Below are 52,433 nucleotides of genomic sequence, written 5' to 3'. Positions count from 1 at the left end.
CGACAACTGACCAGGACGCCGGCGGCCGTCGGGGCGACACGCCCCGACGGCCGCCTCGGCTTGCCTGCCGTCTGTCCCTGGAAGGGGTCGCACGAACTGCGGTTCCGGGAGACCCGTGACAATCTCAGCCGCGGCCGGTCAGGGGGGTCACCGATCGGTCCGTGCCGTCGTAGCTGCGGGCGGCGGCGAAGTCGCCCGTCGGGCGCTGCCCACCGGCGACGGCACGAGCCAACCGCAGGTCCGCGTTGCGGAACCGCAGGGCCAGGCTCAGGTGCGGCACCCACGCGTCGGGCGCGTGCCACGGGCGGTGTCCTTCGGCCTCGGCGAGAACGTCCCAGACGGCGGCGTGCAGCGCGGTCAGCGACTCGGTGGGTCGGACGAGCCAGACCAGTGGGGCGCTGCCGTCGAGGACGACGACCCGGTCGAGCGTCACCGGCACCGGCAGCGCGGCGTCGAACAGCTCGGCCAGGCGGTGCTCGACCCCCGGCGGGAACTCGTCGACGGCGGCGAGGGTGAGGTGCGGCCGGTTGGTCGGGTGGATGTTGCGGGCCAGGCTGGGCAACCCGGCGGCGGCCAGCCGACCCCAGACCGCCCGGACCGCGACCTCCAGGCCGGGCGAGCAGACCAGTTCCACGGTACGCACGCGCCCACGCTAGCCGGCGGCCCTCCTGCTCGGCGGACGTCACCGAAGTCAGAGCCAGCCGTTGTCCCGTGCGGTGCGCACCGCCTCGGCCCGGTCGGCGGCGCCGAGCTTCTGCACGGCGGCGGAGAGGTGGTTGCGCACGGTTCCGGTGGACAGGTGTACCCGACGGGCGATCACCGCGACCGGGGCACCCACCTCCACCAGCCGCAGCGTCTCCAGTTCCCGAGGGGTCAGCGGGCACGGGGGCAGGGTCAACGCGTCGGCGGCCAGCGACGGGTCGACGTAGCGCCCTCCGGCGTGCACCCGCCGGATCACGTCGGCGAGCGCCCCACCCGGCGAGCCCTTGGGCAGGAACCCTCGGGCGCCGGCGGTCAGCGCCTGGCGCAGGTGTCCGGGGCGACCGTGGCCGGTCAGCACGACCACAGCGCAGTCGGGTCGGACCCGGGTCAGCTCGGCGGCTACCGCGATGCCGTCCAGGCCGGGCATCTCCAGGTCCACCACTGCCACGTCCGGACGGTGCGCCAGCGCCGCGGTGACGGCCGTCTTCCCGTCGGCGGCGTGTGCCACCACCTCGATGTCCGGTTCCAGGGCGAGCAGCGCGGCGACGGCTACCCGGATCAGGTCCTCGTCGTCGGCGAGCAGGACGCGGATCACGACGGCGCCGGCACTATCGCTTCGAGGGTGAAGATCGCGTCCTCCCGGCGTACCCGCAACTCGCCCCCGGCAGCGGCGAGCCGGTCGGCCAGCCCGCGCAGGCCGTGACTGTGCGCGTCCGGGCCACTGTCGTCGGCGCCGTCGTTGGCCACCGTCATCCTGGCCACGTCATCCTCCCGATCGATGCGGATCCGGCACCAGTCGGCCCGGCTGTGCCGCAGCACGTTGGTGCTCGCCTCGCGCAGCACCGCCGCCAGCTCGATGGCGGCCGGCTGCGGCAGGTCCGCCGGCAGTGGCAGAACCGTGCACCGCACCCCGCAGGAGCGCAGCACCCCCACCACCGCCGTGAGCTGTTCGTCGAGGTCGACGGCCCGGTAGCCGTGCACGGTCTCCCGTACCTCGCTCAGCGCGGAGGCGGCCAACCGTTGCACCTCGGCGGCTTCCCGTCCGGCCCGTTCCGGGTCGACCGGGGCGAGCCGGGCGGCGAGTTCGGCCTTCAACGCGATCACCGTGAGGGTGTGCCCCAGGACGTCGTGCACGTCGCGGGCGAAGCGCAGCCGCTCCTCGGCGGCGGCCAGCCGGGCCTGGGCGGCCTGACCCTGACGGGCCTCCACGAGCAGGTCCCAGAACCAGACCTGGAACCCGTTGACGGCGGCCACTGCCGCGCCGATCCCACCGGTCACGGCGAGGTGGCGCGGAACGGAACCGCCGGTCCACCAGGCGACCGCGACCGCCACCGCCAGGACGCCGACAGCGACCGCCAGCGCGGCCCGCCAGCGCACCAGAAGCGGCGTCATGCCGATCAGCGCCGCACCGAGCCAGGCCCAGGTCGGCCACCTGCCGGCCGCGACCGGACCCACCAGCGGAACTGTCAGCACCGCCACCCCGACCAGGCTCAGCTCCGCCCGACGCCGCCAGCGCGGGTCGAGCCACGGCGTCACGGCCGCGTACAGCACGACGGTCTGGGCGATCACGAAGGCGAGGATGCCGAGCGCGCCGAGTGTCACCCGGCCCGGTTCGGGCTCGCGGGTCAGGCCGACCGCCGGTAGTAGAACGCTCGCCCAGACGCCGGTGGCCAGCGACACCAGCGTCGCCCGCCGGGCGCGGCGCAACCGGCGGTCCGCCCGGGGAGTCACCGCGTCGCTCGCCACGCACCGATCCTAGGACCGCCCGGCGCGGGGTCCACCCGTGCGAACTGTCACGGTCGGGCCGTGCGGTCCGCACGGTTTTCCCGTGACGAACGGGTCTGCCGGCCACACCGGGGGCACCGGCAGGGTCGAGGCATGGAAAACACCCGGATGTACGCGGACAGCCTCACCGCCGTACCGTCGCCCCCGCCAGTGCCCACCGACGAGCCGGCCCCCTCGGCCCCGACACCGACCAGCGCGGCACCGACCGCCGCGGCGCCGGCCAGCAGCAGGCGGCGGCTGCTGTGGCATCTGGGCGAGATGGCCCTGGCGATGGTCGCCGGGATGCTGCTGCTCGGGCCGTTGTGGGACCTGACGGGCAGCGCTCTGGGCGTCGGCGACGCGCTGGCCCGGCCGGAGGTCGCCGCACTGGTGATGGCCACGAACATGACCGTCGGGATGACGGTGGGGATGCGCTACCGGGCGCACCGCTGGCACGCGGTCGGCGAGATGGCCGCAGCGATGTACGTTCCGTTCCTGCTGTTGATCGTGCCGTTTCGGGCCGGGCTGATCGACGCCGACGCGCTGCTGCTCGGCGGTCACCTGCTGATGATCCCCGCGATGGTCCTGGTGGCTCTCCGGCACCGACACGAGGCGCCGGCGCCGGTACGCCGACACCGGGTCGTGGCGGCGCTCGCCCACCGCTGGCCGGCCGGGTTGGCGCTGCTGCTGACCGTGGACATGTGGGTCGACCCGAGCGTGCTCAGCCCGTGGACGATGCTGGTGCTGCCCGGCGGCTACCTGCTGATCGGCGTGGCCCGCCGCACGCTGGGCGGGCGGGGCGTGCTCGCCACCCAACTCGCCGGTCTGGCCGGCTGGGCCGCCCTGACGCTGGTCGCGGTGAAGGCCGGCGGGCGGACCGCCGACTGGCTGGTGGCGCTCGGGTGGTTGGCGCACGCCGGCTGGGACGTGGTGCACCACCGCAACCGTCGGGTGGTGCCGCGCGGCTACGCCGAGTTCTGCGTGGTGCTCGACGTGGCCCTCGCCGCGGTGATGGTGCTGGCCATCCTGACCACCGACGCCTGATCGAGGCCGCCGTCGGGGTCGCGGAACAGCCGCAGCACGGGCTCGGGGACAGCTCTTGTGGCGGTCGGCGCAGCGGCTCGGACGGCGTAATGAAAGGCTTGGCACATGAGTTCCGCACCTGCACAGCACGACGCACCGATTGACGCACCGATTGACGCCACCCCCGACGGCACCGACGAGGTGAGCGCCTTCACCGAGCTCGGGCTCCGCGCCGAGCTGCTGGGCGCGCTCGCCGCCCTCGGGTACGAGGAGCCGACCCCCATCCAGCGGGAGGCTATCCCACCGCTGCTGGAGGGTCGGGACCTGCTGGGTCAGGCGGCCACCGGCACCGGCAAGACGGCTGCGTTCGCGCTGCCGCTGCTGAACCTCATGGCGGCGCACCGCCAGGGCGGCGACCCGGTGGCGCTGGTGCTGGTGCCGACCCGGGAGCTGGCGGTGCAGGTCTCCGAGGCGTTCCACCGCTACGGCAAGGACCTGGGCGCGCGGGTGCTGCCGATCTACGGTGGGCAGCCGATCGGGCGGCAGCTGCGGGCGCTGGACAGCGGTGTCGACGTGGTGGTGGCCACCCCCGGGCGGGCCCTCGACCACATCGCCCGGGGCACCCTGCGCCTGGGCGGCCTCGCCACGGTGGTGCTCGACGAGGCCGACGAGATGCTCGACATGGGCTTCGCCGAGGACATCGAGGCGATCCTGGAGCACGCTCCGAGGCAGCGTCAGACGGTGCTCTTCTCGGCCACCATGCCCTCGCGCATCGACGGGATGGCCCGCCAGCACCTGCGCGAACCGGTCCGGATCGAGATCGGCCGGGAGCAGCAGGTCGCGGGTGAGGCGCCCCGGGTGCGGCAGAGCGCGTACATCGTGACCCGGGCGCACAAGCCGGCCGCGTTGGGTCGTGTGCTGGACGTGGAGTCCCCGACCGCGGCGATCGTGTTCTGCCGCAGCCGGGAAGAGGTCGACCGACTGACCGAGACGATGAACGGTCGCGGCTACCGCTCCGAGGCGTTGCACGGTGGCATGAGCCAGGAGCAGCGCGACCGGGTCATGGGCCGGCTGCGGGCCGGCACCGCCGACCTGCTGGTGGCGACCGACGTCGCGGCCCGTGGGCTGGACGTCGAGCAGCTCACCCACGTGGTCAACTACGACGTGCCGTCCGCCCCCGAGTCGTACGTGCACCGGATCGGCCGGGTGGGTCGGGCTGGCCGCGAGGGCGTGGCGATCACCCTCGCCGAGCCGCGTGAGCACCGGATGCTCAAGACCATCGAGCGGGTGACCGGCCAGCGGATCACCATCGACAAGATTCCCACCGTGGCCGACATGCGGACCCGGCGGCTGGAGCTGACCCAGGCGGCCCTGCGGGAGAGCCTGCTGGAGGACGATCTCGACCCGTTCCGGGTGATCGTGGAGACGCTGACCGACGAGTTCGACCTGATGGAGGTCGCCCTCGCCGCGGTGAAGCTGGCCCACGAGGTGACGTCGCCGGGCTCCGACGACGAGGAGGAGATCCCGCAGGTTCCGGTCCGTGGGCCGCGCGAGGGCCGACCGGAGGCCGGCGGCCGGGGCAGCGACCGGCGGGGCGGGGGCCGGCCGCGCTCCGGCGGTGGCAACACCGTCCAGGTCTTCGTCGGCCTGGGTCGACGCGCCGGGGTGCGCCCGCAGGATCTGGTCGGCGCGATCACCGGGGAGACCGGGATCCGTGGTCGGGACATCGGTTCGATCGAGATCGCCGACCGGTTCTCACTGGTGGAGGTGCCGCAGGGGGTGGCCGACGAGGTCATCTCCGGGTTGCGCTCCAGCACGATCAAGGGCCGCAAGGCCACTGTGCGCCGCGACCGCGGCGGCGACGAGCGCTGAACACGCCGTCGGCGACCGCCGGAGTACGACGGTCGCCGACGACATGGCCCGGCGAGGCGGCGGGAGAAGCGTGAACCCTCGCCGCCCGCCGGTGTCAGCCGATGTTCGCGTTGAGCACGTTGTTGGCCCCGGCCAGCGACGCGCCACCGGAGCGGTGGTCGTACGCCCGCATCACGTTGTTGCTGACGATCCAGTTGTTGCTGGTGCCGACCGTCATGATCGGTCGGTCCTGGCGGCGGGGCGTCGCGTCGTCGTAGAACTGGTTGCCGATCACCTGGCACATGTCGGCGTCACGGCCGAGGATCCCGTTCGCGCCGTTGTCGTGGATGTCGAGCCCCATGATCCGGGTACGTCCGGATGAGGAGACCTCGATGCCGTTGGTGGCGTTGCGCCACAGCCGGCCGCCGATGAACTGGGTCCCCCAGACCTGCCGCAGGTCGGCGCCACTTCCGGTGCCACTCGTGCCGTTCGACTCCAGGTAGACGTTCTGGAAGATGTTCCGATGGGCGGGTTCCCGCAGTTCCACGCCGTTGCCCCGGCAACCCCAGACATGCAGGTTGTCGAAGAAGCAGGCGCTGTCGAGCAGCCGTATCCCGGTCTGGCACTCACCGACCCAGACGTTGAGGAACTCGTTGTCGTACGCGACCTTGTTCACCAGGATGCCGACGCCGAGGCAGTCCTCGATGTTGATATCAGTGATCTTGTTGGCGTGGGCGCTGTTCTCTGCGTCAGTGCCGAGGAACTCGATGGCGTGGCTGCCCGAGTTGCCGAAGTGCAGGTGGTGGAAGGTCGACCGGGGGCCACGGACGGTCAACAGCACGTTGGAGGTCCGCATGCCGTAGAAGTGCACGTTGGAGATCTGGTTGTACTTACCGCTCGAGACCAGACGACCGGTGTAGCCCGGGGCCGGCTGGATGATCGCCGCGCCGATGTTCTCGCCGGTCCAGGTCACACTCGTCGGGAAGCGGATCTCCGATCCGAGACCGAGTGCGCCAACCGGTTGGAAGATCTCCCCGCCACCGGCCGGCAGCAGGTTCAGCGCGGTGGTGACCTTGTCCGACTCGTCACTGCCGTCGAGCCGGCAGCCGATCCGGGGGTCCCGGAGGCTGAGCGGGGCCTCCCGCACTGTCGTGACGGGCGGCGATCCCGCCTGTTCGGCTCCGGCGAGGGTGGCCACCGTCGTCGCCACCGCGGCGCCCGCCCCGCCGGCGAAGAGCACCCGCCGTCCCAACCGTCGGCCCGGTGGATCTGACCGTTGTGGCGCTGCCGGCGGTACCGCACCAGGTGCGCTCACGATCGGTTCCATACCTCTCCCCCGTTGAGTGCCACCTCGGCCGGCGGGCAGACTCTACTGTGCATTGTCGCGTGCTGGCCGACCCGGATCAGAGGGCGTACGGGCCGAAACGACCCCAGGCCACCACTGCGGCGAGGACGAGCAGCACAGCGCAGGTGACCGCGCCCTGGATCTCGGTGCGGCGTCCCTCCTGGGTGGTCTGCTGCTGACGGGCGCGCAGGTGCACCAGGAGGCCGCCGATCATGACGATGACCAGCCCGACGGCGGCGAGCGGGGTGAGCACCGTGGCGATGCCGGTGGCAGCGGGCAGCACGAGCCCGGCGGCCGCCAGCAACTCGACAGCGCCGAGCGCCTTGACCTGTGACGGCGGCACCGGGTCCACCCACCGCATCACGTCGCGCAACTTCTCCTTGGGCTGGCTCAGCTTGGCCAGTCCGACGCCGGCGAAGACGGCGGCGAGCAGGATCTGAATGATCCAGAGCACCACGTTCACGGGGTTCCTCCAGGGGGCCGCCTGGCGGCGGAGAGGTGGTTGACGGTGCAGACGAGACAGTAGACCTTCCCCCGCGTACCGAAAGGGCCCCCGCCGTCGGAAGACGGCGGGGGCCCGGATGGTCGGAGCGTCAGACCGCGAAGAGCGCCGGACCGTCAAGCGTCTTCACGTCGGCCGGGCGCAGCGCCAGGGCGAGCACGTCGGCCACGTCGGCCAGGGTGTGCACTGTCAGCGCTTCGCGCACCTCGGTCGGCAGGTCGTCCAGGTCGGGCTCGTTGCGCGCCGGGATGATCACCTCGGTGAGGCCGGCCCGGTGCGCGGCGAGCAGCTTCTGCTTCACCCCGCCGATCGGCAGCACCCGACCGGAGAGTGTCACCTCACCGGTCATCCCGAACTCGGGGCGGACCGGGCGACCGGTGACCAGCGACGCCAGGGCCGTGACCATGGTGATGCCGGCGCTCGGACCGTCCTTGGGCACCGCGCCCGCCGGGAAGTGGACGTGGATCCGGCGTCCCGCGAGAGCGTTCGGGTCGATGCCGAACCGCCGCCCGTTGGAGCGCAGGTAGGAGAGCGCGATCTGCGCCGACTCCTTCATCACGTCACCGAGCTGGCCGGTCAGGGTCAGCCCCGGCTCACCCTCCATGCTGGTCGCCTCGATGAAGAGCACGTCCCCACCGGCGCCGGTGACGGCCAGTCCGGTGGCCACGCCGGGCACCGCGGTGCGCTCGGCCGATTCCGGTGTGAACTTCGGCCTACCCAGGTAACCGGTGAGGTTGTCGGTGCCCACGCGGGCCGGCGTCGGGTCCGTCGCCAGCGTCACCGCCACCTTGCGCAGGATCTTGGCCAGGGCCCGCTCAAGCTGCCGGACGCCGGCCTCCCGGGTGTACTCCCCCGCGATCAACGCGAGAGCCTCGTCGGCGACGCTGACCTCGTCGACTGTCAGCCCGGCCCGCTCCCGCTGCCGGGGCAGCAGGTGGTCGCGGGCGATGGCGACCTTCTCGTCCTCGGTGTACCCGTCCAGGGTGACCAGCTCCATCCGGTCCAGCAGGGGGCCGGGGATGGACTCCACCACGTTGGCGGTGGCCAGGAAGAGCACGTCGGACAGGTCGAGGTCGACCTCCAGGTAGTGATCCCGGAAGGTGTGGTTCTGCGCCGGGTCGAGCACCTCCAGCAGGGCGGCGGCCGGGTCACCGGCGTAGCCGGCGGCCAGCTTGTCCACCTCGTCGAGAAGCACTACCGGGTTCATCGAACCGGCCTCGCGCAGCGCGCGGACGATCCGACCGGGCAGCGCCCCCACGTAGGTGCGCCGGTGCCCGCGGATCTCCGCCTCGTCGCGGACACCGCCGAGCGAGACCCGGACGAAGTTGCGCCCGAGCGCCCGCGCCACGGACTCGCCGAGGCTGGTCTTACCCACCCCGGGAGGACCGGCGAGGGCGAGCACCGCACCGGAGCCGCGACCGCCGACCACACCGAGGTTGCGCTCGGCACGCCGGTTACGCACCGCCAGGTATTCCAGGATGCGGTCCTTCACGTCGGACAGGCCGGCGTGGTCGGCGTCGAGCACCGCCCGGGCCGCGGCCAGGTCGGTGTTGTCCTCGGTACGCGTGCCCCACGGCATCTCGAGCACGGTGTCCAGCCAGGTACGGATCCAGCCCGCCTCCGGGGAGGCGTCGCTGGCCCGCTCCAGCTTGCCGACCTCGCGCATGGCCGCCTCGCGTACCTTCTCCGGCAGCTCGGCGGACTCGACGCGGGACCGGTAGTCGGCGGAGCCGTCCGGCTCGTCCTCGCCCAGCTCCTTGCGGATCGCGGCGAGCTGCTGGCGCAGCAGGAACTCGCGCTGGGACTTCTCCAGCCCTTCGCGGACGTCACTGTTGATCTGCTCGGTGACCTCCTGCTCGGCCAGGTAGTCCTTCACCCAGCCGACAAGCAGCTCCAGCCGGGCGGTGACGTCCGGCGCGGCGAGCAGCTCGGTCTTCTGCTCCAGCGTCAGCCAGGGCGCGTAACCGGCCGAGTCGGCCAGCTCGGAGAGGTCGGTCATCCGCTCCACCGCGTCGATGACCTGCCAGGCGCCCCGCTGCTGGAGCACGGAGGTCACCAGGGCGCGGTACTCGCGGGCGAGTTCCCGGGCCCGACCGGCGTGGGCGGGTTCGTCGAGTTCAGTCGCCTCGACCCAGAGGGCAGCGCCGGGGCCGGGCACGCCGGAGCCGATCCGGGCCCGGGACAGGCCACGGATCACGGCGGCGGGCTCACCCTCGGGCAGCCTGCCGACCTTCTCGATGGTGGCGACCACGCCCACCGGGCCGTACTCGCCGTCGATGCGCGGCACGGCCAGCAGCTTGCGGTCGCCGGTCGCGCGCGCCGCGTCGATCGCGGCCTGGGTGGTGGGGTCGAGGGTCACCGGGATGACCATGCCGGGCAGCAGTACGGCGTCGGCCAGGGGAAGTACCGGAAGAGTTGCCATCGAACACCTCGCGTTGAGTTGAGCGTGTCTCACTCAAGTAACAAAGCGTTCCCCTTGTTCCGGCCTGTGACCCAGACCACTCCTGTGCCCGGTCCGTCGGGTCGCCCGGGACCGGCGGACGACCCGACGAGGCACATCAGGTGAGCTTGCTCTTCACCGTGTTCACCACCGAGCCGGCCACCCCCGGGTTGGTGCCGTAGAGGCGGGGGTCACCCGGCGGCAGCACCGGTTCCGGCGCATTCGCCCGCGGGTTGTCGTCGTACCGGAACTCGCCCTTGCCGTCCGGCGACGGCCCGGACGCCCAGCGCCCCTGGGCGGCGTCGGTGCCCGAGGAGAAACCCAGGTAGGTGTAGCCGTACTCCTCAGTGAACTCGCCCGAGTCCGGGAAGGCCTCCGGCACCGGCATCTCCTCCAGCCCGTCCTCCTTGAGCTGCTCGATCGCCGCCAGCCACATGTTCTGGTGCATCGTGTCGCGGGCCAACAGGAAGCGCAGCATCTGCTTGACGCCCGGGTCGTCGGTCATGTGGAACAACCGGGCGACCTGGAGCCGACCCTGCGCCTCGGCGGTGACGTTGAGCTGGAAATCGGCCAACAGATTGCCGCTGGCGGTGATGAACGCGCCGTTCCAGGGCACCCCGTTGGAGTCGGCGGGCAGGGCCCCACCACCGCCGTGGATGAAGTGCGCCGGGTTCTCACCGGCGTAGGTCGCGGCACCTCCGGGGTCCTCCGCGATCCCCTCGGTCAGCGACAGCGGCGCGTTATCCAACAGCCGGGTGATCATCGTGACGATCATCTCGACGTGGCCCATCTCCTCCGTGCCGACGTCGAGCAGCAGGTCCTTGTACTTGCCGGGCAGCCGGCAGTTCCAACCCTGGAAGAGATACTGGTTGGCGACCGTCATCTCGCCCCACTTGCCGCCCAGCACCTCCTGCAACCGGCGGGCGAACGCCGCGTCCGGGCCGTCCGGCTTGGCTTCGAACTGCAGATCCTTGACGTGGCTGAACATCCAACCTCCTCGGTACCGACAACAGGTAGCGAGGCCGTTCCCGCCTCGCTGACCCGAGCGGGCCAACCCGTGTCCCGCCCGGGTCAGCGCACCGGGCGTCCCATCGGCAGCAGCACCTCCAGCGCCACTCCACGCGGCCGCAGCCGGTGCGCCCGCAACGCTCCCCCGTCCGTCGCGACGAGCTGCCGCGCGATCCACAGGCCCAGACCGGACATCCCGACGGCGGGCGCCGGACGTCGCAGCGCGACCAGCAACGCGTCGTCGACCCGACCCTCGTCGGTGACCAGGATGCTCAGGCTGGGGCCGCGCACTGTGGCGTAGAGCCCGACCTGCCCGTCCGGCGGCCCGTGCCGCAACGCGTTCTGCACCAGGTTGACCAGCACCTGTCGGGTACGTCCGGCCGCCACCGGGCAGGAGGCCGCCCGCCGGGTGGCTCGCGCCCGCCGACGGCCCACCGGCACCAGCGCGGCGGCCTCCCGCAGGATGCCCGACAGCGCGACGGCCGGCTCCGGCTGCGCGGTCGGCGTCAGCACTGCGGTGCCGGCGGTCGCGTCGCGCAGCAGGCTCTGCAGGTGGGCGGCCTGGTCGCGGGCCAGCTCACTGAGCGCCCGCCGGTCGTCCCCGGTCAGCTCGCGACGGTCGTCGGCCAGCGCGCGGGTCAGCGACGTCAGGGTGCTGATCGGCGTACGAAACTCGTGGCACAACACCCGCAGCAGCAACTCCGAATCGGCCGCCGTCGGCCGTCGCTCGCCGGGTGTCGGCTCAATGGGGCGCAACCCTCGCAGCAGGTCCCGCAAACCGTGCCGTACGCGCATGCACCCGACTCCTCTCGTTCGGTGCGAACCCGCATGATCGGTACCCGCTGGGGAACGGCGCAGACATGCCGGGAGCCTCCACCTTGCGACTCGTCGTCGTGGACGATCACCCCCTTTTCGTCCGCGGCCTGGAGTTGCTGCTCCCGATCACCACAAACGGCCGCGCCGAGGTGGTCGCCTCGACCGGCGACGCCGCCGCGGCAGCGGCCCTGGTCAGCAACTACTGCCCCGACCTGGCCCTGGTCGACCTGCACATGCCGCCGCCCGGCGGTATCCGGGCGGTGGCCGCGATCCGGCGGACCACCCCACGGGTACGGGTGGTCGCGATGTCCGGCTCCACCGACCCCGGGCCGGCGGTGGAGGCGCTGCGGGCCGGCGCCGAGGGTTTCCTGCCCAAGACCAGCGAAGCGGAGGAACTACTGCCCCCACTGCTGGCGATCCTCGACGGCTGGGCGGTGCTGCCGGCCGAACTGCTGCGCGCCATGCTGCGGCCCACGCGCCCCGCGCCCGTCGACCTCGACAGCGAGGAACGGAGGCTGCTGCGGGCGATCGCCGCCGGCCGCAGCACCGTCGACATCGCCGAAGAACTGCACGTCTCCGAACGGACGGTGAAACGGATGACCGCCACGTTGCTACGCAAGTTGCGGGTCTCGAACCGGGCCGAGGCGGCTGCCGTCGCCGGCCACAGCGGCATCCTCGGGGAATGAAGCTCCGGCACCGAACCGATTCACGGTTTTGCTCGGTAACGGAATCGCGACGCGCCGAATGAATGGAAGGCATATTGTTGCGGATTACCGGGGTGGTAGGTCAGACTTTGGACACATCCCGCCGCACACAGGGAGTAATCGGCAATGGCGAGAAAAGTAATCACGGTTCTGACCGACGACCTCGACGGTGGGAAGGCCGACCGGACGGTCGAGTTCAGCCTCGACGGCGTGGCCTACACGATCGATGTCTCCGACGAGAATGCCGGCGTCCTGCGCAAGGCGCTCGATCCGTACATCAATGCGGGTCGGCGGATCGGGCGCGGCCCGGTGGAGAGCGCCCGTTCCGTCCGACGGCCGGGACGACCCACCGGTGCGGGAATGGATCGGGAGCAGAACCGGGCCATCCGGGAATGGGCCGTCAAGAACGGCTACAAGATTTCCGAGCGCGGCCGCATCCCGGTTGAGGTCGTCGAGGCGTACAAGAGCCGCTGACGCGACTCGACGGGGCCCCGCCGGAAACGGCGGGGCCCCGTCGTTTTGTCAGGGCTCCCGAAGCGATGCGGCGGCCGGCCACCCCGGGCTGTCGCCCCGGGTGGCCGGCCGCCGTTGGTACGTCAGGTCAGTTGACGTCGATGCGCACCGAGTCGAAGGCGGGGGTCTGGTTGGCCCGCTCCATCATCGGCAGGCGGTGCGAGCCGTCACCGGCCCAGACCGAGCACTGGGCGGTGCCGGACTCCGGCAGGCCCGGAATCTGGATCGTCACCTCGTCGGGCTGGGCGCCGCCGCGGCCGTCCTCCGTCGCGACGAAGAACGCGGGCACCTCCTGCGGCTCCGGCGGAGCGGTCAGGCTGTCCAGCATCCGGCAGGCGGTGTGGAAGTGACCGCGGACCAGGCCCTGGTCGTTGAGGAGCGAGCTCTCCACGTAGTAGCCACCCTGACCGGCGGCCAGGAAGCGGTCCCGGACCAGGTTGCGGGTGCTGACCCGCAGGGTGAAGGGCTGGTTCTGCCCGACCTGCTCGGGGAACTGGGTGATCAGCAGCGACGGGTTGTTGGCCGCCGCGCCGACCTCACCGAACTCGGTGCTCACGCAACGGTTGCCGTTCTGGAAACCGTCGTGCGGCTGGAGCCGGCTCTCCTCGCAGTCGTTGGCGAGCACGCCGAGCCCGGCGCCGGGCGCGGTGCCGCCACCGTTGTTGCCGCCACCGTTGTTGCCGCCACCGTTGTTACCACCGCCGTTGTTGCCGCCACCGTTGTTGCCGCCACCGGGGGTGGTGGTCGGCGTGCTGCCGCCGCCGTTGTTGCCGCCCGTGCCGCCGGTGGGCTGCACCTGGCACTCGGCGAGCTGCGCGAGGCCCTGCGGCCGGGGTCCGACCCGGTCGATGGCGGTCGTGATCCGGTCCAGCACGGCGCGGCGCTTGCCGGCCAACGGCTGGAGGATCGCGCTGCGGATGAACGCCTCACCCTTGTTGCCCTCGGCGGCGAGCCGGCGGTCCGCCTCGGCGATCTGGGTCTGCAACTGGGCGAGGTTGCGGTCCACCTCGGCGCGCGCCCGGTTCGGCACCTGCGGCAGCTTGGCCGCCACGTCCGGACAGGCGATCGCCGTGCCGGTGCCCACCGTGCCGTCCTTGCCGTCCTCGCACTCGGGGACCGACTGCTGTCCGTCACCCCAGTGATTACGCACCCACCGACCGTTCTGCCAGGTCCGGCTGGTCGAGCCACCGGTCGGCGCGGTCGCGCCGGGGCTCGGCTCCACGCACTGCCCGGAAGCCGGACGTGGCTTATTTGTCCGCCGGTCCTGGGCCGACGAAATCTGAGTCACGGCGACAACTCCGCCGAAGACCGCGAGCGTGCCGACAACTGCCAGCAGACGCTTGCTCCGCGCGTTGCCGGAAGGCCGGCGCGCCCGAGTGGACCTGCGCATCGAATTGCTCTCCTTCTCGATCCGGTAGTGGATTTCTGCCCTCGGCGGACCGACGGATGTGAGGTGGCACGCCGCGGTGGCGACCCACCGTGACCTACCCGGTAATGCGTCGATGGCCGACGATGCCCTTTCCGCACCGTCTCCCGCGCCCGGTGGACGCGGATGGGGAGATCCTGTTCATTCGCGCAGGAGTACGGGGCTGCGGCCGGGAAGGTTCAACAGACGCACAGGAAATTGCCGCGACCCGACACGGAGCCGGTGCGGAGCAGGGAGCAGCAGGTGAGACGGGCGCTGGTCAGTCGGCGCAGAGGTGGTCGAAGGCGAACCCGCCGACCAGTTCGTGGCGGCGCTGGCTCAACGCGGCGATCTGCGCGGTCCACTCGGCACGCGACAGCAGGTCGACGCCGACGTTCTCCCGCAGTCGTTCCCCCACGGCGACGGCGGCGAGATCCTCGGCCAGCCGGGCCGCGTCGATGCCGCAGGAGAAACGGTGTTCGGTCACCGAGACCTGCTCGATGAGGCACGCGTCGGGGCGTACCTGCACCCAACTCCACCCCTGTGCCGGCCCGTCCACCCAGCGCACGTGCAGTCCCCGCACGATCGGGTCGGCCACCTGCCCGGTCACGTACGCCTCGACCGCCGCCGCGCGGGTCAGCGCGCCGAGGTCGTTGACCGGGCCGGTACGCCCGTCCGGCAGCCGGCCCAGGATGTCCCGGAAGCCCACCGGCTGCGGTTCGGTCCCGGCGTCGGTGGCCCCGCCCGCGGCGTAGGCGCGCGCGTCGATCACGTACTCGACAAGGCGCCGGCCATGCTCGGCGGCGCTCAACGTGGGCGACCCGATCCGCAGAACCGGTAGGCCGACGGCCGCGCTCACGGCGTCCGTGAGTCGCTGCACGCGCTGCTCCGCCGAGCCGGGAGGCGGCACCGGGCCGATCTGCACGGCGACGACCGGACGGCCGGTGTCGGCGGTGTAGACAACAAAATCGAAGCTGGCGCGGCTCGCCGAGGTCCACTGGCTGCCGGTCACGCCGGATGGGCGGCCCTGGACCAGATCAGTGAGCCGGCGCGCCGCCAGGACCCTATGACCAGCGCGGCTGAGCAGCGCGTCGAGCCCCGCCTCGGCGGGCATCGCCCGCAGCCCACCGCGGTCGTCGCTCCCGATGCTCGTCATCTGCCTGATCCATCCGCCGGTCGGTCGAGCCGGGCCGAGTCTAGGTGGTCGATCATGGGCCACCGAGTTCTGATGTGACGGGGATCACAGTAGCGCCGACGTTCCAGGGCTGGCCCCCGGGTGTATCCAGCCACCGCCGGTACCGGACCGGCCCGGAGGTGACCATGTCGCGACAGCAGTTCGGCTTCCTCGCCGGGTTCCTCGCCGTGGCGGTCTGGGCGCTCGCCGGCGTCGGCGTGGCCGCCCTCGCCGTGCTCGCCGGCCTGCTCGGCTGGCTGGTCGTCCGGGTGCTCGACGGCGACCTCGCGGTGACCGGTCTCGGCGACCGCCGCGCCGACGCTCGGCGGCGCCGATGACCACCCGCCCGTCCGCGGGGACGAACCCCCGCACCGGGCTGGCCCCCGCGACGACCGGTCCGGAGCGCCGCCCGGCTGACACCGCGGAGGTCGCGCGGATCGCGGTGCAGGCGGCCAGCCTCGTGCCGGGCGTGTCCGTTGTCCGCCCGGCGGCGGTCCGCCTGGATGACCGGTCCGTCGGACTCGACCTGCACCTGATCACCTGGTACGGGCACAGCGTGCCGACGATCGCCGAGGCCGTCCGGGCGGTGGTCACCGACCGGGTGGCCGCCCAGACCGGCCTCAGCGTGGCGGTGGTGACAGTCACAGTGGACGACCTGCTCGTCCCCGGCGTCGACTCCTCCGGTGTCGGCACCGCCAGACCGGAGGACGGCTGAGATGCGCACCGTCAACCGGGTCGCCTCGTTGCTGCTGGCCACCGCTCTGCTCCTCGGTGGCGCGGCGGCGGCCGTCCAGGCGTTGCTGCTCACAGTGCGCCGACCGACACCGCTCGACACGAGCGGCTGGCTTGACGCGCTGAGCGACACCCGGTGGCGCGACCCCACCGTCCGGGCGGTGGCCGCCGGGGCTCTCCTCCTGGGCCTGGCCATTCTCGTAGCCCAGCTGCGCCGCTGGACGCCGGTCCGCCTGCGTGCCGACGAGCGCGACGGCTGGTACCTGCACCGGCGCTGTGTGGAACGGCGGCTCGCTGACGCCGCCAGCGCGGTGCCGGGCGTCCGCCGCGCCCGGGTCCGTGTCCGACGGCGGGGCGGCCAGTGGCGCCCCCGGGTCCGCGCGTCTGGCGACCCGGCGGCCCGAGCGGAGATCGAGTTCGCGGTGCACCAGGAGTTGCGCCACCTCACCGCACCCCGCCCCGCCCGGATCGACGTCCGGCTGCTGCCTCGGCGACGGCCGGCGTGACCAACGCCGGGCACCGACTGCTGTGGACGATCATCGCGCTGCTGCTTGTCGCGGGCGGCGCGGCGGCGCTGACGGCCAGCCTCGGCACGTTGCCCGGTGCTGACCCGGCGGCGGTGCTGCTCAGCGCCGAACTGGTCGACGAGTGGCGAACGGCCGCGCCGTGGAGCACCCTGGCCGCGGCCGTCGCCGGGGCGCTGTTCGCGCTGGCCGGGCAACGCCTGCTGGCCCGCGAACTGCGGGGCCCGGACGGCACGCTGCGCGGCACCCTCAGCCACCCCGGCCGCCGGCCGGGCCGGACCCGGCTGGCCACCGACGTTCTCGCCGACGCACTGGAACGCGACCTGACCGGCAACCCCGGGGTACGCCGGGCCCGGGTGGTGCTCACCGGCGCGCCACCGCACCCCGACGTGTGGATCCGCGTGGACCTCACCGCCGATGCGCCGACCGCCGGCGTACGCGAGCACGTTCGCGCCGCGGTCCGCCGATTCGCGGCCACTACCGACTGCCAGCCCGCGCACCTCGACGTGACCGCCCGCATCGAGCCCGGTCACCCCTGAGCTGACCTGGACCCGCGGGGCATGATCGGTGTCGGCGGCCCGGCGGCCCGACGGCCCAGCGGCTTGGCGGCTCGGCGGTTCAGCCAGCGGGTCGGCGGCGGGCGGCCAGGGTGCTGGCGCCGATGGAAACCGCCAGGGTCAGCAGCACCACGGCCAGGGTCAACCAGACCGGCAGCTTGCCCACCGGCGTCTCGGCGAGAATCAGCTTCAGCCCAGCGAAGGCCAGGAGCAGCGCCAACCCGTACCGCAGGTAGCCGAAGTGCCGCAGCAGGCCGGCGAGGCAGAAGTAGAGGCTGCGCAGCCCCAGGACGGCGAACGCGGTGGCCGTCCAGACCAGGAAGGTGTTTGTGGTGATGGCAAGGATCGCCGCCACCGAGTCGATGGCGAAGACCACGTCGGTGGCCTCGATGGCGACGAGCGCGACCAGCAGCAACGTCGCCACCCGTCGGCCGGCCACCCGGGCGGTGAACCGATCGCCGTGATAGCGGGCATCGGTGGGCACCAGCCGCCGGAACAGCCGGACCACCACATTCCGTTCCGGGTCGACGTCCGGCTTCCCGCGTACGGCCAGCCGCCAGCCGGTCCAGATCAGGAACCCGCCCAGCGCGAACCCGGCCCAGGTGAGCCGGTCCAGCAACTCGGCACCGGCGAAGATGAACAGCAGCCGGAAGACGAGCGCCCCCACGACACCCCAGAACAGCACCTTGTGCTGGTAGCCCGACGGCACCTTGAAGTAGCCGAAGAGCAGCGCGAAGACGAACACGTTGTCCACCGAGAGCGCCTTCTCCAGCAGGTAGCCGGAGAAGTACGCGATGGCCGGGTCACCGCCGAGGCCCCACCAGACGACCAGGCCGAACAGCAGACCCGCGCCGATCCAGACGGCGCTCCACTGCAGTGCCTCGCGGAGCTCGATCACGTGGTTGTCCCGGTGCAGGAGCACATCCACGGCGAGCAGCACCGCGATCACCGCGCCGACCGCCGCCCAGGCCCACAGCGGGACCGCGACCGTCGCCTCAGCCACCGACGCCCTCCGCATCGACCACCGCGCACCGCCCGTCCACCCAGGCCGGCCGGCCCTTTCCGAGCCTAGGTGAACGCCCGACCCGGCATCGGACGGTCGAACGAAGTCGGGTCGGTGCCCCACGACGACGATCTGAGCGCTACTCGACGAGCACAGCGCCTGCGATCCGGGGGGGGTCAAACGTCCCGGGCCGTTGCGGTCTGTCGGCCCTGCCGCCGAGAACGCCGTGGGCGTCCACTGGAGATGCCACCGGGAAGCGCGGTGCGAAGCTGAGAAGGGACGTGGAGACCATGATCGCGACGATCGAGCGGGTCACCGCCAAGAACACCGCTGCTAAGGCCGGCACCGCTCACGAGCGGGCCGTCCGGTACATCCTGGCCGGCACCCGGCTGGCACTCGGCTGGATCTTCCTCTGGGCCTTCATCGACAAGATGTTCGGCTTTGGGATGGCCACCGAGTCGAAGAACGCCTGGATCAACGGCGGTAGCCCCACCAAGGGATTCCTGACCTTCGGCGTGACCGGCCCGTTCAAGGATCTCTACGCCGGGATCGCCGGTGCCGCCTGGGCGGACTGGCTCTTCATGGTCGGCCTGGCCGGCATCGGTGTCGCGCTGCTGCTCGGCATCGGCATGCGGGTCGCCGCCGTGGCCGGTGGGCTGCTGCTGGTCATGATGTGGACCGCCGTCCTGCCTCCGGAGAACAACCCCTTCATGGACGACCACCTGATCTACGCGGCGGTGCTGGCGGTCCTGGCGCTGGTCAACGCCGGCGACACCTGGGGCCTGGGCCGGGTGTGGGCGGGGCTGCCGATCGTCCGGCGGACGCCCTGGCTGCGGTGAACACCGCACACCGCCTCGGCGGGCGTCACCAGCACTGGTGACGCCCGCCAGGGCGTCGCCCCACCGCCCGGGCCGGCAGCGCCACCGGGACCGCCTATGTGCGACCGGCGGACGGGCCCGCTGAGCAGGTTGCGGGTCCGCCGCACATCGGTGAGGGGTGATCCGGCAGGATCGACGGTGTCCGGACACATCACCCAACACGGCAGGAGATCCCCGCATGACCCAGGCAGCAGGCGCCCAGTCGGGCAAGCCCGAGGTTGGTCCGATCGAGGGTGCACCGCCGGCCGACCTCGTGATCGAGGACATCACCGTGGGCGACGGCCCGCAGGCCCAGCCGGGCCAACTGGTCAGCGTGCACTACGTTGGCGTGTCGCACTCCACCGGCGGCGAGTTCGACTCGTCGTGGAGTCGGGGCGAGGCGTTCGACTTTCCGCTCGGCGGCGGTCAGGTCATCGCCGGCTGGGACCAGGGCGTCGCCGGCATGCGCGTCGGCGGTCGCCGCCGTCTGATCATCCCGCCGCACCTGGGGTACGGCGACCGGGGTGCCGGCGGCGTCATCAAGCCGGGCGAGACGCTGGTCTTCGTCGTCGACCTGCTCGGCGTGAGCTGACCGATTGCCGGGGTCGCCGGCCCACGCCGGCGGCCCCGCGTCCGGGTGCGAGGGTGGGAGCCCACCTCGCCGTCGGGTCAGGCGGCCAGTTGCAGGTCCGTGGTCGCGAACGCCGGGCGACGCGCGGCCTCGATCGGCGAGGTCAGCTCCAGAATCGGCATCACGCGGTGCAGCCCGCTGACGCGCAACACCCGCGCCACCACCGGGCTCGGGTCGACCAGGACCAGCTCGCCACCCCGGGCCCGCACGCGCAGATGCGCGGCGAGCAGCGTGCGAACGCCGGCGGCGGAGAGCAGCCGCAGCCCGGACAAGTCCAGTTGAAGCACCGGGCGGGCCGGTGCGGACCACAGCGCGGACCGGAACGCGGACACCGTTGCGATGTCGATCTCGCCGGCCACCCGCACGAGGACCATCTGGTCACCCACGCTGACCTGCACGTCCAGCCGGTCGCTGTGCTCTTCCATGCCCAGAAATCTAGCCGCCACCACCGACATTTTCGCCAGTCCACGGAGTGATTCCGGGTACGCCCAGGGGCATACCCCGAGGTACCCCACCTCCCTCTCGGGGTGGAGTCAGGGGCCCGGGCGGCGCGCCGCGCGGGCGCGGAACCCGGGGGTCGGCCGGCATTCCGGTGGAGAATAGGTCGATGCTGATCCCCCGGCCCCGGCCGCCCCGGCTGATCCGCCCCGTCCGCGAGCCGGCGACCAGCCCTCCGGCGCTGGCCGGGCCATGGGCCCCCACCGACCGCCGACTCGACGAGGCCGAGTTGCTACCCCTCCCCGCGGGCGCCGTCGGCCCCGAGGACGTGCTGGTCGACGGCGCCGGGCGGGTGATCAGCGGCGACGAGGACGGTCGGCTCTGGTGGTGGCCTGTCGACGCGCGGGCCGGCACCCCACCCCACCTGCTGGCCGAGACCCGGGGCCGTCCGCTCGGCATCGAGCTGGACCGGTCCGGTGAGGCACTGGTGGTCTGCGACGCGTACCGCGGGTTGCTGCGGGTCACCCCGGACGGCGCGGTACGCGAACTGACCGGAACGGCGCCCCCGGTGCACCTGGCCAACAACGCGACGGTGGCCCGTGACGGCACCATCTACTTCACCGACAGCTCCGACCGGTTCCCGGTTTCGCACTGGAAGCGGGACCTGCTGGAGCACCGTCCCAACGGTCGGGTGCTGGCCCATCATCCGGGCAACGGCCGCACCGAGGTGGTGACCGACGGGCTGTACTTTCCCAACGGAATCGCGCTGACCCCGGACGAGTCCGCGCTGATGCTCGTGGAGACCAGCACCCACCGCCTGCTGCGGGTCGAGCTCAGCGGCGGCGTGCGGGTCCTCGCCGACCTGCCCGCGTACCCGGACAATCTCGCCTCGGTGGGTGACGGGACGTACTGGATCGCCCTGCCCAGCCCCCGGGTGCCGATCGCCGAACGGCTCCTGCCCCATCCGCGGCTGCGCCAGATCGCCGCCCTGCTGCCCGACGCGATGCAGCCGCAGCCACGCCGCTATGGGCTGGTCGCGCTGGTCGACGACGCGGGAACGGTCCGCCGGACGCTGCACGGTCCGAACGGGCACTACTCCATGATCACCGGGGTACGCCAGCACGGCGACCACCTCTGGCTGGGCAGCCTGACCGGGCCCGGGGTGGCCCGCGTACCCCTGGGGTGACGGGCGAGGGCCACGGGCGGCGACAGAGCCGGGCCCGCCGCGTACCCCTGGGGTGACGGGCGGCGACAGAGCCGGGCCGCCCGCGTACCTCTGAGGTGACGGGCGGCAGCAGGGCCGGGCCGCCGTCGTGGCGGGCCGACCCTGTGCTGCCGCACGTGGTGTGTCAGCGGCCGCTGACCGAGGGCGCCGGTGCTGGCGAACCGCCGGCCACCGCGCCCGGGTGCGCCGGGGCGACCGGCGCGGGCTTGAGCCCGGGCGGCACCGGCAGGGCGCTGCCCCGGGCGAACTCGTCCCAGCTCACGTTCCACGCGGTCCAGCCGTTGCCCGGCTGTAGCTCCACCTCGGTGCCCTTGACGGTGACCAGGTCACCCACCTGCGTCACCCCCATCAACCAGTCGGCCGCGGTGGCGGAGACGTTCGCGCAACCGTGCGAGACGTTGGTGCTGCCCTGGTCCCCCTCCGACCAGGGGGCGGAGTGGATGAACTCGCCACCCCAGGTGTAGCGCTGGGCGTCGTCGACGTCGACCACGTAGCCACCATTCGGCTCACCACGGGTGTCGAAGGTGACCCGCTCGTGCTTCTCCATGATCACCATCTTGCCGCTGGAACTCGGCGTGCTCGGCTTACCCAGGCTCACCGGGATCCGGCGGACCTGCTTGCCGTCGCGCAGCACTGTCATCTGCTTGGTGGCGTTGTCGATCTCCAGCGAGACCTGCCGTCCGATCTTGGAGGTCGCGGTCCGCTCGGCGTCGCCGACCAGATTCTTGCCGATCGGCAGACCCTCCAGGCCGGCCCGGACACTGATGGTGGTCCCCGGCTTCCAGAAATCGGGTGCCCGGTAATAGACCTGACTTCCATCCTCAAGCCACGACCAGGTGCCCGGTTGCGGTGGATTTGTCTTTACGAACAACCGCCGCTGGACATCCGCCCTGGCCTCTTTCGGAATTCCTGGGTCGAACGCCACCGTTACCGGCATCGCCGTGCCGTACGTCCGATTGCCGTTGAAATACAGGGTGCTGGTGATCTGCGGCTTGGTCGATTTGGCCATCGTCGTGAAGGTGGTGGTGCGGGTGGTGGTGGCACCGGAGTCACCGGTCGCTGTCACCTCGGCGGTGTAGGTCCGTCGTGGTTGCAGCGGAGCGTTCGGCACCCAGCCGGAGCCGTCCTCGCGCGGCTCGGCGTTCACCTGCTTGCCCTTGTCGTCGGTGAGGCGTACGCCGGTGACCCGCCCGCCCTTGACCACGGTGCCCACCTCGGCGCTGACCGGGACGTCCCGGGCCTTGTCCCCCGGCGTCACGGCGAGTTCCGGTGGGGCGGCGTGCTTCCTGGCCGAGCCGGTCGCCGAACCCCGGTCGACGGTGCACGCACCCAGGACGAGTGGTGCCGCTGCGATGGTTACCGCCAACAGCGTCATTCGCCGCCTAGACGTCATGTTTCAGTCCCCCCGTTTTCGACTTCCCTCCGCCACATTCTTGCCCGCTTGACGGGCCCATTCGCGGCATTCGGAAATAATCGGCCGCGCATTTATCGACGCATTTTCCGACAATGCTCCGCTTGGCCGAACAGGGGTTCAAGCGACCCGTGTCATGCGTTTCGCTCCGCTTGAGCGACCCAACGTCGACTGTCCGAATGGTGCGGTGGTGGCACCTGGGGGCCCGGTGCGCCCATGGTCGACTCGACTTCAAGAAAGTCGCGGTATCCCGGCCGCCCTGACACCGCGACTTCCGTGAACCCGAGTGGATCATGCGCCGGGCCGGGCCCGGGCGAGCCGCAGCGGGCCGAGCCGGCCGGATCGCGCGGCGTGGTGGCACGGGAAGTAGAAGGTCAGGCCGGGTGGCGCACCTCGTGGGCGGACTTTTGTCAGTTGAAGCGAAACTTCCGGCGAACGCGACAAAGCTTTGCCTTCGTCCGGGGGCAAGGGTAAGGTCTCGATCTAGATAGAGGGTTGCCCATTCGTCGATCAACTTGCCGCCACCTCTGCCGGGTCGCCGCGTTCCGCTCCCGATGGGTCCGGGCCGCACCCGCGCCGTCCCTCACCGTCCAGCCGGAGCCCGCCTCCGGCCGGTTCGGCGCGCCCGGCGGACGGCAGTCAGGTCGACCGCCGCCGACGGCGTACCAGCCGTCAGGAAGGGACCACCACCATGGATCAACAACTCAACCGACCGGGGCCGACACCGGCGTCCGAGCCGGTCAGCCGCCGTGGAGTGCTGCGCGCCGCGACCGTCTCCGCTGCCGCTGTCGGTGCCGCCGGCCTGCTCGGCGGCCCCGCCGTCGCCGCGCCCGCCGGCCAGGCCCAGGGCCGCCGCCGGGTGCCTGTGGACCGGATCAGCATTCAGCTCTACACGCTGCGTGATCAGCTCGCCGCCGACCTGCCCGGCACCCTGGACGCGCTGCGCCGGATCGGTTACCGGCGAGTCGAGCACGCCGGGTTCGTCGGACGCACCGCCGCAGAGTTCCGGGCCGCGCTCGACGAGGCCGGGCTGCGTTCCACCTCCGGTCACGTCGGCATCCCGCAGCCGTTCGACGCCGCCACCTGGGAGCAGGCCCTCGCCGACGCCAACGTGGTGGGCTGCAAGAAGATCGTCCACCCGTACTTCGGTCGGGACGCGAGCGGTCAGCCGATCCGGGACCCTGCCGTCTACCGGGCCCTGGCCCGGGACCTGAACCGCGCCGGTCGGCTCGCCGAACGCGCCGGGTTGGACTTCGGCTACCACAACCACCAGCTCGAGTTCGTGCCGCTGACCGGCGGCTCGACCGGGTTCGACATCCTCAGCTCGCAGACCGATTCCCGGCTGGTCCACTTCGAGCTCGACCTCTACTGGACCTGGCGTGGCGCCCACGACCCGGTCGACGTGATCCGGGCCAACCGCGGTCGGATCCGCCAGGTGCACGTCAAGGACCTCGACGTCGAGGGTGGTTTCGCCGACCTCGGCGACGGCGTCATCGACTTCGGCCGCATCTTCGCCCACGAGCGTGAGGCCGGCATCGAGGAGTACATCGTGGAGCGTGACGACGCGGGCACCGCGCCGCGCTCCCCCGCCGACGCCCTGGACACCGCTCGCGTCGGATTCGACTATCTCGCTTCACTTCGGTACTGAAACCACCCCGGGGGACTCACCTGATGAACAGGACCGCATACGCGTCCGCCCTGCTGTTGGTGACGGCCGGTCTGGCCGTACCACAGTCGGCAGCGTCCGCAGCGCCGGCCGCGCCGCCGGACAGCAGCTTCCAGAAAGTGACACTGAACGACTTCCCGGGCGAGCCGATGAGCCTCGCCGTCCTACCCGACCTGCGGGTGCTGCACACCTCCCGCACCGGTGAGGTCCGCATCCACGACCCGCGCACCGGGCTGAACACCCTCGCCGCCGACATTCCGGTGTACGAGCACGACGAGGAGGGGTTGCAGGGCGTCGCCATCGACCCGAACTTCGCCCAGAACAAGTGGGTGTACCTCTACTACTCGCCGCCGATGGACACTCCGGTGGACGACCCGGCGACACCCGGCGTCAACGAGGGGGACGCGCCGGAGACCGGCACCGAGGCGGACTGGCAGCGGTTCAAGGGCGCGCTGCGGCTGTCCCGGTTCAAGCTGGACGGGACGAAGCTGAACCTCGCCAGCGAGCAGCAGATCATCGACGTGCCGACCGACCGGGGCATCTGCTGCCACGTCGGCGGCCAGATCGACTTCGACAGCAAGGGCAACCTGTACCTGTCGACCGGCGACGACACCAACCCGTTCGCCTCCGACGGTTACATCCCGATCGACGAGCGGGCCGACCGCAACCCGGCGTACGACGCCCAGCGCACCGCGGCCAACACCAACGACCTGCGCGGCAAGCTGCTGCGGATCAAGGTGAAGGCCGGTGGTGGCTACACGGTGCCGGCCGGCAACCTGTTCAAGCCGGGCACCGCGCAGACCCGTCCGGAGATCTACGCGATGGGGCTGCGTAACGCGTTCCGGTTCGCCGTCGACAGGCGTACCGACGACGTGTACGTCGGCGACTACTCGCCGGACGCCTCCAACCCGAACCCGGAGCGCGGCCCGGCCGGTCACGGCCGGTGGATGCGCGTCGACAAGCCGGCGAACTACGGCTGGCCGTACTGCGTGACGCCGACGATCGCCTACCGCGACTACGACTTCGCCACCGGCGAGTCCGGCGCCAAGTTCAACTGCAAGCGCCCGGTCAACGACTCACCGCACAACACCGGCAAGCGCGTGCTGCCGCCGGTCGAGCAGCCGGAGGTCTGGTACGCGGCCGCCGCCTCGGCCGAGTTCCCGCAGTTGGGCACCGGCGGTATCGCTCCGATGGGCGGCCCGGCCTACGACTACGACGGGACCAGCACGTCGCGTACCCGCTGGCCGGCCTACTACGACGGGGTGCCGCTGTTCTACGAGTGGACCCGTGACTACATCAAGGAGTTCCGCCTGGACGAGGACGGCGACGTCGACGACATCCGTCCGGTGGCGCCGTCGCTGGTGGTGGACAACCCGATGGACATGGAGTTCGGCCCGGACGGCGCGCTCTACGTCCTGGAGTACGGCGACGGTTACTTCGCCGAGAACCCGGACGCCCAGCTGTCCCGGATCGACTTCGTCAGGGGCAACCGGACGCCGATCCCGAAGATCAGCGGCACCCCGACCGTTGGGCAGGCCCCGCTGACCGTCGCGTTCTCCAGCGCCGGCACGACCGACCCGGACGGTGACAAGCTCAGCTACGCGTGGGACTTCAACGCGGACGGTTCGGTGGACAGCACCAACCCGAACGCGAGCTGGACGTTCCCGGAGAACGGCTCGTACACGCCGACGTTGAAGGTCACCGACCGCACCGGACGGTCCGCCTCGGCGTCCCTGCCACTGGTGGTCGGGCCGACCGCGCCGGTCGTCGAGTTCGTCACCCCGGAGGCCGGGCAGCCGTTCCAGTTCGGGCAGACCGTCGCGTACGAGGTGAAGGTCACCGACGACCTGCCGGTGGACTGCTCCCGGGTGAAGGTCACCTATGTGCTCGGGCACGATGAGCACGGGCACCCGCTCTCCACCTCGACTGGTTGCTCCGGCACCATTCCCACCTTCCTGGACGGTGGGCACAGCGGCGCTGACAACCTGACCGCGGTGTTCGTCGCGGAGTACACCGACGCCCCGACCGACCCGGGCGTACCTCCGCAGTCCGCTTCGGCGACCGTGGTGCTGGACCCGACCCCGGTGGCTGGTCTGGCCGGCTGATCAGCTCAACCGAGACAGTGGCGGCGGCCGGATCCTTCCAGCCGCCGCCACACGTCGTTCAGCTCCCCGGTCTCACCGGGGCCCAGCGACGGGTGGCCGGTCAGCTCCAGTCGCTGTCCACGTGGTTGTCCCGCCATCGTCCGCCCACCGGCGGGGTGTCCAGTCGCATCCCCTCGTCGGCGTTGCCGGCCAGGTCGTTGTCCTCGACCCGGCAGTCCACGCAACTGCCCCGCTCGGTGATCCACAGCCCGTGCGTCTGGGTCGGGTTGTCGTGGTTGTCCCAGACCCTGTTGCCCCTGATGGTGGCCGAGTCGAAGGGCGCGTCGATGGTGATGCCGGCCCGCCGCGCGGGGGCGGGGTCCAGTTCGTACGCGCAGCCCGGCGGTGGCACGTCCCCGCTCCACGCGCTGAACGCGTCCGGGCGGACCGGGGCGAGGGTGAGTTCGTCGCCGCTGTTGGCGGCCACCGTGGCCACGGACCGACCGACCCGCAGGATCTTGCCCCGGTGCCCGTCGTGCGGCCAGTCAGCGGTCCGGTCCACCAGGCTCCGTTCGCTGTAGCGGACGGCCTCGCCCTTACCGCCGGCGGCCTGGGCATACTGCCTTCCGTTGTTGCGGATCCGGTTGTTGAGCAGCACGGCGTCGGTCATCTGGTGGTCGATGCGGACGGCGTCGAGGCCGTTGCCCCAGAACTCGTTGCTCTCGATCACCACGTCGCGGACCGGGCCCTGGTAACCGCGCCGGAGGTCGCGCGCGTGGTAGCCGTGCTGACCGTTTCCGCTGATCCGGTTGCCCCGGACGGTGTACGGGCCGGGGCTGTTGCCGATGCTGACCCCGTCCCGCAGGTTGCCGTCGATGACGCAGTCGGTGAGCAGCCCGCCCCGGCCGGCAACGGTCGAGGTGCCCTGCGACGACACGTCGAAGCCGGCTTCCAGGTTGCCGGTCATCGTGCAGGCGGACACGATCAGCCCGTCGGTGCCCCAGTCCGAGATGCCGAAGCGGTTGCCCTGGCTGTGGCAGCCGATGATGCGGTAGCCGCGCGGTGGCTCCCAGTAGTCTTTCTGCAACTCCAGGAAGATCCCGTTGGTGCCGTTGGCCAGGGCGGTGCAGTTGGCGATGGTCAGCCGCTCCTCCGGGCCCCACCCGCCGACGCCGATACCGATGCCGGCTCCGCCCATCTGCTCGCCGTTGTCGAGCCGGCCACAGCCGACCACCACGACGCCGTCGATCAGGGTGTCCTGGAGGAAGTCGCAGCCCAGCCCGCTGGCGGCGGTGTGGTGGATGTAGAGGTTGCGGAAGACGCCCCGCACCACGTACTGGAGGCCGAGGCCCTTGGCCAGGTAGTTGTACTCGGCCATGGCCACGCCGGAGCCGTCGATCTGGAAGTCGGCGAAGGTGCAGTCGGCGATGTGCCGGTCCCGGTCGGCGCCGTGCTGGAGTGTCGTCCAGAAGGCCAGCGGGGTGGGGTCGGCCCGGTTGCCCTCGTTGCTGAGCATGAACCGGGTCGCCGCCGGGCCGGCCCCGATCAGCGACACACCGCTGCGCCACACGGTGCCGGCGTCGCGGATCGAGTAGATGCCCGGCGGGCAGTAGATGACCCGAGCCCGTCCGTCCGAGGCGTACCCGGTGCCGAGGCGGTCCACGAGGGCGGCCAGCGCCGGCTGGTCGTTGGTCGCGCCGTCACCGGTGAGCCCGTACTCCAGCGCGTCGCAGTACAGCGGCGCGCCGGCCGAGGCGGGCCGTCGTACCCGGACCGAGTTCAGCAGCAGCTCGTTCGCCACGGCCACGGCGGGCTCCCTTCGACGCGTTCGGTGCGCTCCGGCGGGGCCGACTTCCCGGTGAGGCCGCCGGGAAACCCCGGCCCAGAGACAGGCCGGGAGCCCTTCGCCGGATGACACCGCCGGGGAGCCCCGGACGTGCGCCGGCCCCGGCGCCGCAGAGGCAGCGCCGGGGCCGAGGGGTACGCGTCAGACGGCGGCGATCAGCAGCGCCGGTCGTTCCACGCAGTAGGCTACGTGCCGCAGGAAGCCGCCGGCCACCCCGCCGTCGCAGACCCGGTGGTCGAAGGTGAGGCTGAGCTGGGTCACCTTGCGGACGGCGAGCTGCCCGTCGACCACCCACGGCTTGTCCACGATCCGCCCGACCCCGAGCAGGGCCGCCTCGGGGTGGTTGATGATCGGCGTGGAGCCGTCGACGCCGAACACCCCGTAGTTGTTCAGCGTGAAGGTGCCACCGGTCAGCCGGGCCGGGGGCAGGCTGCCGGCCCGCGCGGCGGCCGTGGTCGCCGCCAGTTCGGCGGCCAGCTCGGCGGTGGTGAGCCGCTGGGCGTCGCGCAGCACCGGCACCAGCAGACCCCGGTCGGTCTGCGCGGCGATGCCGAGGTGCACCCCGGCGGACTGGACGATGCGCTGCGCCTCGGTGTCGACCCGGGCGTTGAGCTGCGGGAACCGGCGCAGTCCGCTGAGGCAGATCCGGGCCAGCAGGGCGAGGATGCTCACCGGCGCGTCGGGAGTCGCCGCGTTGATCGCCGCGCGGGTCTCCAGCAGGCCGGTGGCGTCCACGTCGACCCAGATGGTCACCTCGGGGATCTCCCGCCGGCTGCGGGAGAGCTTGTCGGCGATCACCTTGCGGACGCCGGTCAGCGGGACGATGACGTCGCCGTCTCCGGCCGGGGCCGATCCGACCTGCGGGTTCGGCACGGCGGCGAGCCGGGCGGCGGGCGCGGTCAGCGCGGCCTCCACGTCGGCGCGGCGGATCACACCTCCGGGTCCGGTGCCCCGCACCGTGTCGAGGTCGACGCCGTGCTCACGGGCCAGCCGCCGCACGATCGGCGAGATGACAAGGGCCGCGGACGGCGGTGCCGGGTCACCGGACGCGGCAGCCGCGCCGGACGCGGCACCGGCAGCCGCGTCGGTGCCGCCGGTCGGGCCGGCGTCGGCCGGTTCGGGGGCCACCGCCAGGCGGGGCCGCCGCCGACGGCGGGTGGCGGTGCCGTGGCCGGTGCCGTACCCGATCAGCACGTTGCCGGATCCGGCCCGCTCCTCCTCGCGGTAGGTGGCGTGCCCGGCGGGCTCGTCGCCGCCGTCCAGCGGCGCGATGGTGATCAGCGGCTGGCCGACCGGGCGTACCTCACCGGCCGCGCCGTGCAGGGTGACCACCCGGCCGGCGTACGGGCAGGGCACGTCGACGACGGCCTTGGCGGTCTCCACCTCGACCACGCTCTGGTCGACGGTGACCACGTCACCCACGGCGACCCGCCACTCGACGATCTCGGCCTCGCTCAGCCCTTCGCCCAGGTCGGGCAGGAGGAAGACCTGCGTCCGTTCGACGGTGGTCATGCCGCCGCCCAACGCGCGTCCGGCTGGTCGTCCCACTGGAGGCGGGCCACCGCGTCGAGCACCCGGTCCACGCCGGGCAGGTGCGTGTGCTCCAGCATCGGCGCCGGGTACGGGATGTCCAGTCCGGCGACCCGCAGCACCGGGGCGTGCAGCGCGTGGAAGCAGCGCTCCTGCACCCGGGCGGCGATCTCCGCGCCGACGCCCGCGAAGCCGGGCGCCTCCTGGATCACCACGCACCGGCCGGTACGCCGGACCGAGGCGGTGATGGTCTCGTCGTCGAACGGCACGATGGTGCGCACGTCGACGACCTCCAGGTCCCACCCCTCCTCGTGGGCGGCCTCGGCGGCCTCCAGCGCGACCGGCACCGCCGGCCCGTACGCCACCAGTGTGGCGTCGCGTCCGGGGCGGCGCACGACGGCCCGGCCGAACGGCTCGTTGCGGGTCGGCAGGGACGCCTCGGCGCTGGAGAAGTAGAGCTTCTTGGGCTCCATGAAGACCACCGGGTCGGGGTCCTCGATGGCCTCGCGCAGCAGCGAGTACGCGTCGTCGACTGTCGCCGGGGTGACCACCTTCAGTCCCGGGGTGTGCGCGTAGTACGCCTCGGACGAGTCGCAGTGGTGCTCGACTCCGCCGATCCCGCCCGCGTACGGCACGCGGATGACGATCGGCACGCTCAGCGCGCCCCGGGTACGGTTGCGCAGCTTCGCCACGTGCGAGGCGATCTGTTCGAACGCCGGGTACGCGAACGCGTCGAACTGCATCTCGACCACCGGGCGCAGGCCGGACATGGCCATGCCGACGGCGAAGCCGACGATGCCGGCCTCGGCGAGGGGGGTGTCGAAGCAGCGGTTCTCGCCGAAACGGGCCTGGAGGCCGTCGGTGATCCGGAAGACGCCGCCCAGCGCGCCGACGTCCTCACCGAAGACGACGACCCGGTCGTCGGCGGCGAGCGCGTCGGCGAGCGCGGTGTTGAGCGCCTTCGCCATGGTGGTGGCCATCAGGCGTCACCCTCCTCGGCGTGGGCGGCGACCAGTTCGGCGCGGACCTGCTCACGCTGTTCGATCAGTTGCGGGGTGGGCTCGGCGTAGACGTGGTCGAAGAGGCTCAGCGGGTCGACCGTTGGCTGCTCGTTCATCCGGGTCCGCAGGTCCGCCGCGTACGCCTCGGCCTGCTCGGCGATCTCGGCGACCGCCGCGTCGTCGAGCACACCGCGGGCGCGCAGGTAGGTCTCCAGCCGGGCGACCGGGTCCCGGTCCCGCCAGGCGTCGACCTCGGCGCCGTCGCGGTAGCGAGTGGCGTCGTCGGCGTTGGTGTGCGGCTCCATCCGGTAGGTGTGCGCCTCGACCAGGAACGGCCCCTTGCCGGCCCGGGCGTGGGCGACCGCGCGGGTGAGCACGGCGAGCACCGCAACCGGGTCGTTGCCGTCGACCTGCTCGCTGGGTACGCCGTAGCCGACGCCCTTGTAGGCCAGCGACGGCGCGGCGGTCTGCCGCGACAGCGGGACGCTGATGGCGTACTTGTTGTTCTGCACGAAGAAGACCACCGGCGCCTTGAACACGGCGGCGAAGTTGATCCCCTCGTGGAAGTCGCCCTCGCTGGTGGCGCCGTCGCCGATGAAGGCCAGCGCCACAGTGTCGCGACCCTGGTACGCCTCGCCGTGCGCCAGCCCGGCGGCGTGCACGCACTGGGTGGCGAGGGGGGTGCACTGCGGCGCGGTGTGTACCTCGGTCGGGTCGTAGCCGCAGTGCCAGTCGCCGCGCAGCAGGGTGAGCACCTCGACCGGGTCGATGCCTCGGGCAACCAGCGCCATCGACTCGCGGTACGTGGGGAAGACCCAGTCGGTGTCGCGGACGGCGAGGACCGCGCCGACCTGGCACGCCTCCTGGCCCCGCGAGGACGGGTAGACGGCGAGCCGGCCCTGCTTGGTCAGGGCGGTCGCCTGGGTGTCGAAGCGGCGGCCGAGCACCATCCGGCGGTACAGCTCGCGCAGCACCTCGGCGGGTGGTTCGGGGTAGTCGGCACGGGCGGGCAACGGCGTGCCGTTCTCGGCGAGCAGGCGGACCGGCTCGGCGTCTGGCAGCAACGAGCGCGCCGGGTCGGGCGGGGTGACCGTTCGACGGGCGCGCGGGGATGCCCTGCGGACCGCCTGGGGAGTGGTCGTCACGGCGGAACCTCCTGGGACGTGTGGTGAGCCTATGCTTCCGCTTGTGAATGATTGACTCAAGATCGACACAGAAGGCGGGACGGTTGGCATGCGGAGGGCCCAGCAGTGAGCCAGGAGACCGCCGACGAAGCAAGCCGGGGCGCGGGATCGGGACGATCGGCCCGAGCCCTGGACGAGGTCGACCGGCGGATCCTCGACGAGCTGGTCCGCGACGGTCGCACGTCGGTGCGCACTCTCGCCGAACGGATCCACATCTCCCGCACCAACGCGTACGCGCGGGTGGAGCGGTTGCTCCGCGACGGGGTGATCACCGGGTTCCGGGCCCAGGTGGCGCCCGAGGCGGCCGGGCTGGGCACGTCGGCGTACATCGCCCTGACCATCGAGCAGAACACCTGGCGGGAGGTGTCGGCCGAGCTGGCCCGGGTGCGCTACATCGAGCACGCCGCGCTGCTCGGCGGTGACCACGACGTGCTCGCGCTGGTGCGCGCCCCGGACAACGCCGCGCTGCGCGACGTGGTGCTCGGCCGGGTGCAGAGCATTCCCGGGGTGCTGTCCACCCGCACCTGGCTGGTCTTCGAGGAGTTCGACGGGCTCGGCAGCCCCTGGGCGTGAGCGCCGGGCTCAGCGCTCCGGCGGAGCCTCCAGCCCGTCGCGGTCGGCCAGCTCCAGCAGCGGTTGCAGCGAGTGCCGGTCACCGTCCAGGCCGGCGTGCGGGTCGCCGCGCTCGGCGAACCGGGACGGCATGCTGAGCACGTCGAAGTCCTCCGGTCGGACCTGGTCCAGCTCCGACCAGTCCAGCGGCGCGGAGACCAACGCGGCCGGCGTCGGCCGGATCGAGTACGCCGAGGTCACCGTGTGGTCCCGGGCCATCTGGTTGTAGTCGACGAAGACCGGCCGGTCCCGTTGTTCGCGCCACCAGGTGGTGGTGACCAGGTCCGGCAACCGGCGCTGCATCTCCCGGCCCAGCGCGAGCACCGCCCGACGGCAGTCACCGAAGCTCCACCGCGGCTCGATCGACAGGTAGACGTGCAGGCCCCGACCGCCGGTGGTCTTCGGATAGGCGGTCATGCCCAGCTCAGCGAGGAACGCCCGCACCTCGTGCGCCACCGGCACCACCTGCTCGAAGCCGACGCCCGGCATCGGGTCCAGGTCGATGCGCAGCTGGTCGGGGCGTTCCACGTCGGCGGCGGTGACCGGCCACGGGTGGAACCGCAGGGTGCCCAGGTTGGCCGCCCAGATGACGACCGCCAACTCGCTCGGCGCGATCTCGTCGGCGCTACGGCCACTGGGGAACGTGATGTGCGCGGTCCGCACCCACTCGGGCGCGCCGGCCGGCAGCCGCTTCTGGTAGAACGCGTCGCCCCTGTTGGTCTGCCGGGTGGCGATCGTCGCGCCCTCGAAGACACCGCGCGGCCAGCGTTCCAGCATGGTCGGCCGGTCCCGCAGCGCCCGCAGGATGCCGTCGCCCACCGCCAGGAAGTAGCGGACCACGTCCAGCTTGGTCAGCCCACGCTCCGGGAAGTACGGCTTGTCGGGGCTGGAGACGCGGACCAACCGCTCCCCCACCTGGATCTCCTCCGCCGCCGTCGCCATCTGCCGAGGGTACGACGCGCAGGCACGCCGTACGGCCATCGAACGGACACCCGTCCGGCGCGGCGGCGGAGCTGTCCGGCGGCGGCGGGGCTGGCGCACCCGGTCAGGTGATCAGCAGCACGCCCACCACGATCATCGGCAGCCCGACGAAGAGGAAGATGCCGACGCCGGTGAGCACCTGGCCACCGCCGGCCGTCTCCCGCTCCGGCGCGGCGCCGAAGGTGGCGCGCGGGCCGAGCATGCCCATCCGGCTCAGCGTCAGGTCGCCCGTCACGCCGAGGAGCCCGCCCACCACCACCAAGCCGATGCCCAGCCGGTTGGTGTAGGCACCGCCGGCGATCGCCACCCAGATCGCTGCCGCGACGGCGACCAGCACCCCGGCCATCACGAATATCAGAAACGCTTCCCGCAAACCGCGCACGACGGTCACCGTCGACACCCCCCCGTTGGCTGTCCGTCACATTGTTCCGCATCAACCCCTCGCGGCGCTGCCCCGCAGACGGCGGCGACCTGCACGGTCGTCCGGGCGGCGTGCGATCGGCGGGCCACGGTTACCGCGGTGGGCACCCGGGTAGGGGGTCGGCATGGCGGAACTGGCGACGCTCTGGATCATCCGGCACGGTGAGAGCACCGCGAACGTGGCGGCGACGCACGCCGAGGCGACCGGTGAGGAGCTGATCGGCCTCAGCCACCGCGACGCCGACGTGCCGCTCTCCCCCACCGGGGAGGATCAGGCCCGGGCCACCGGTCGTTGGCTGGCCGGGCTTCCCCCGGACCGCCGGCCCGACGTGGCGGTGGCCTCGCCGTACCTGCGGGCAGTCTCCACCGCCGAGTTGGCGCTGCACGGCACCGACATCCCGGTCAGCCGGGACGAGCGGCTACGCGACCGGGAGCTGGGCATCCTCGACGGACTGACCGGCCACGGGGTACGTCAGCGGTACCCGGACGAGGCCGCGCGCCGGGAACGACTCGGCAAGTTCTACTACCGGCCGCCGGGTGGAGAGTCCTGGACGGACGTGGCGCTGCGGTTGCGCACGCTCCTCGGCGACCTGCGCCGAGACCACGAAGGCCAGCGTGTTCTGCTCTTCGGCCACGACGCGCTGGTCTTTCTGCTGCGCTACCTGGTGGAGGGGCTGACCGAGACGGACCTGATGGCGCTGACCCGCCAGCACGTGATCGCCAACTGCTCCATCACCGACTGGTCGGCCGACGCGGAGCACCGGCTGACGCTTGACGGCTTCAACGAGGTCGGCCACCTGCACCAACAGGGCGCCCAGCCCACCAGGGAGGACGAGATCCATGCCGAGCCGGTCTGAGGTGAAGGTGATCACCCCGGCGTTGCTGCGGGACTGGGCGTTGCCGGTGCCGGTCGGTGGAAAGGAGAGCCGGGGCACCGTACTGGTGGTCGGCGGTTCCCGCTTCACGCCGGGCGCGGTGCTGCTCGCCGGGGTGGCCGCGTTGCGCGCCGGCGCCGGGGTGCTCCAGCTCGCCGCCGCCGAGTCCACCGCCGCCGCGCTGAGCATCCAGGTGCCCGAGGCGCTGGTGGTCGGTCTGCCGGAGACCGCCGACGGCGCGGTGGCCGCCGACCGGGACGGCCAGCTCGACGACCTGGTCGCGCAGGCCGACGTGGTGGCGATCGGCCCCGGCCTGAAGGCGATCGACGAGACCAACCGCCTGCTGGGTCTGGTCCTGGAGGCGGCCCGTCCGGACACGTCGCTGGTGCTCGACGCGTACGCCCTCGGTGCGCTCAGCCACGCGCCGGACCTGCTGGTCGGCTCGGGTCGGCCCGTGGTGCTCACCCCCAACGTCACCGAGGCCGGGCATCTGCTCGGGCGGGAGCCGGGCGACGACCTGGATGCCGAGGCGGCCGAGTTGGCCGCGCGGTACGAGGCGGTCGTGTCGCTGTACGGGCACGTGGCCGCCCCGGACGGGCGGGGTTGGCGGGAGGAGAGCGGCGACGCCGGGCTGGGCACCTCCGGCAGCGGGGACGTGCTCGCCGGGTTGCTGGCGGGGCTGCTGTCCCGGGGGGCCGACCCGGCGCAGGCGGCCTGCTGGGGCTCGTTCGCGCACTCGGTGAGCGGCCAGCGGTTGATCCCCCGCTACGGACGGATCGGCTTTCTGGCTCGGGAGTTGCTCGACGAGATCCCCCGCACCCTGGCCATGGTCTGAGTTGGTTTCACCTGTTTCCGCCTTCGGCGTCGGGGTACCGGAACCGCACCAGCCCAGACTTTTCAGGAGGTCATACCGGTGTCGACCGATGCCATCGTCCTGCTCAAAGAGGACCACAAGGAAATGCGCCGCCTGTTCAAGGCCTTCCAGGACGCCGAGGAGGGGCCGGCGAGCCAGCGGCAGAAGCTGGTGAACCAGATCCTGGAGGCGTTGACCGTGCACACCTACCTGGAGAACGAGGTGATGTACCCGGAGGTCCGCCGCCTGCTGCCCGACCTGGAGGACGACATCCTCGAGTCGTACGAGGAGCACCACGTCGCCGATTTGCTCTGCGCCGAGCTGGTCAGCATGGACGCCGACGACGAGCGGTTCAACGCCAAGACGACAGTGCTGATCGAGAACGTCAGCCACCACGTCGAGGAGGAAGAGCAGGAGTGGTTCCCCAAGGTCCGCGACGCGCTGGGCCGAAAGCAGCTCCAGGAGATCGGCGAGAAGATGATCGCGCTGCGCGCGGACGCACCGCGTACCCCCACCGCGCCGAAGGCGATCAAGAAGGCGCTCGATGCGGTGACGGCCTGAGGCACCCGCTCGCACCGAAGGGCCCGGCACCCCTGCCGGGCCCTTCGTCGAACCTCGGCGGAGCTCCGCTGGAGGGCGGCCCGAACGGCCGGGCCCGGCCCGGTAGGATCGGCGCGGGCCGTTACTGGCGCGTGGGGATGGAGAACCATCGGGGAGCGGCCTCGTCACGTGGACGTTTGCCGAGCGCCTGGGCCTTCCCGCACGTCTGTTGGAGGTCGCATGTCCCGCAACGCCGAATCCACCGCATTCCGGAGCGCCCTTGAGGTGATCCGGGCTGTCGAGCCGCGGGTCGCCGACGCCATCGGCGCCGAGCTGACCGACCAGCGGGAGTCGCTCAAGCTGATCGCCAGCGAGAACTACGCCTCCCCGGCGACCCTGCTGGCAATGGGCAACTGGTTCAGCGACAAGTACGCCGAGGGCACCGTCGGCCGCCGCTTCTACGCCGGCTGCCAGAACGTCGACACCGTCGAGGCGCTCGCCGCCGAGCACGCCCGGGAGCTGTTCGGCGCCGCGCACGCGTACGTGCAGCCGCACTCGGGCATCGACGCCAACCTGGTCGCCTTCTGGGCGGTGCTGGCCGACCGGGTGGAGTCCCCCGCCCTGAAGAAGGCCCAGGTCCGCCAGGTCAACGACCTCACCGAAGCCGACTGGTTCGCGCTGCGCCGCGAGCTGGGCAACCAGCGGATGCTCGGCATGTCGCTGGACGCCGGCGGCCACCTCACGCACGGTTTCCGGCCGAACATCTCCGGCAAGATGTTCGACCAGCGCAGCTACGGCACCGACCCGACGACCGGCCTGATCGACTACGACCGGGTGGCCGAGGCCGCCCGCGAGTTCAAGCCGCTGATCCTGGTGGGCGGCTACTCGGCGTACCCCCGGAAGGTGAACTTCCGGATCCTGCGCGAGATCGCCGACTCGGTCGGCGCCACCTTCATGGTCGACATGGCGCACTTCGCGGGCCTGGTGGCCGGCAAGGTCTTCACCGGCGACTTCGACCCGGTGCCGCACGCGCACATCGTCACCACCACCACGCACAAGTCCCTGCGCGGCCCGCGCGGCGGCATGGTGCTCTGCCAGCCGGAGCTGGCCGACCAGGTGGACCGGGGCTGCCCGATGGTGCTCGGTGGTCCGCTGCCGCACGTGATGGCCGCCAAGGCGGTCGCGCTCGCCGAGGCCCGCCGGCCCGACTTCGCCGACTACGCCCAGCGGATCGTCGACAACGCGCAGGCGCTCGCCGAGGGGCTGCTGCGCCGGGGCGCGACGCTGGTCACCGGCGGCACCGACAACCACCTGGTGCTGATCGACGTGTCCGGCTACGGGCTCACCGGCCGGCAGGCCGAGCAGGCCCTCCTCGACTCGGGCATCGTCACCAACCGCAACTCGGTCCCGCAGGACCCGAACGGCGCCTGGTACACGTCCGGTATCCGGATCGGCACCCCGGCGCTGACCACCCGGGGCCTGGGCACCGCCGAGATGGACCAGACCGCCGAGCTGATCCACACGGTGCTGACCCAGACCACCGCCGGCGCCAACGCCGACGGCACCCCGTCGAAGGCGAAGTACAACCTGGACGCCGGCCTGGCCGACAAGGTCGCCGGTCAGGCCACCGACCTGCTGGCCACGTACCCCCTCTACCCGGGCATCGACCTGAGCTGAGCCGCCACTCCCGTCGATCATGGAGTTGTGGTGCCCGATCCGGGCTGGTGCGCGACTTTCGCCCACCACCACAACTCCATGATCGACGCGGGGGTGCGACCGTCAGACGATGGGGCGCTTCAGGTGGTAGCGGTGGACCTCGGTGCTGCCCTGGACGTTGTTGACGTCCTCGGCGGCGGAGACCAACTCCCACCCCTCCCGGCCGGCGCGGTTGAGGTGCGCGATGGCGGTGTCGCCGTAGGCGGTGATGTCTTTGCGTGACCCGTCCGGCGCGTACCAGACGAACGAGACGTGAAAATTGCGGCCCTGTCCCTGATAGCGGCGGACGAGCAGGGCGTACTCCCAGGCAACCATGCGGCTTATTATGACCGTCCAACCAGGACGGCGGCAGGCGGGTCGTCGCGCATTGCCATCCGATGAACGCGGTGTGTCAACCCGCCCGGCGGGCCAGCTCGTCGGTGATCAGCGCCGCGAGGCGATCCAGCCCGACGTCGATCTGCTCCGGTGTGACGGCGCTGACCGACAACCGCAACGCACGTACCGGCGCGGTGTCGTCGTAGAAGTGCGCCATCGGCGTCCACAGCACCCCGTAGTCGCGCCCCGAGCGGTCCAGCAGCGCGTCGTCGACCGGAAACGGCACCGTCACCACCACGAAGAACCCGCCGGCCGGCACCGTCCACCGCACCGCGGGCCGGTCCGGCTGATCGGGGAAGCGCCGGGTGAGGCCGGCCACCAGGTGGCGCAGATTCCGGGTGTACGCGGACCGCTCCCGGGTGTTCGCGGCCACCAGGCTGCATCCGTGCTCCAGCAGCCGGCCTCCGATCACCGCCTGCGCGATCGGTGACGTGTTCACAGTGACCATGCTCTTGATCATGGCGAGCTGGTCGGCGAGCGGGCCGACCCGGCCGTCCGGGCCGGCCACCCGCTGGTCGGCGACGACGTACCCGACCCGCGCACCGGGGAGCACTGTCTTGGCGAACGAGCCGAGGTAGACGACCCGCCGGCCGCTGTCCAACGCCTTGAGGGTGGGCGGGCGCGGCCCGTCGTCGCCGTGGAACAGTCCGTACGGGTTGTCCTCCAGCAGCAGCAGATCCTCCTGCGCCGCCACGTCCAGCAACCGCTGCCGGTGTGCGGTGTCGATGCTGGCCCCGGAGGGGTTGGCGAAGTCCGGCATCAGGTAGCAGGCGCGCGGCCGCAGCCCCGCAGCCCGGGCTCGGCGTACCTGGGCCGCCAGGTCGACCAGGTCGACACCGGCCGACCCACCGGCGACCGGCCACACCGGCAGGTCCACCAGCCGGGCCGCCCCGGTCAGGCCGACGTAGGTCGGGGCGACCGCGAGCAGCACATCCGCCGGCCCGGCCCGCAACGCCCGCAGCACCAGGAACATGGCCTCCTGGCAGCCGACGGTCACCACCACGTCCTCCGGGTCGACGGTGATCCCTTCGTCGACAGCGAGGTTGCGGGCGATCAGGTGGTGCACGATGCCCTTGGTCCGGCCGTACTGCAGCAGCAGCCGCCGGGCCTGCTCGGGTCGGTGCCCCAGGTCGTCGACGAGGTGCCGGTGGAAGGTGTCCAGGTGCCGGTGCACCGCCGCGAGGTCGAAGAACTCCTCGTACGGCCGGCCAGCCGCGAGGGACACCGCCGCCGGGTAACGCTCGGACACCTCGTTGAGGAAGTTCATCGAGGTCAGCGCCGGATCGCCCAGCGCGGGGTGCAGGTCGGCGACGGTCAGGTCGACCGGTTCGGCGGCGCTCACCCCTCAACCCACCCCGAGGGTACGCAGCTCGCCGGCCGCCACCACGTCGGCGCAGCCGGCCAGGGTGAGCGCATCGGTCAACTCGGCGACGAGCAGCCCCAACGCGTCCCGGGCGGCCGGTTCGCCACCGGCTGCGAGGGCCCACAGCAGCGGCCGGCCGACCAGCACCCCGGCCGCACCCAACGCCAGCGCCCGCAGCACGTCGGTACCGCACCGAATGCCGCTGTCCAGCAGCACCTGGCAGCCGTCCCCGACCGCGTCGACGACCTCCGGCAGCATGGTGACGCTCGCCGGTGAGCCGTCCAGCTGCCGCCCGCCGTGGTTGGAGACGACCACCGCGTCCGCGCCGACCCGTACCGCCTCGGTCGCGTCACGCGGGTCCAGCAGCCCCTTGACCACCAGCGGCAGGTCGACCTGCTCGCGCAGCCACGCCAGGTCGGCCCAGCGCAGCGCCGGCGCGAACGACGCGGCGGTGTGCGCGGCGATCGCGGACACCCCGGGGGCACCGGAGTGCGCCAGCGCGTCGCGCCCGTCGGGGAGGTTCGCGGCGATCACCTCGGCCGGCAGCCGGAACGCGTTGCGCAGGTCCCGTGGACGTCGGCCGAGCACCGGGACGTCCACGGTGACCACCAGCGCCCGGCACCCGGCCGCGACGACCCGGTCCAGCAGATCGCGGACGAGCGCCCGGTCGCGCAGCCAGTAGAGCTGGAACCAGACGTCAGCGCCCGCCCCGGTGACCTGTTCGATGGGGGTGCTGCCCAGCGTGCTGGCCAGGTACGGGATCCCGGCCGCGCCGGCCGCCGCCGCCAGACCCAGCTCTCCGTCCGGGTGCACCAAACGCTGGTACGCCATCGGCGCCACCCCGACCGGCATGGCGTACCGGCGGCCGAGCAGGTGGGTGCCGATGTCGACGGTGTCCACCCCGCGCAGCACCCGGGGCAGCACCGCGACCCGGTCCAGCGCGCGACGGTTCGCGGCGAGGGTGACCTCCGACGCGCTGCCGCCGGCCAGGTAGTCCCACACGTCCGGTGGCAGCACGGCCCGGGCCCGCTCGGCGTAGTCGGCGAGCGACACGGCCGGCAGGTCGGCCACCGCCCGCTCACCCATCGCCCGACCCCGGGCCCGTCGCCGGCTCGACCAACTCGTCCGCGTCGTCCGGCCGGGACGGCAGGCCGAAGCGCTCGCGGAGGAACGCGGCAGCGCTCCCCTGTGCCCGCCGTCCGTCGGTGAAGGTTCCCGGCATGGCGAAGAACCCGTGGATCATGCCCGGGTAGTGCGCCAGCCGGGTGGACACGCCGGCGTCGCGCAGCCGCTCGGCGTACCGCCGCCCCTCGGCACACAGGGGATCCAGTTCGGCGGTGATCACCAGCGCCGGCGGCAACCCGGACAGGTCGTCGGCGAGCAGCGGCGAGGCCAGCGGATCCCTGGCGTGCGCCGGGTCGGAGAAGTAGTGCGTCCGGTACCAGGCGACCGAACGGCTGTTGAACAACGTCGGGTCGTCGTCGCCAACGGGCTCGCCGCTCTGGTCGGTGTTCGGGTAGACCAGCAGCTGGGCGGCGAGCGGCGGCCCGTCGCCACGGCTGAGCAGGGTGACAGCGGCGGCCAGGTTTCCGCCGGCGCTGTCCCCACCCACCGCCAGCCGGGTCGGGTCCACTCCCAACTCGTCGGCGTGCCGGGCGATCCACGAGGTGGCGGCGTGGCAGTCGTGCACCGCCGCCGGGAAGGGGTGCTCCGGGGCGAGACGGTAGCCGACGGTGATCACCTGGCAGGGCACGGCGTTGGCAAGGCGTCGGCAGATGCCGTCGGCGGTGTCGATGCTTCCGAGCGTCCAGCCGCCGCCGAAGAAGTACAGCACCGTGGGCAGCGGACCCGACAGGGTCGGCCGGTACACCCGCAGCGGCAGCTCCCCGGAGGGACCGGGGATCCGCTCGTCGCGTACCTCGGTCACCGGCTCGACCGCGCCGCTGCCGGAGCGGATCGCGGCCAGGTCCGCGGCGCGCGCCTCGGCGAGGGTCTGCGTGTACAGCGGTGGAGTGCCGGCCGCGGCGCGGGCCGCCCGGTACGCCGCGACCTCCGGATGCAGCGCCATGTCGCTCCTATCCACCGGTGCTGACCAGCAGCTTGTCGATACCGCGCAGGAACAGGCTGCCGCTGTACGTCGGCGTCTCGGTGACCGTCAGCGCGGGGAACCGGGCGAACAGTCGGGGCAGCGCGAGACGTCCCTCCAACCGGGACACCGCAGCGCCGAGGCAGAAGTGCAGGCCCGCCCCGAAGGCCAGCGACGCCGGGCCAGGACGGGTCGGGTCGAAGGCGTCCGGGGCCGGGAAGCGGGCCGGGTCCCGGTTGGCCGCCCCGATCATGATCAGCACGTTGTCGTCACTGGCGACCGGCACGCCGTGCAGCACTGTGTCGGCCGGCGCGGCGCGGGCCAGGAAGTGCACCGGGCTGGCCAACCGCAGCACCTCGTCGACGCAGCCCTGCGCCAGCGTGGCGTCGGTGGGCAGCGCCGCGACGGTCTCCGGGTGGGCCAGCAACAACGGCAGCCCATTGCTGAACATGTAGACGGTGGTGACGAAGCTGGCATTGAACAGCACGATCAGGTTGCTGATCAACTCGTCCTCGGTCAGCTCCACCTCCCCGGAGTCGAGCGCCTCGACCAAGCCGCTGAGCAGGTCGTCCCCGGGCATCCGGCGGCGATGTGCGAGCAGCTCCCGGTAGAAGGCCCGCAACTCCTGCGCGGCGGTGTTGGCGGCAGCCAGCCGCTGCGGGGTCTTCCCCGCCACGTCCAGGAACTCGTCGATCCACTCCACCCGCTCGCGGTACCACGGCAACTCCCCTGCCGGGATGCCGATGAACTCGGCCATCACCAGGGCCGGGATCGGGTACGCGAAGTCGGCCACGAAGTCGACGACGCCCTCACCGGCGTCCGCCATCCGGTCCAGCAGCTCGTCGACCACCCGCAGGATCACCGGTTCCAGCGCGCCGAGCCGGCGCGGCGTGAAGGTGCGGGAGAAGACGTGCCGCATCCGGGTGTGATCGGGCGGGTTGACGAACATCATCGAGGTCTGGAAGGTCCGCAGGATGTCCTGCTCCTCCCAGCCCGGCGGCGGCTGCTTCGTCCACTCCGGATCGCGCAGCAACCCGTCGACGAGGTCGTAGCCGACCGCGACGGCGGCCACCGTCCGGTGCTCGGCGCGCGCCGGCACCGCGCTGATCGGGCCGAGCCGGTGCAGGTCCGCGTACCACGGATACGGGTCCTGTCTGCCCGCCTCGCTGTACAGGCCGGTGAGTATCTCGTCCACGTCCACTGCCAGCTCCTCCCCGCCGATGTCGGTGACCGGGGCAGCGGGGATCACCCGCCGCCCCGGCCCGTGTCACAGGTCGAGCAGCCGCAGCGGCACGGCGTTTGCCAGTGCCTGGTTGCCGGCGTCGTTCGGATGGATGTGGTCCCCCGAGTCGTACGCGGGCAGCAGCTGGCTGGGCCGTGCCGGGTCGCGCAGCACCCTGTCGAAGTCGAGCAGCCCGTCGAACTCCCGACTGCCGCGCAGGTACGCGTTCACCGCCTGGCGGGTGGCCTCCTTCTGCGGCGTCCACACGCCCGGCGCGCCGTGCCCCTCGTACGGCGTCAGCGTGGCCACCAGGCTGGTCAGCCCGCGCTGCTGAAGCTGCTGGTTGATCTGGCGCAGCGTGCCGATGATCGCCTCAGGTGTGTCGTTCGACATCCAGATGTCGTTGATGCCCAGGTGGGTGACGACAGTACGCACCCCGGTCTGGCCGAACACGTCCTCGTTGAGCCGGGCCGCCGCGTTCGGGCCGAGCTGGTAGTAGCCCGGGTAGTTGCCGTCGCCCGGCTCGGTGCCCTCGTGGTTGAGCCGGTTGCCGGCCAGGCTCAGGTTGAGCACACCCGGGGTGCGCTTGTCCGGCCTGTCGGCGAGCAGCCGGTCGGAGAGCAGGTCGGGCCAGCGCCGGTTGGCGTTGACCGTGCTGCCGTTGCCGTCACCGATGGAGTCGCTGAGCACCACCAGCGCGCCGGGGCTGCCCTTGCGCTGCACGTCGACGCCGGAGAGGAAGAACCAGCAGCAGGTCGGCCGGGTGGTGAACCCGGCGCCCTCGGCCGCCCCGGTCAGATCCCCGGCGCCGATGAAGTTGGCCTGCTGGGACTGCCCGTGGAACGTGGTTGGGCCGGTAGGCGTCGGGAAGTGCACTGTGACCACCAGGTCGCTGTCGTCCGCGACCGGGAAGGCCAACGGGTCGCTGAGCAGTTCGGCGCCCCGGTTCATTGTCGCCGTGGTGGCACCGGTGAAGGTCAGCGGGCGTACCGAGGCCGCGTCGATGTCGGAGAGGTCGTCGGGGGTCGCGGCGTTCGGTCGGGCGACTGTGGCCCGACCGACTTTCACCGCCTGCTCGCCGTAGAGGTTGCTCAGGCGGACCCGCAGCGCCGGGCCGCCCACCGACACGTGCACGATCATCCGGACGCTCTGGTCGTTGAGGCCGGTGTTGGTCAACCCGACCGAATTGCCCCGGGTGACAGCGGTGGCCCAACTGCCCGCCCACTCGGCGCGGTCGGGTCGGCTGGCGGCGGTGCCGGACGGGCCGGCGCTGGCGACGACGGCGGGTGCGCCGGCGACCAACAGCGCGGCCGCAGCGGCGATGACAGGCCATCTCTTCGGGGTTGCCGTTGCCATGGAACCTCCATCGTGTGGCAGCCCAGGGCCGTCCGCTGACGGCGCCCGCCTGGACGATGGTCCAGAAACCTAGCCGCCGCCGCTGACGGGCGTCAATCAACCTGATCGACGCCATCAAATGTCCGGCGGGCCGCCCGGACCGCCCGTCGGCACGGTTCCGACCAGCCGTTTCCCGCCTAGGCTTCCAGGCGGCGGCGGTGCGGTCGCCCAAGCGCGCCACCGTCGCGTCGTCACCGGGAGCTGCCCGGAGACCGCCGCTTTCTCGGATGGGGGCTGCCGGATGACTGACGGACCCGGGCACACCACTACCTACGTGCACAGGGTGTTGGATCTCTTCGCCGAATTCGGCGACCGGGAGGCACTGGTCGGCGCCGATCAGCGGCTCACCTACACCGAGGCCGCCGTGCGGGTCCGGGCGATGGCCGCGACGTTGACCCGGCACGGCGTACGGCCCGGGTCGGCGGTGCTGGTGACCCTCGCGAACGCGGTGGAGGGTCCACTGCTGCAACTCGCCCTGCACCTGCTCGGCTGCCGGACGATGTGGGTCGCCCCGGTGACAGCGCGGCGGGAGGTCGACGAGTTCATCCGGTTGGCCCGCCCGGACGCCCTGGTCTACGACGCCCGGGACCCGGCCGGTCTGGGCCCGGAGCTGGCCGCCGCGCTGCCCGCCACACCGGTCTGCTGTCTGGGCGCGGGTGGCGCCGGCCCCGACCTCACCGCCGACACCGACGTGACGCAGCTGCCGGCGTCCGTGCCGGCGCCCGAGTCGTTCCTGCAGACCAGCGGCACCACCGGCAGCCCCAAGCTGGTGCACCACCGGGAGAGCTTCTACGCCCAGATCCTCGCCCTGGCCGCCGACTTCCGCGCCGCCGGGTTCCCGTTGCTGCGGCACCTGTCGCACTCACCGATGTGGCTGGCCAGTGGGCAGATCACCACACTGTTCAACCTGTTCACCGGTGGGGTGCTGTTCCTGCGCGACGAGTGGGACCCGGCGGTCTTCGTGGACACCGTGCAACGGGAGCGGATCAACTCGACCTTCGTCACCCCGCCGATGCTCTACGAGGTGTTGGACCACCCGGCGCTTGTCGACGCGGACTTCTCCGCCATGTTCATGTTCAACGTGGGCGCCGGGCCCGCCGCGCCCGCCCGGCTGCGCCAGGCCATCGCGCGGTTCGGTCCGGTGCTGCGCATCGTGTACGGCCTCAGCGAGGCGGTCGTGATCACCGCGCTGCCCGGGCTGACCGACGATCCGGAGCACCCGGAGCGGTTGCGCTCCTGCGGGCGGCCCTACGGCGACGTCCGCGTCGAGATCCGCGACGACGACGGCGCGGTGCTACCGACCGGCCGCGACGGCGAGGTGTGGGTGCGGACCCGACTGAGCTTCGCCGGCTACCACGGTCAGCCCGAGCTGACCGCGCAGACGCTCGTCGACGGGTGGGTGCGGACCCGCGACATCGGCCACCTCGACGACGACGGCTACCTCTACCTCGTCGACCGGGCCCACGACATGATCGTCACGCATCGCCGGAACTGGGCGATCTTCTGCCGTCCCATCGAGGACGTGCTGGTCGGGCACCCCCAGGTACGGGCCGCCGCCGTGATCGGCGTGCCGGACGAAACGGTCGGCGAGGTGCCGTACGCGTACGTGGTGCTCGGGCCGGGCGCGACTGTCATCGGGGCGGAGCTGATCGAGCTGGTGACCGCCGAGCTCAACAAGATGTGGGCGCCGGCCGCCGTGGAGTTCCTCGACCGGCTGCCGGTGAACCGGTCGATGAAGGTGGACAAGCGGGCGCTGCGCGCACGGTACGCGGCCCGCCGGGCGGCGGCGGTCGGGGCGTGACCCCCCGCCGGCAACTGGTGGTCCTGGTCGGCGCGGACCTGATCTCCAACCTGGGCACCCGCATCTCGGTGGTGACCATTCCGTGGCTGGTGCTGGTCACCACCGGCAGCCCCACCAAGATGGGCCTGGTCGCGTTCGCAGAGACCCTGCCGTACCTGCTGTCGAGCGCGTTGGGCACGCCCTGGGCGGACCGGATCGGCCTGCGCCGTACCTCGATCCTCTGCGACGCGGGCAGCGCGGTGGTGATGGTCGTCGTGGCGCTGACCCCGTGGTTGGGCTTCGTCCCGCTGGTGGCGCTCGTCGCGGTGGCCGGCGCGCTGCGGGGCATCGGGGACCGGGTGAAGCACGTGATGTTCCGCCCGGTCGCGGAGGCCGCCGGAGTGCCGCTGATCCGGCTGACCTCCGCCTACGACGGCCTCAGCCGGGTGGTGACGTTGTTCGGTGCCGCAGTGGGCGGCCTGCTGATCGCCGTCTTCGGGGTGACCGAGGCGATCCTCATCGACGCGGCCAGCTTCGGGGTCTGCGCGCTGCTCATCGGCGTCCTGGTCCGCCCGCCGGCCGGCCCGACGCAACCCGCCCAGCCGGAAGGTTACCTGCGCGCCCTGCGGGGTGGCTTCAGTTACCTGGGCCGGGACCGGCCGCTGCTCGGCATGCTCGCCGTCATCTCGGCGCTGAACATGGTGGCCAACGCCAGCGTCGCCGTCTACATCCCGGTCTGGGTCGCCCGGGAGCTGCCCGGCCCGAGCGGTCTCGGCCTGGTGCTGGCGGCGTTCTCGGCGGGCGCGCTGCTGGGCAACCTGGTGTTCACCGCGCTCGGCCCCCGGCTGCCCCGGCGGCTGACGTTCCTGGTCGGCGCGCTGGTCGCCGGCACGCCCCGGCTGGTGGCACTGGCGATCAGCGACGAACTGCCGGTGGTGCTCGTGGTGACGTTCCTGTCCGGAATCGGCATCGCGGCGGTCAACCCGCTGCTCGGGGTGGCGCTCTACGAGCGGGTGCCACCGGAGTTGCAGACCCGGGTGATCGGCATCGCCGGTTCGTTGGCGTTCGTCGGGTTGCCGGTCGGCGCGCTGCTCGGCGGCTGGTCGGTGGACGCTTTGGGATTCACCCCGGCCCTGCTGACAATGGCGGCGGCGTGCCTGGTGGTCACCGCGTACCCGCTGCTGAGCAGGGCCTCCGGCCCGGAGACACCGGCGCGGCCCACACCCGTCGCTGCCCCGTAAACCCGTTGCGGGCCTGGCCCGCCTGCGGCAGGCTCGGACCAATGGAAGCGCGACCCACACCGGGCGTACCGGAGACCGACGCCGCCGTGGCCGAGCGGATCGACACGACCCTGGTCCGCCGCCTGGTGGCCGAGCAGTTCCCCCAGTGGGCGGATCTGCCGGTCCGGCCGGTCGAGGTCGATGGCTGGGACAACCGCACCTTCCGCCTGGGTGAGACGATGAGCGTGCGGCTGCCCAGCGGCGAGGGGTACGCCCTCCAGGTTGCCAAGGAGCAGCGCTGGTTGCCGGTGCTCGGACCACGACTGCCGGTGGAGATCCCCGTGCCGCTGGCGTGCGGGCAGCCCGGCGCCGGTTACCCGTACCCGTGGTCGATCTACCGGTGGATCGACGGGCGGATCGCCCAATCCGAGCGGATCGACGACCTGACCCGGTTCGCCACCGACCTCGCCGTCTTCCTGCGCGCGCTGCGCGACGTGGACGCCACCGACGGCCCTGCGCCCGGCCCGCACAGCGCCTGGCGCGGCGGCCCTCTGTCCACGTACGACGGCGAGACCCGGCGGGCGATCGTGGCGCACCGCGATCAGGTGCCCGTCGACACGGTGACCCGCATGTGGCAGGCCGCCCTCGACGCCACGTGGGCCGGGCCGGCGGTCTGGTTCCACGGCGATGTCGCCCACGGTAACCTCCTCGTCCGTGGCGGCAGGCTGGCCGCCGTCATCGACTTCGGTTGCTCCGGCGTGGGTGACCCCGCCTGCGACACGGTGATCGCCTGGACGCTGCTGCACGGTCCGAGCCGGTCCGCCTTCCGCGAGGCCCTCGGTCTGGACGACGCCACGTGGGCCCGGGGTCGGGGGTGGGCGCTGTGGAAGTCGCTGATCACCCTGGGCGACCAGGACCCAGCCAAGGCCGCCGGGGCCCGCCAGGTCCTCGACGAACTGCTCGCCGAGCAGAGCGTGGCCCGCTGATCGCGTGACGGCCGAGGCCGGTCAGCGGTCGGCAGGAGTCGCCGTGACGAGCTCGGATCGGCAGCGGGGGCAGCGCAGCCGCGCCCGTGCCCGGGGCACCCTCAGCCGCTGACCGCAGCCGCACCTCACCACCGGGGCCGACGCCCGCAGGTACTCGTCCCGGTCCCGCCGTGGCCACCGACAGTGGCAGCGGGCGCACCACTTCGGTGGGTAGCTGTGGTAGTGGGCCAGGCCGAACGCGCCCGCGACCATCAGCGCGGCAGGGACCAGCAGGCCGAGCGACGCGAGCAACGCGGTCGGCACTCCGCCGACGCCGTCGGAGACCAGCACGGCGACCACGGTGAGCACGACCACCGGCACACCGAGCACTGTGAACCCGAAACCCCAGGCGAAGGCCAGCATCGACGGCAGGAACATCCACATGCCACCGGGCGCCCACCGGCGGACCCCGTACCCGCCGCAGCGCGGGCAGTTCGGCGAGGCGCGGTGCGGCACCGACCGCAGCGCCTTCGGCGCCAGCCACTGAACCAGGAGCTTGAGGATCTCCTCGACCAGTTTCGTGGCGAGGGCCTGAAGGAACGAACCGAGCATGCGGCCACCTCCCTCGCCGATGGATTCTGCGGTCAGCCCACCGCCCATGGTGGGCGTTGGGTGCCACCAGCCCACCCCGGCGCGCCGCCGCGGCGTCGTCCACGACGCCAATCCGACAGCGTCCGCGCGTTGTTCGTCGGACGTTCGGCTGCTGGCCGCGCGGGCGTCGGCCGGGGACGGCTAGCGTCGACCGTCGTCACCGCACCTGGAGGCTGCCGCGTATGACGTCGTCACCCACCCGCCGTCGCACCGCCGAGGTCACCGCCGTGCGCCGGATCGGCGACAGCGCGCCGCACAACGCGTTCACCGACCTGATCCGGTACGCCGGGAGCTGGTTCTGCGCCTTCCGGGAGGCAAGCACCCACCTGAGCGACGACGGCGTGATCCGGGTGCTGACGTCGGCCGACGGCCGGTCCTGGACCTCCGCGACGGTCATCCGGCAGGCCGACGCCGACCTGCGCGACCCCCGCTTCGTGACGCGACCCGACGGGCGGCTGCAACTGCTGGCTGCGGCCGCCACCGGCACGGTCACCAAGACGTTCCAGACGGTGACCTGGCTCTCCACCGACGGGCATGCCTTTGGCGATCCGACCCCGGTTGGTGAGCCGGACGTCTGGGTGTGGCGGGCGGCCTGGCATGACGACGCGATGTACGGCGTCGGCTACGCCACCCGGGAGCCGAGGTTCGCCCGGCTCTACCGCAGCACGGACGGGGTGGACCTGCGGCAGTGGGCGCCGGCGCTGTTCGAGGACGGGTACCCCAACGAGTCCGGTCTGGTCTTCGCCCCGGACGGCACCGCCCTCTGCCTGCTACGGCGGGACGCGGGCACCGCGAGCGCGCAGCTCGGCCGGGCCGTGCCGCCGTACCGGGACTGGACCTGGACGGATCTGGGCGTCCAGGTGGGCGGGCCGACGCTGCTCCGACTGCCCGACGGGCTGCTGCTGGCCGGGGTGCGGCTGCACGACGGCGTGGTCCGCACCTCGATCTGCGTCGTCGACCCGGACCGGGGCGAGCTGACCGAGCTGGTCGCGCTGCCGTCCGGCGGCGACACCAGCTACCCCGGACTGGTCTGGCACGACGACCTGCTGTGGGTGAGCTACTACTCGTCGCACGAGGGGCGGACCTGTGTCTACCTGGCCGAGGTCAGCCTGACCGGCTGAGCCTGGCCCGGCAGCCCGACGGTCGGCTAGCGTGCCGGCATGCCATCGACGCTCACCGAATCGACGGACCCGTACTGTCTGCGCCCCGGGGAGGCCACCGCACTGCTGAGCGGGCACCCGTGGCGGCGGTTCGTGGCGCTCGGCGACAGCGTCGTGGAGGGCATGTGTGAGCCGACACCTGGTTACCCGGACGTGCAGTGGGTCGACCGGGTCGCCGCCGAGCTGACCGCCGTGCGCCCCGAGCTCGCGTACCGGAATCTGGGTCGACGCGGGCTGCGCGCGCACCAGGTGCGGGCCACCCAGCTCGCCCCGGCGCTGGCCTTCGCACCGGACCTGGCGCTGGTCGTCTGCGGCGGCAACGACGCCTTCCACCCGGCGTACGACGCGGAGGCGGTGGACGCCGAGCTAACCGCGATGATCATCGCGCTGCGCGAGGTGGGCGCCGCCGTGATCACAGTGGGCATGTTCGACGTCTCGCACAGCCCGGCGGTGCCCGAGCACGTCCGGTCCGGCCTGGGCGAGCGAATGCGCCGCCTGTCGGCCCACACCGCAAGCCTGGCCGAGCACCTGGACACCGTCCACGTGCACCTCACCGACCACCCGTTGACGGCCGACCCCACCCTCTACAGCACCGACGGCCGCCACGGCAGCGCCCGCAGCGACGCCATAGCGACAGCCCAAACGCTCCGCACCCTGTCCCCCCACCGCCTCCCCAAACCCCCACCGCGTTGATCATGAAGTTATTGCCCTCCCCGCCGGCGTGTCGTGGCAATAACTTCATGATCACCGGGGCGGAGGTGGGGGTCAGCCGGTGAGGAGGACTCCGGTTAGGAGGACGCCGTGGGCCAGGTTGAGGACTCCGTCGCAGCCGGGGTAGCCGACCCTCGCCAGGCCGCCGGACGCCTGCCGGCCGAAGAGGTACGGGGCCAGGGAGTACGGGACGTCGGCGGTGATCGTCTCACCGGTCTCGATCTGGACGAAGTCCATCGGCACCCGGTCGGTCGACAGGTACTCCTGAAGGATCGCGCCACCCTGGTCGGCGGCGGCCCGTACGCCGTCGGCCCAGTCCGTCGGGCTCAGCTCGGGGCCGAGCAGCACACCGATCCCGGCTGAGCCGTCGGCTGGTTTGACCACCAGCCTCGCCTGCTCGGCGATGGCCCGGTCGAGCACCGCGCCGGTCAACGGCACCGTGTACGGCACGTGCCGGCGGATCAGTGCCTGGTCGTCGACGGGTAGCCCGTCCACGTCCTCCCACAGCCAGGCGAACGTGGTCTTGTTGCCGAGCAGCCAGGCCGCCGCCGACACGAACATCGGTAGGGTGCCGGCGGCGAGGGCCACTGCCACCGCGTCCAGGCCGGCGGTCGGGGTGACCCGGTTGGGCACGAACAGCCGGAACAGCGCGTCGACAGGTGCGCCGTCGACGACCAGGCGGTTGCCGACGTCCACAGTGGCGGTGGCGACCGGGGCGATGACCAGGTCGATACCGAAGTCGCGGGCCCGTACGGCGAGCGGGTCGAGGATCCGGATGAACGTCTGCGGGTCGTCGAGGCCCGGGTAGTCGCCGTCGAAGTCCATCAGCAGCGCCACCCGGGCGCCCTCGGGCAGCCGCAGCTCCTCGCGGATCGCCACGAACCGCTGGTCCAGCAGTGAAGGCGCCGCCCGCACCGGCAGGTCGTCGAGGATGCCGTGCTCCCGGTAGAGGCCCTCGTACCGTTGGATGACGGTGTCGGCGTCGAACCCGCCGCCGAGGCTGCTGTCGATGTTGTACTCGACGAACTTCGGCACCCCGGCAGAGAAGATCACGTCCGGGCGGTACGCGGCCAGCAGCGCCTCGGTCAGCGGCTCGGCCTCGTCCAGCAGCCGGGTCTCCCCCGCCGGTACGCCGAGCAGTCGGCGCAGCTCACCCGCGGTGCCGGCCCGCCGACGGCAGGCGTCGAGGATGAGCTGGGCGAGCCGGTCGCAGACGTCGTTGAGCTGCCGCCAGGCGTCGGCCGTGAGCACCGGGGGTCGGGCCAACCGCCACTGCTTGTTGTAGGTGGCCCGGCCGTGGAAGACCTGCTCCCAGGCCGCCGCCCCACTGGCCACCATGGCCCGGCGGGCCCGCTCCGGCAGGTCGGTCCAGGCCCGGTCAGCCGCCGGCCACTGATAGTTCGGGTCGATCATGAGGAGTCCTTCATGGTCAGGTGGATGGCGGTGGCGAGCTGGGCCCGGCCGGGCTGGACGGCCCGGTCCAGTGCCGGGGCGAAGGGCAGCACCGCCCCGTCCGGGCGGGTGACCCGGCGCGGCGGGGCGAGCAGCCGGACCCGCTCCGCCACGCTCGCG

At 72.2% G+C, this 52,433-nt stretch carries 51 protein-coding genes and 1 riboswitch (1 of these 52 running past the window's edge); of the genes, 23 read left to right on the top strand and 28 right to left on the bottom strand.

The annotated features are described in order from the left end of the window. Positions 1-124 precede the first annotated feature (124 nt). From AB0B98_RS19280 to AB0B98_RS19270, 3 genes are read right to left on the bottom strand one after another with little or no spacing between them, the layout of a single operon-like run. The gene (locus tag AB0B98_RS19280; RefSeq protein WP_357364206.1) at positions 125-643 is read right to left on the bottom strand and encodes a 2'-5' RNA ligase family protein; all 519 of its coding nucleotides are present in this window, start codon (positions 641-643) and stop codon (positions 125-127) included. 48 nt (positions 644-691) lie between these two features. Next, positions 692-1,297: a response regulator transcription factor gene (locus AB0B98_RS19275; RefSeq protein ID WP_112673405.1), complete on the bottom strand. Its 606-nt coding sequence runs from the start codon at positions 1,295-1,297 to the stop codon at positions 692-694. Continuing rightward, a complete protein-coding gene (locus AB0B98_RS19270; RefSeq protein ID WP_357364205.1) occupies positions 1,294-2,448 on the bottom strand; it encodes a histidine kinase in 1,155 nt (384 codons plus the stop codon). The genes AB0B98_RS19275 and AB0B98_RS19270 overlap by 4 nt, the downstream gene beginning before the upstream one ends. A gap of 132 nt (positions 2,449-2,580) precedes the next feature. On the opposite strand from AB0B98_RS19270, the gene AB0B98_RS19265 reads away from it, so the two are divergent. Both AB0B98_RS19265 and AB0B98_RS19260 read left to right on the top strand, forming a co-directional pair. Continuing rightward, positions 2,581-3,510 (top strand): hypothetical protein, encoded by a 930-nt coding sequence (locus AB0B98_RS19265; protein WP_357364204.1) that lies wholly within the window; start codon positions 2,581-2,583, stop codon positions 3,508-3,510. Positions 3,511-3,615: 105 nt separating this feature from the next. Then, positions 3,616-5,361, top strand: coding sequence for a DEAD/DEAH box helicase (locus AB0B98_RS19260; RefSeq protein WP_357364203.1), 1,746 nt, complete (start codon positions 3,616-3,618; stop codon positions 5,359-5,361). 94 nt (positions 5,362-5,455) lie between these two features. On the opposite strand, the gene AB0B98_RS19255 is transcribed toward AB0B98_RS19260, so the two are convergent. From AB0B98_RS19255 to AB0B98_RS19235, 5 genes are all read right to left on the bottom strand, one after another. Beyond that, the gene (locus AB0B98_RS19255; protein WP_357364202.1) at positions 5,456-6,655 is read right to left on the bottom strand and encodes a right-handed parallel beta-helix repeat-containing protein; all 1,200 of its coding nucleotides are present in this window, start codon (positions 6,653-6,655) and stop codon (positions 5,456-5,458) included. 88 nt (positions 6,656-6,743) lie between these two features. Then, on the bottom strand, positions 6,744-7,148 hold the full coding sequence (locus tag AB0B98_RS19250) for a DoxX family protein (RefSeq protein WP_357364201.1): 405 nt from the start codon (positions 7,146-7,148) through the stop codon (positions 6,744-6,746). A gap of 130 nt (positions 7,149-7,278) precedes the next feature. After that, entirely contained in the window at positions 7,279-9,609 is a 2,331-nt protein-coding gene (gene lon / locus AB0B98_RS19245) for an endopeptidase La (protein ID WP_357364200.1), read from the bottom strand. A gap of 136 nt (positions 9,610-9,745) precedes the next feature. Then, on the bottom strand, positions 9,746-10,615 hold the full coding sequence (locus tag AB0B98_RS19240; RefSeq protein ID WP_357364198.1) for a manganese catalase family protein: 870 nt from the start codon (positions 10,613-10,615) through the stop codon (positions 9,746-9,748). Positions 10,616-10,698: 83 nt separating this feature from the next. Further along, a complete protein-coding gene (locus AB0B98_RS19235) occupies positions 10,699-11,430 on the bottom strand; it encodes a HAMP domain-containing sensor histidine kinase (RefSeq protein ID WP_357364196.1) in 732 nt (243 codons plus the stop codon). A gap of 98 nt (positions 11,431-11,528) precedes the next feature. On the opposite strand from AB0B98_RS19235, the gene AB0B98_RS19230 reads away from it, so the two are divergent. Both AB0B98_RS19230 and AB0B98_RS19225 read left to right on the top strand, forming a co-directional pair. Further along, positions 11,529-12,137, top strand: coding sequence for a response regulator transcription factor (locus AB0B98_RS19230; RefSeq protein ID WP_357364194.1), 609 nt, complete (start codon positions 11,529-11,531; stop codon positions 12,135-12,137). Positions 12,138-12,281: 144 nt separating this feature from the next. After that, entirely contained in the window at positions 12,282-12,629 is a 348-nt protein-coding gene (locus AB0B98_RS19225; protein WP_238672224.1) for an Lsr2 family protein, read from the top strand. A 127-nt stretch (positions 12,630-12,756) separates the two neighbouring features. Here AB0B98_RS19225 and AB0B98_RS19220 read toward each other — a convergent pair whose 3' ends face one another. Both AB0B98_RS19220 and AB0B98_RS19215 read right to left on the bottom strand, forming a co-directional pair. Next, positions 12,757-14,058 carry a hypothetical protein gene (locus tag AB0B98_RS19220; RefSeq protein WP_357364192.1) on the bottom strand — a complete coding sequence of 434 codons (1,302 nt, stop codon included), beginning with the start codon at positions 14,056-14,058 and terminating at the stop codon, positions 12,757-12,759. 295 nt (positions 14,059-14,353) lie between these two features. Continuing rightward, positions 14,354-15,229 carry a hypothetical protein gene (locus AB0B98_RS19215; RefSeq protein ID WP_357364190.1) on the bottom strand — a complete coding sequence of 292 codons (876 nt, stop codon included), beginning with the start codon at positions 15,227-15,229 and terminating at the stop codon, positions 14,354-14,356. A 164-nt stretch (positions 15,230-15,393) separates the two neighbouring features. On the opposite strand from AB0B98_RS19215, the gene AB0B98_RS19210 reads away from it, so the two are divergent. From AB0B98_RS19210 to AB0B98_RS19195, 4 genes are read left to right on the top strand one after another with little or no spacing between them, the layout of a single operon-like run. Then, a complete protein-coding gene (locus AB0B98_RS19210) occupies positions 15,394-15,585 on the top strand; it encodes a hypothetical protein (protein ID WP_146754562.1) in 192 nt (63 codons plus the stop codon). Beyond that, positions 15,582-15,962, top strand: a complete 381-nt coding sequence (locus tag AB0B98_RS19205) for an Asp23/Gls24 family envelope stress response protein (RefSeq protein WP_357364188.1) — start codon at positions 15,582-15,584, stop codon at positions 15,960-15,962. Before AB0B98_RS19210 ends, AB0B98_RS19205 begins: the two co-directional genes overlap by 4 nt. A gap of 1 nt (position 15,963) precedes the next feature. Beyond that, positions 15,964-16,485 (top strand): DUF6286 domain-containing protein, encoded by a 522-nt coding sequence (locus AB0B98_RS19200; protein ID WP_357364186.1) that lies wholly within the window; start codon positions 15,964-15,966, stop codon positions 16,483-16,485. Then, positions 16,482-17,042, top strand: coding sequence for a hypothetical protein (locus AB0B98_RS19195; RefSeq protein WP_357364184.1), 561 nt, complete (start codon positions 16,482-16,484; stop codon positions 17,040-17,042). Before AB0B98_RS19200 ends, AB0B98_RS19195 begins: the two co-directional genes overlap by 4 nt. 79 nt (positions 17,043-17,121) lie before the next feature. On the opposite strand, the gene AB0B98_RS19190 is transcribed toward AB0B98_RS19195, so the two are convergent. Beyond that, a complete protein-coding gene (locus AB0B98_RS19190; protein WP_357364182.1) occupies positions 17,122-18,063 on the bottom strand; it encodes a TerC/Alx family metal homeostasis membrane protein in 942 nt (313 codons plus the stop codon). Positions 18,064-18,344: 281 nt separating this feature from the next. Here AB0B98_RS19190 and AB0B98_RS19185 point away from each other — a divergent pair, with 281 nt between their 5' ends. Together AB0B98_RS19185 and AB0B98_RS19180 are read left to right on the top strand one after the other, a co-directional pair. Continuing rightward, positions 18,345-18,902 carry a hypothetical protein gene (locus AB0B98_RS19185; RefSeq protein WP_357364180.1) on the top strand — a complete coding sequence of 186 codons (558 nt, stop codon included), beginning with the start codon at positions 18,345-18,347 and terminating at the stop codon, positions 18,900-18,902. A 217-nt stretch (positions 18,903-19,119) separates the two neighbouring features. Continuing rightward, complete coding sequence (locus tag AB0B98_RS19180) at positions 19,120-19,512, top strand: FKBP-type peptidyl-prolyl cis-trans isomerase (RefSeq protein WP_238672232.1); 393 nt, start codon at positions 19,120-19,122, stop codon at positions 19,510-19,512. 77 nt (positions 19,513-19,589) lie between these two features. Here AB0B98_RS19180 and AB0B98_RS19175 read toward each other — a convergent pair whose 3' ends face one another. Continuing rightward, complete coding sequence (locus tag AB0B98_RS19175; RefSeq protein WP_357364178.1) at positions 19,590-19,976, bottom strand: STAS domain-containing protein; 387 nt, start codon at positions 19,974-19,976, stop codon at positions 19,590-19,592. A gap of 182 nt (positions 19,977-20,158) precedes the next feature. Here AB0B98_RS19175 and AB0B98_RS19170 point away from each other — a divergent pair, with 182 nt between their 5' ends. Further along, positions 20,159-21,175: an SMP-30/gluconolactonase/LRE family protein gene (locus AB0B98_RS19170; protein WP_357364176.1), complete on the top strand. Its 1,017-nt coding sequence runs from the start codon at positions 20,159-20,161 to the stop codon at positions 21,173-21,175. Between the two features lie 163 nt (positions 21,176-21,338). On the opposite strand, the gene AB0B98_RS19165 is transcribed toward AB0B98_RS19170, so the two are convergent. Next, positions 21,339-22,589 (bottom strand): Ig-like domain-containing protein, encoded by a 1,251-nt coding sequence (locus AB0B98_RS19165; RefSeq protein ID WP_357364174.1) that lies wholly within the window; start codon positions 22,587-22,589, stop codon positions 21,339-21,341. Positions 22,590-23,316: 727 nt separating this feature from the next. On the opposite strand from AB0B98_RS19165, the gene AB0B98_RS19160 reads away from it, so the two are divergent. Continuing rightward, a complete protein-coding gene (locus AB0B98_RS19160) occupies positions 23,317-24,273 on the top strand; it encodes a sugar phosphate isomerase/epimerase (RefSeq protein ID WP_238672236.1) in 957 nt (318 codons plus the stop codon). A 23-nt stretch (positions 24,274-24,296) separates the two neighbouring features. Beyond that, positions 24,297-26,396: a PQQ-dependent sugar dehydrogenase gene (locus AB0B98_RS19155; protein ID WP_238672237.1), complete on the top strand. Its 2,100-nt coding sequence runs from the start codon at positions 24,297-24,299 to the stop codon at positions 26,394-26,396. A 100-nt stretch (positions 26,397-26,496) separates the two neighbouring features. On the opposite strand, the gene AB0B98_RS19150 is transcribed toward AB0B98_RS19155, so the two are convergent. The 4 genes from AB0B98_RS19150 to pdhA form a co-directional block, all read right to left on the bottom strand. Next, complete coding sequence (locus tag AB0B98_RS19150; protein ID WP_357364234.1) at positions 26,497-28,176, bottom strand: right-handed parallel beta-helix repeat-containing protein; 1,680 nt, start codon at positions 28,174-28,176, stop codon at positions 26,497-26,499. A 186-nt stretch (positions 28,177-28,362) separates the two neighbouring features. Next, positions 28,363-29,745 (bottom strand): dihydrolipoamide acetyltransferase family protein, encoded by a 1,383-nt coding sequence (locus AB0B98_RS19145; protein WP_357364232.1) that lies wholly within the window; start codon positions 29,743-29,745, stop codon positions 28,363-28,365. Continuing rightward, positions 29,730-30,734: an alpha-ketoacid dehydrogenase subunit beta gene (locus AB0B98_RS19140; protein WP_357364230.1), complete on the bottom strand. Its 1,005-nt coding sequence runs from the start codon at positions 30,732-30,734 to the stop codon at positions 29,730-29,732. The genes AB0B98_RS19145 and AB0B98_RS19140 overlap by 16 nt, the downstream gene beginning before the upstream one ends. Then, entirely contained in the window at positions 30,731-31,930 is a 1,200-nt protein-coding gene (gene pdhA, locus AB0B98_RS19135) for a pyruvate dehydrogenase (acetyl-transferring) E1 component subunit alpha (protein WP_357364228.1), read from the bottom strand. The genes AB0B98_RS19140 and pdhA overlap by 4 nt, the downstream gene beginning before the upstream one ends. 72 nt (positions 31,931-32,002) lie before the next feature. Here pdhA and AB0B98_RS19130 point away from each other — a divergent pair, with 72 nt between their 5' ends. Continuing rightward, on the top strand, positions 32,003-32,509 hold the full coding sequence (locus AB0B98_RS19130; RefSeq protein WP_124854498.1) for an Lrp/AsnC family transcriptional regulator: 507 nt from the start codon (positions 32,003-32,005) through the stop codon (positions 32,507-32,509). A 9-nt stretch (positions 32,510-32,518) separates the two neighbouring features. Here the strand turns inward: AB0B98_RS19130 and AB0B98_RS19125 are convergent, their stop codons facing one another. Together AB0B98_RS19125 and AB0B98_RS19120 are read right to left on the bottom strand one after the other, a co-directional pair. Continuing rightward, positions 32,519-33,490, bottom strand: a complete 972-nt coding sequence (locus AB0B98_RS19125; protein ID WP_357364171.1) for a DNA primase small subunit domain-containing protein — start codon at positions 33,488-33,490, stop codon at positions 32,519-32,521. Positions 33,491-33,593: 103 nt separating this feature from the next. Beyond that, the gene (locus AB0B98_RS19120) at positions 33,594-33,920 is read right to left on the bottom strand and encodes a hypothetical protein (RefSeq protein ID WP_238672239.1); all 327 of its coding nucleotides are present in this window, start codon (positions 33,918-33,920) and stop codon (positions 33,594-33,596) included. Positions 33,921-34,074: 154 nt separating this feature from the next. On the opposite strand from AB0B98_RS19120, the gene AB0B98_RS19115 reads away from it, so the two are divergent. From AB0B98_RS19115 to AB0B98_RS19100, 4 genes are all read left to right on the top strand, one after another. After that, positions 34,075-34,806 (top strand): histidine phosphatase family protein, encoded by a 732-nt coding sequence (locus AB0B98_RS19115; protein WP_357364169.1) that lies wholly within the window; start codon positions 34,075-34,077, stop codon positions 34,804-34,806. After that, positions 34,790-35,659 (top strand): NAD(P)H-hydrate dehydratase, encoded by an 870-nt coding sequence (locus AB0B98_RS19110; protein WP_238672241.1) that lies wholly within the window; start codon positions 34,790-34,792, stop codon positions 35,657-35,659. The genes AB0B98_RS19115 and AB0B98_RS19110 overlap by 17 nt, the downstream gene beginning before the upstream one ends. A gap of 78 nt (positions 35,660-35,737) precedes the next feature. Continuing rightward, positions 35,738-36,238 carry a hemerythrin domain-containing protein gene (locus AB0B98_RS19105; RefSeq protein ID WP_357364167.1) on the top strand — a complete coding sequence of 167 codons (501 nt, stop codon included), beginning with the start codon at positions 35,738-35,740 and terminating at the stop codon, positions 36,236-36,238. A 110-nt stretch (positions 36,239-36,348) separates the two neighbouring features. Further along, a riboswitch (ZMP/ZTP riboswitch) is annotated at positions 36,349-36,438 on the top strand. A 19-nt stretch (positions 36,439-36,457) separates the two neighbouring features. Continuing rightward, the gene (locus AB0B98_RS19100; RefSeq protein WP_238672244.1) at positions 36,458-37,894 is read left to right on the top strand and encodes a glycine hydroxymethyltransferase; all 1,437 of its coding nucleotides are present in this window, start codon (positions 36,458-36,460) and stop codon (positions 37,892-37,894) included. 102 nt (positions 37,895-37,996) lie between these two features. On the opposite strand, the gene AB0B98_RS19095 is transcribed toward AB0B98_RS19100, so the two are convergent. From AB0B98_RS19095 to AB0B98_RS19070, 6 genes are all read right to left on the bottom strand, one after another. Further along, the gene (locus AB0B98_RS19095) at positions 37,997-38,257 is read right to left on the bottom strand and encodes a hypothetical protein (protein WP_238672352.1); all 261 of its coding nucleotides are present in this window, start codon (positions 38,255-38,257) and stop codon (positions 37,997-37,999) included. 67 nt (positions 38,258-38,324) lie between these two features. Then, positions 38,325-39,650 carry a PLP-dependent aminotransferase family protein gene (locus AB0B98_RS19090; RefSeq protein ID WP_357364165.1) on the bottom strand — a complete coding sequence of 442 codons (1,326 nt, stop codon included), beginning with the start codon at positions 39,648-39,650 and terminating at the stop codon, positions 38,325-38,327. Between the two features lie 3 nt (positions 39,651-39,653). After that, on the bottom strand, positions 39,654-40,757 hold the full coding sequence (locus AB0B98_RS19085; RefSeq protein WP_357364163.1) for an alpha-hydroxy acid oxidase: 1,104 nt from the start codon (positions 40,755-40,757) through the stop codon (positions 39,654-39,656). After that, the gene (locus AB0B98_RS19080) at positions 40,750-41,739 is read right to left on the bottom strand and encodes an alpha/beta hydrolase (RefSeq protein WP_357364161.1); all 990 of its coding nucleotides are present in this window, start codon (positions 41,737-41,739) and stop codon (positions 40,750-40,752) included. Before AB0B98_RS19080 ends, AB0B98_RS19085 begins: the two co-directional genes overlap by 8 nt. A gap of 7 nt (positions 41,740-41,746) precedes the next feature. Beyond that, positions 41,747-42,958, bottom strand: a complete 1,212-nt coding sequence (locus tag AB0B98_RS19075) for a cytochrome P450 (protein WP_357364225.1) — start codon at positions 42,956-42,958, stop codon at positions 41,747-41,749. Between the two features lie 66 nt (positions 42,959-43,024). Then, positions 43,025-44,302: an SGNH/GDSL hydrolase family protein gene (locus tag AB0B98_RS19070; protein WP_357364223.1), complete on the bottom strand. Its 1,278-nt coding sequence runs from the start codon at positions 44,300-44,302 to the stop codon at positions 43,025-43,027. 313 nt (positions 44,303-44,615) lie between these two features. Here AB0B98_RS19070 and AB0B98_RS19065 point away from each other — a divergent pair, with 313 nt between their 5' ends. From AB0B98_RS19065 to AB0B98_RS19055, 3 genes are read left to right on the top strand one after another with little or no spacing between them, the layout of a single operon-like run. Continuing rightward, positions 44,616-46,175: an AMP-binding protein gene (locus tag AB0B98_RS19065; RefSeq protein ID WP_357364159.1), complete on the top strand. Its 1,560-nt coding sequence runs from the start codon at positions 44,616-44,618 to the stop codon at positions 46,173-46,175. Beyond that, complete coding sequence (locus AB0B98_RS19060; RefSeq protein WP_357364157.1) at positions 46,172-47,395, top strand: MFS transporter; 1,224 nt, start codon at positions 46,172-46,174, stop codon at positions 47,393-47,395. Before AB0B98_RS19065 ends, AB0B98_RS19060 begins: the two co-directional genes overlap by 4 nt. A gap of 41 nt (positions 47,396-47,436) precedes the next feature. After that, positions 47,437-48,360 (top strand): aminoglycoside phosphotransferase family protein, encoded by a 924-nt coding sequence (locus AB0B98_RS19055; protein ID WP_357364155.1) that lies wholly within the window; start codon positions 47,437-47,439, stop codon positions 48,358-48,360. Positions 48,361-48,381: 21 nt separating this feature from the next. Here AB0B98_RS19055 and AB0B98_RS19050 read toward each other — a convergent pair whose 3' ends face one another. Continuing rightward, positions 48,382-48,951 carry a hypothetical protein gene (locus AB0B98_RS19050; protein ID WP_357364153.1) on the bottom strand — a complete coding sequence of 190 codons (570 nt, stop codon included), beginning with the start codon at positions 48,949-48,951 and terminating at the stop codon, positions 48,382-48,384. 221 nt (positions 48,952-49,172) lie between these two features. Here AB0B98_RS19050 and AB0B98_RS19045 point away from each other — a divergent pair, with 221 nt between their 5' ends. Then, positions 49,173-50,111 (top strand): exo-alpha-sialidase, encoded by a 939-nt coding sequence (locus AB0B98_RS19045; protein WP_357364151.1) that lies wholly within the window; start codon positions 49,173-49,175, stop codon positions 50,109-50,111. Positions 50,112-50,150: 39 nt separating this feature from the next. Continuing rightward, the gene (locus AB0B98_RS19040; RefSeq protein ID WP_357364149.1) at positions 50,151-50,843 is read left to right on the top strand and encodes an SGNH/GDSL hydrolase family protein; all 693 of its coding nucleotides are present in this window, start codon (positions 50,151-50,153) and stop codon (positions 50,841-50,843) included. A gap of 72 nt (positions 50,844-50,915) precedes the next feature. Here the strand turns inward: AB0B98_RS19040 and AB0B98_RS19035 are convergent, their stop codons facing one another. Continuing rightward, positions 50,916-52,274: a hypothetical protein gene (locus AB0B98_RS19035; protein ID WP_357364147.1), complete on the bottom strand. Its 1,359-nt coding sequence runs from the start codon at positions 52,272-52,274 to the stop codon at positions 50,916-50,918. Further along, positions 52,271-52,433: the 3' portion of a transketolase C-terminal domain-containing protein gene (locus AB0B98_RS19030; RefSeq protein WP_357364145.1), read on the bottom strand. The gene runs 806 nt beyond the window's last position; 163 of the gene's 969 nt are visible here — the last part of the coding sequence; its start codon lies off the right edge, out of view; it ends in the stop codon at positions 52,271-52,273. The genes AB0B98_RS19035 and AB0B98_RS19030 overlap by 4 nt, the downstream gene beginning before the upstream one ends.

Source organism: Micromonospora sp. NPDC048947, assembly GCF_040649495.1.
GTDB lineage: Bacteria > Actinomycetota > Actinomycetes > Mycobacteriales > Micromonosporaceae > Micromonospora > Micromonospora alfalfae.
This window is presented reverse-complemented; position numbering and strand designations above follow the sequence as displayed.

Bases quoted from the DNA above. Each gene is read 5' to 3' on its own strand.
- AB0B98_RS19065 (WP_357364159.1), top strand. From the start codon at position 44,616: ATGACTGACGGACCCGGGCACACCACTACCTACGTGCACAGGGTGTTG.
- AB0B98_RS19085 (WP_357364163.1), bottom strand. From the start codon at position 40,757: ATGGGTGAGCGGGCGGTGGCCGACCTGCCGGCCGTGTCGCTCGCCGAC.
- AB0B98_RS19170 (WP_357364176.1), top strand. From the start codon at position 20,159: ATGCTGATCCCCCGGCCCCGGCCGCCCCGGCTGATCCGCCCCGTCCGC.
- AB0B98_RS19265 (WP_357364204.1), top strand. From the start codon at position 2,581: ATGGAAAACACCCGGATGTACGCGGACAGCCTCACCGCCGTACCGTCG.
- AB0B98_RS19155 (WP_238672237.1), top strand. From the start codon at position 24,297: ATGAACAGGACCGCATACGCGTCCGCCCTGCTGTTGGTGACGGCCGGT.
- AB0B98_RS19035 (WP_357364147.1), bottom strand. From the start codon at position 52,274: ATGATCGACCCGAACTATCAGTGGCCGGCGGCTGACCGGGCCTGGACC.
- AB0B98_RS19240 (WP_357364198.1), bottom strand. From the start codon at position 10,615: ATGTTCAGCCACGTCAAGGATCTGCAGTTCGAAGCCAAGCCGGACGGC.
- AB0B98_RS19175 (WP_357364178.1), bottom strand. From the start codon at position 19,976: ATGGAAGAGCACAGCGACCGGCTGGACGTGCAGGTCAGCGTGGGTGAC.
- AB0B98_RS19225 (WP_238672224.1), top strand. From the start codon at position 12,282: ATGGCGAGAAAAGTAATCACGGTTCTGACCGACGACCTCGACGGTGGG.
- AB0B98_RS19205 (WP_357364188.1), top strand. From the start codon at position 15,582: ATGACCACCCGCCCGTCCGCGGGGACGAACCCCCGCACCGGGCTGGCC.
- AB0B98_RS19115 (WP_357364169.1), top strand. From the start codon at position 34,075: ATGGCGGAACTGGCGACGCTCTGGATCATCCGGCACGGTGAGAGCACC.
- AB0B98_RS19055 (WP_357364155.1), top strand. From the start codon at position 47,437: ATGGAAGCGCGACCCACACCGGGCGTACCGGAGACCGACGCCGCCGTG.
- AB0B98_RS19100 (WP_238672244.1), top strand. From the start codon at position 36,458: ATGTCCCGCAACGCCGAATCCACCGCATTCCGGAGCGCCCTTGAGGTG.
- AB0B98_RS19045 (WP_357364151.1), top strand. From the start codon at position 49,173: ATGACGTCGTCACCCACCCGCCGTCGCACCGCCGAGGTCACCGCCGTG.
- AB0B98_RS19125 (WP_357364171.1), bottom strand. From the start codon at position 33,490: ATGGCGACGGCGGCGGAGGAGATCCAGGTGGGGGAGCGGTTGGTCCGC.
- lon (WP_357364200.1), bottom strand. From the start codon at position 9,609: ATGGCAACTCTTCCGGTACTTCCCCTGGCCGACGCCGTACTGCTGCCC.
- AB0B98_RS19235 (WP_357364196.1), bottom strand. From the start codon at position 11,430: ATGCGCGTACGGCACGGTTTGCGGGACCTGCTGCGAGGGTTGCGCCCC.
- AB0B98_RS19040 (WP_357364149.1), top strand. From the start codon at position 50,151: ATGCCATCGACGCTCACCGAATCGACGGACCCGTACTGTCTGCGCCCC.
- AB0B98_RS19260 (WP_357364203.1), top strand. From the start codon at position 3,616: ATGAGTTCCGCACCTGCACAGCACGACGCACCGATTGACGCACCGATT.
- AB0B98_RS19210 (WP_146754562.1), top strand. From the start codon at position 15,394: ATGTCGCGACAGCAGTTCGGCTTCCTCGCCGGGTTCCTCGCCGTGGCG.
- AB0B98_RS19215 (WP_357364190.1), bottom strand. From the start codon at position 15,229: ATGACGAGCATCGGGAGCGACGACCGCGGTGGGCTGCGGGCGATGCCC.
- AB0B98_RS19110 (WP_238672241.1), top strand. From the start codon at position 34,790: ATGCCGAGCCGGTCTGAGGTGAAGGTGATCACCCCGGCGTTGCTGCGG.
- AB0B98_RS19050 (WP_357364153.1), bottom strand. From the start codon at position 48,951: ATGCTCGGTTCGTTCCTTCAGGCCCTCGCCACGAAACTGGTCGAGGAG.
- AB0B98_RS19220 (WP_357364192.1), bottom strand. From the start codon at position 14,058: ATGCGCAGGTCCACTCGGGCGCGCCGGCCTTCCGGCAACGCGCGGAGC.
- AB0B98_RS19160 (WP_238672236.1), top strand. From the start codon at position 23,317: ATGGATCAACAACTCAACCGACCGGGGCCGACACCGGCGTCCGAGCCG.
- AB0B98_RS19200 (WP_357364186.1), top strand. From the start codon at position 15,964: ATGCGCACCGTCAACCGGGTCGCCTCGTTGCTGCTGGCCACCGCTCTG.
- AB0B98_RS19165 (WP_357364174.1), bottom strand. From the start codon at position 22,589: ATGACGCTGTTGGCGGTAACCATCGCAGCGGCACCACTCGTCCTGGGT.
- AB0B98_RS19180 (WP_238672232.1), top strand. From the start codon at position 19,120: ATGACCCAGGCAGCAGGCGCCCAGTCGGGCAAGCCCGAGGTTGGTCCG.
- AB0B98_RS19080 (WP_357364161.1), bottom strand. From the start codon at position 41,739: ATGGCGCTGCATCCGGAGGTCGCGGCGTACCGGGCGGCCCGCGCCGCG.